The 53,226-nt window shown below is 72.1% G+C and carries 58 protein-coding genes and 5 pseudogenes (2 of these 63 cut by a window edge); 24 read left to right on the top strand and 39 right to left on the bottom strand.

Annotation, left to right across the window (positions count from 1 at the left end; translation table 11 throughout):
* Positions 1–507: 507 nt before the first annotated feature.
* Complete coding sequence (locus ACTWQH_RS12495) at positions 508–1,734, top strand: radical SAM protein (RefSeq protein WP_443286558.1); 1,227 nt, start codon at positions 508–510, stop codon at positions 1,732–1,734.
* Complete coding sequence (locus ACTWQH_RS12490) at positions 1,734–2,855, top strand: aKG-HExxH-type peptide beta-hydroxylase (RefSeq protein WP_443286527.1); 1,122 nt, start codon at positions 1,734–1,736, stop codon at positions 2,853–2,855. The genes ACTWQH_RS12495 and ACTWQH_RS12490 overlap by 1 nt, the downstream gene beginning before the upstream one ends.
* 201 nt (positions 2,856–3,056) lie before the next feature.
* Here the strand turns inward: ACTWQH_RS12490 and ACTWQH_RS12485 are convergent.
* Together ACTWQH_RS12485 and ACTWQH_RS12480 are read right to left on the bottom strand one after the other, a co-directional pair.
* Positions 3,057–3,149: pseudogene (locus ACTWQH_RS12485) on the bottom strand (IS5/IS1182 family transposase); the annotation flags it as partial.
* Positions 3,150–3,186: 37 nt separating this feature from the next.
* The gene (locus ACTWQH_RS12480; RefSeq protein ID WP_443286526.1) at positions 3,187–3,987 is read right to left on the bottom strand and encodes an Fpg/Nei family DNA glycosylase; all 801 of its coding nucleotides are present in this window, start codon (positions 3,985–3,987) and stop codon (positions 3,187–3,189) included.
* A gap of 193 nt (positions 3,988–4,180) precedes the next feature.
* On the opposite strand from ACTWQH_RS12480, the gene ACTWQH_RS12475 reads away from it, so the two are divergent.
* Together ACTWQH_RS12475 and ACTWQH_RS12470 are read left to right on the top strand one after the other, a co-directional pair.
* A complete protein-coding gene (locus tag ACTWQH_RS12475) occupies positions 4,181–4,966 on the top strand; it encodes a cytochrome d ubiquinol oxidase subunit II (protein WP_443286525.1) in 786 nt (261 codons plus the stop codon).
* Positions 4,967–5,005: 39 nt separating this feature from the next.
* The gene (locus ACTWQH_RS12470; protein ID WP_443286524.1) at positions 5,006–7,243 is read left to right on the top strand and encodes an MMPL family transporter; all 2,238 of its coding nucleotides are present in this window, start codon (positions 5,006–5,008) and stop codon (positions 7,241–7,243) included.
* 23 nt (positions 7,244–7,266) lie between these two features.
* Here ACTWQH_RS12470 and ACTWQH_RS12465 read toward each other — a convergent pair whose 3' ends face one another.
* The 3 genes from ACTWQH_RS12465 to ACTWQH_RS12455 are packed head-to-tail and all read right to left on the bottom strand — an operon-like array spanning position 7,267 to position 10,081.
* The gene (locus tag ACTWQH_RS12465) at positions 7,267–8,478 is read right to left on the bottom strand and encodes a phosphotransferase family protein (RefSeq protein ID WP_443286523.1); all 1,212 of its coding nucleotides are present in this window, start codon (positions 8,476–8,478) and stop codon (positions 7,267–7,269) included.
* A 49-nt stretch (positions 8,479–8,527) separates the two neighbouring features.
* Positions 8,528–9,244 carry an HAD family hydrolase gene (locus ACTWQH_RS12460; protein ID WP_443286522.1) on the bottom strand — a complete coding sequence of 239 codons (717 nt, stop codon included), beginning with the start codon at positions 9,242–9,244 and terminating at the stop codon, positions 8,528–8,530.
* Positions 9,245–10,081 carry a winged helix-turn-helix domain-containing protein gene (locus ACTWQH_RS12455; RefSeq protein ID WP_443286521.1) on the bottom strand — a complete coding sequence of 279 codons (837 nt, stop codon included), beginning with the start codon at positions 10,079–10,081 and terminating at the stop codon, positions 9,245–9,247. It lies immediately after the preceding gene.
* Between the two features lie 169 nt (positions 10,082–10,250).
* Here ACTWQH_RS12455 and ACTWQH_RS12450 point away from each other — a divergent pair, with 169 nt between their 5' ends.
* Positions 10,251–10,436 carry a hypothetical protein gene (locus tag ACTWQH_RS12450; protein ID WP_443286520.1) on the top strand — a complete coding sequence of 62 codons (186 nt, stop codon included), beginning with the start codon at positions 10,251–10,253 and terminating at the stop codon, positions 10,434–10,436.
* A gap of 12 nt (positions 10,437–10,448) precedes the next feature.
* Here ACTWQH_RS12450 and ACTWQH_RS12445 read toward each other — a convergent pair whose 3' ends face one another.
* Together ACTWQH_RS12445 and ACTWQH_RS12440 are read right to left on the bottom strand one after the other, a co-directional pair.
* Positions 10,449–11,699, bottom strand: coding sequence for a GNAT family N-acetyltransferase (locus tag ACTWQH_RS12445; RefSeq protein ID WP_443286518.1), 1,251 nt, complete (start codon positions 11,697–11,699; stop codon positions 10,449–10,451).
* Positions 11,700–12,172: 473 nt separating this feature from the next.
* On the bottom strand, positions 12,173–12,664 hold the full coding sequence (locus ACTWQH_RS12440) for an RsiG family protein (protein ID WP_443286517.1): 492 nt from the start codon (positions 12,662–12,664) through the stop codon (positions 12,173–12,175).
* Positions 12,665–12,778: 114 nt separating this feature from the next.
* Between ACTWQH_RS12440 and dtd the strand changes: the two genes are divergently transcribed.
* Positions 12,779–13,210: a D-aminoacyl-tRNA deacylase gene (gene dtd / locus ACTWQH_RS12435; RefSeq protein ID WP_443286516.1), complete on the top strand. Its 432-nt coding sequence runs from the start codon at positions 12,779–12,781 to the stop codon at positions 13,208–13,210.
* 224 nt (positions 13,211–13,434) lie between these two features.
* Here the strand turns inward: dtd and ACTWQH_RS12430 are convergent.
* Both ACTWQH_RS12430 and ACTWQH_RS12425 read right to left on the bottom strand, forming a co-directional pair.
* Positions 13,435–13,716, bottom strand: a pseudogene (locus ACTWQH_RS12430) (endonuclease/exonuclease/phosphatase family protein); the annotation flags it as partial.
* 32 nt (positions 13,717–13,748) lie between these two features.
* A complete protein-coding gene (locus tag ACTWQH_RS12425; protein ID WP_443286515.1) occupies positions 13,749–14,408 on the bottom strand; it encodes an SAM-dependent methyltransferase in 660 nt (219 codons plus the stop codon).
* 120 nt (positions 14,409–14,528) lie between these two features.
* Between ACTWQH_RS12425 and ACTWQH_RS12420 the strand changes: the two are divergent.
* Positions 14,529–15,206: pseudogene (locus tag ACTWQH_RS12420) on the top strand (phosphatase PAP2 family protein); the annotation flags it as partial.
* Positions 15,207–15,212: 6 nt separating this feature from the next.
* On the opposite strand, the gene ACTWQH_RS12415 reads toward ACTWQH_RS12420, so the two are convergent.
* Positions 15,213–15,893 (bottom strand): response regulator, encoded by a 681-nt coding sequence (locus tag ACTWQH_RS12415; protein ID WP_443286514.1) that lies wholly within the window; start codon positions 15,891–15,893, stop codon positions 15,213–15,215.
* Positions 15,890–17,326, bottom strand: a complete 1,437-nt coding sequence (locus tag ACTWQH_RS12410; RefSeq protein ID WP_443286513.1) for a sensor histidine kinase — start codon at positions 17,324–17,326, stop codon at positions 15,890–15,892. Before ACTWQH_RS12410 ends, ACTWQH_RS12415 begins: the two co-directional genes overlap by 4 nt.
* Before the next feature lie 190 nt (positions 17,327–17,516).
* Between ACTWQH_RS12410 and ACTWQH_RS12405 the strand changes: the two genes are divergently transcribed.
* Complete coding sequence (locus ACTWQH_RS12405) at positions 17,517–18,035, top strand: YbjN domain-containing protein (protein ID WP_443286557.1); 519 nt, start codon at positions 17,517–17,519, stop codon at positions 18,033–18,035.
* 45 nt (positions 18,036–18,080) lie between these two features.
* On the opposite strand, the gene ACTWQH_RS12400 is transcribed toward ACTWQH_RS12405, so the two are convergent.
* The 6 genes from ACTWQH_RS12400 to ACTWQH_RS12375 all read right to left on the bottom strand — a co-directional run bounded on the left by ACTWQH_RS12400 (position 18,081) and on the right by ACTWQH_RS12375 (position 23,375).
* On the bottom strand, positions 18,081–19,172 hold the full coding sequence (locus ACTWQH_RS12400) for a SagB/ThcOx family dehydrogenase (protein WP_443286512.1): 1,092 nt from the start codon (positions 19,170–19,172) through the stop codon (positions 18,081–18,083).
* The gene (locus ACTWQH_RS12395; RefSeq protein WP_443286511.1) at positions 19,169–20,452 is read right to left on the bottom strand and encodes a YcaO-like family protein; all 1,284 of its coding nucleotides are present in this window, start codon (positions 20,450–20,452) and stop codon (positions 19,169–19,171) included. The genes ACTWQH_RS12400 and ACTWQH_RS12395 overlap by 4 nt, the downstream gene beginning before the upstream one ends.
* Positions 20,453–20,582: 130 nt before the next feature.
* Entirely contained in the window at positions 20,583–20,711 is a 129-nt protein-coding gene (locus ACTWQH_RS12390) for a hypothetical protein (protein ID WP_443286510.1), read from the bottom strand.
* A gap of 193 nt (positions 20,712–20,904) precedes the next feature.
* Positions 20,905–22,278 (bottom strand): hypothetical protein, encoded by a 1,374-nt coding sequence (locus tag ACTWQH_RS12385; protein WP_443286508.1) that lies wholly within the window; start codon positions 22,276–22,278, stop codon positions 20,905–20,907.
* A 42-nt stretch (positions 22,279–22,320) separates the two neighbouring features.
* Positions 22,321–22,548 carry a DUF397 domain-containing protein gene (locus ACTWQH_RS12380; protein WP_443286507.1) on the bottom strand — a complete coding sequence of 76 codons (228 nt, stop codon included), beginning with the start codon at positions 22,546–22,548 and terminating at the stop codon, positions 22,321–22,323.
* A complete protein-coding gene (locus ACTWQH_RS12375) occupies positions 22,545–23,375 on the bottom strand; it encodes a helix-turn-helix domain-containing protein (protein WP_443286506.1) in 831 nt (276 codons plus the stop codon). Before ACTWQH_RS12375 ends, ACTWQH_RS12380 begins: the two co-directional genes overlap by 4 nt.
* A gap of 121 nt (positions 23,376–23,496) precedes the next feature.
* Between ACTWQH_RS12375 and ACTWQH_RS12370 the strand changes: the two genes are divergently transcribed.
* Genes ACTWQH_RS12370 through ACTWQH_RS12360 form a run of 3 tightly spaced genes read left to right on the top strand, consistent with a single transcriptional unit; the run spans position 23,497 to position 24,307 of the window.
* The gene (locus ACTWQH_RS12370; protein WP_443286505.1) at positions 23,497–23,787 is read left to right on the top strand and encodes a DUF7848 domain-containing protein; all 291 of its coding nucleotides are present in this window, start codon (positions 23,497–23,499) and stop codon (positions 23,785–23,787) included.
* Positions 23,784–24,137, top strand: coding sequence for a hypothetical protein (locus ACTWQH_RS12365; protein ID WP_443286504.1), 354 nt, complete (start codon positions 23,784–23,786; stop codon positions 24,135–24,137). Before ACTWQH_RS12370 ends, ACTWQH_RS12365 begins: the two co-directional genes overlap by 4 nt.
* Positions 24,137–24,307, top strand: coding sequence for a hypothetical protein (locus ACTWQH_RS12360; protein ID WP_443286503.1), 171 nt, complete (start codon positions 24,137–24,139; stop codon positions 24,305–24,307). The genes ACTWQH_RS12365 and ACTWQH_RS12360 overlap by 1 nt, the downstream gene beginning before the upstream one ends.
* Positions 24,308–24,321: 14 nt before the next feature.
* On the opposite strand, the gene ACTWQH_RS12355 is transcribed toward ACTWQH_RS12360, so the two are convergent.
* The 5 genes and pseudogenes from ACTWQH_RS12355 to ACTWQH_RS12335 all read right to left on the bottom strand — a co-directional run bounded on the left by ACTWQH_RS12355 (position 24,322) and on the right by ACTWQH_RS12335 (position 27,287).
* The gene (locus ACTWQH_RS12355) at positions 24,322–24,645 is read right to left on the bottom strand and encodes a helix-turn-helix domain-containing protein (RefSeq protein WP_443286502.1); all 324 of its coding nucleotides are present in this window, start codon (positions 24,643–24,645) and stop codon (positions 24,322–24,324) included.
* On the bottom strand, positions 24,642–25,022 hold the full coding sequence (locus ACTWQH_RS12350) for a type II toxin-antitoxin system RelE/ParE family toxin (protein WP_443286501.1): 381 nt from the start codon (positions 25,020–25,022) through the stop codon (positions 24,642–24,644). The genes ACTWQH_RS12355 and ACTWQH_RS12350 overlap by 4 nt, the downstream gene beginning before the upstream one ends.
* Before the next feature lie 108 nt (positions 25,023–25,130).
* Positions 25,131–25,440 (bottom strand): annotated as a pseudogene (locus ACTWQH_RS12345) (helix-turn-helix domain-containing protein).
* Positions 25,437–25,989 (bottom strand): annotated as a pseudogene (locus ACTWQH_RS12340) (replication initiator). The pseudogenes ACTWQH_RS12345 and ACTWQH_RS12340 overlap by 4 nt, the downstream one beginning before the upstream one ends.
* 182 nt (positions 25,990–26,171) lie before the next feature.
* A complete protein-coding gene (locus ACTWQH_RS12335) occupies positions 26,172–27,287 on the bottom strand; it encodes a hypothetical protein (RefSeq protein ID WP_443286500.1) in 1,116 nt (371 codons plus the stop codon).
* Positions 27,288–27,576: 289 nt separating this feature from the next.
* On the opposite strand from ACTWQH_RS12335, the gene ACTWQH_RS12330 reads away from it, so the two are divergent.
* The 3 genes from ACTWQH_RS12330 to ACTWQH_RS12320 all read left to right on the top strand — a co-directional run bounded on the left by ACTWQH_RS12330 (position 27,577) and on the right by ACTWQH_RS12320 (position 28,619).
* Positions 27,577–27,834 (top strand): hypothetical protein, encoded by a 258-nt coding sequence (locus ACTWQH_RS12330; protein WP_443286499.1) that lies wholly within the window; start codon positions 27,577–27,579, stop codon positions 27,832–27,834.
* Positions 27,835–27,909: 75 nt separating this feature from the next.
* Positions 27,910–28,221, top strand: coding sequence for a FitA-like ribbon-helix-helix domain-containing protein (locus ACTWQH_RS12325; RefSeq protein WP_443286498.1), 312 nt, complete (start codon positions 27,910–27,912; stop codon positions 28,219–28,221).
* Positions 28,218–28,619, top strand: coding sequence for a type II toxin-antitoxin system VapC family toxin (locus tag ACTWQH_RS12320; protein ID WP_443286497.1), 402 nt, complete (start codon positions 28,218–28,220; stop codon positions 28,617–28,619). The genes ACTWQH_RS12325 and ACTWQH_RS12320 overlap by 4 nt, the downstream gene beginning before the upstream one ends.
* Before the next feature lie 25 nt (positions 28,620–28,644).
* Here ACTWQH_RS12320 and ACTWQH_RS12315 read toward each other — a convergent pair whose 3' ends face one another.
* Both ACTWQH_RS12315 and ACTWQH_RS12310 read right to left on the bottom strand, forming a co-directional pair.
* Positions 28,645–28,992 (bottom strand): helix-turn-helix domain-containing protein, encoded by a 348-nt coding sequence (locus ACTWQH_RS12315; protein WP_443286496.1) that lies wholly within the window; start codon positions 28,990–28,992, stop codon positions 28,645–28,647.
* 267 nt (positions 28,993–29,259) lie between these two features.
* On the bottom strand, positions 29,260–30,561 hold the full coding sequence (locus ACTWQH_RS12310) for a dicarboxylate/amino acid:cation symporter (RefSeq protein ID WP_443286495.1): 1,302 nt from the start codon (positions 30,559–30,561) through the stop codon (positions 29,260–29,262).
* 96 nt (positions 30,562–30,657) lie between these two features.
* Between ACTWQH_RS12310 and ACTWQH_RS12305 the strand changes: the two genes are divergently transcribed.
* On the top strand, positions 30,658–31,407 hold the full coding sequence (locus ACTWQH_RS12305; protein ID WP_443286494.1) for a PIG-L family deacetylase: 750 nt from the start codon (positions 30,658–30,660) through the stop codon (positions 31,405–31,407).
* 32 nt (positions 31,408–31,439) lie between these two features.
* Positions 31,440–32,018 (top strand): AAA family ATPase, encoded by a 579-nt coding sequence (locus ACTWQH_RS12300; RefSeq protein ID WP_443286493.1) that lies wholly within the window; start codon positions 31,440–31,442, stop codon positions 32,016–32,018.
* A gap of 51 nt (positions 32,019–32,069) precedes the next feature.
* Here the strand turns inward: ACTWQH_RS12300 and ygfZ are convergent, their stop codons facing one another.
* The 6 genes from ygfZ to ACTWQH_RS12270 form a co-directional block, all read right to left on the bottom strand.
* Positions 32,070–33,059, bottom strand: a complete 990-nt coding sequence (gene ygfZ / locus ACTWQH_RS12295; RefSeq protein WP_443286492.1) for a CAF17-like 4Fe-4S cluster assembly/insertion protein YgfZ — start codon at positions 33,057–33,059, stop codon at positions 32,070–32,072.
* 4 nt (positions 33,060–33,063) lie between these two features.
* Positions 33,064–33,519 (bottom strand): Fur family transcriptional regulator, encoded by a 456-nt coding sequence (locus tag ACTWQH_RS12290; RefSeq protein ID WP_443286491.1) that lies wholly within the window; start codon positions 33,517–33,519, stop codon positions 33,064–33,066.
* 100 nt (positions 33,520–33,619) lie between these two features.
* On the bottom strand, positions 33,620–34,942 hold the full coding sequence (locus ACTWQH_RS12285) for an ABC transporter permease (RefSeq protein ID WP_443286490.1): 1,323 nt from the start codon (positions 34,940–34,942) through the stop codon (positions 33,620–33,622).
* The gene (locus ACTWQH_RS12280) at positions 34,939–35,718 is read right to left on the bottom strand and encodes an ABC transporter ATP-binding protein (RefSeq protein WP_443286489.1); all 780 of its coding nucleotides are present in this window, start codon (positions 35,716–35,718) and stop codon (positions 34,939–34,941) included. The genes ACTWQH_RS12285 and ACTWQH_RS12280 overlap by 4 nt, the downstream gene beginning before the upstream one ends.
* On the bottom strand, positions 35,711–36,811 hold the full coding sequence (locus tag ACTWQH_RS12275) for a peptidoglycan-binding protein (protein WP_443286488.1): 1,101 nt from the start codon (positions 36,809–36,811) through the stop codon (positions 35,711–35,713). The genes ACTWQH_RS12280 and ACTWQH_RS12275 overlap by 8 nt, the downstream gene beginning before the upstream one ends.
* Before the next feature lies 1 nt (position 36,812).
* Positions 36,813–37,406 carry a hypothetical protein gene (locus ACTWQH_RS12270; RefSeq protein WP_443286487.1) on the bottom strand — a complete coding sequence of 198 codons (594 nt, stop codon included), beginning with the start codon at positions 37,404–37,406 and terminating at the stop codon, positions 36,813–36,815.
* A 95-nt stretch (positions 37,407–37,501) separates the two neighbouring features.
* On the opposite strand from ACTWQH_RS12270, the gene ACTWQH_RS12265 reads away from it, so the two are divergent.
* A complete protein-coding gene (locus ACTWQH_RS12265; protein ID WP_443286486.1) occupies positions 37,502–38,266 on the top strand; it encodes an SDR family oxidoreductase in 765 nt (254 codons plus the stop codon).
* On the opposite strand, the gene ACTWQH_RS12260 is transcribed toward ACTWQH_RS12265, so the two are convergent.
* From ACTWQH_RS12260 to ACTWQH_RS12250, 3 genes are all read right to left on the bottom strand, one after another.
* Entirely contained in the window at positions 38,229–39,698 is a 1,470-nt protein-coding gene (locus ACTWQH_RS12260; RefSeq protein ID WP_443286485.1) for a sensor histidine kinase, read from the bottom strand. The genes ACTWQH_RS12265 and ACTWQH_RS12260 overlap by 38 nt on opposite strands.
* Positions 39,695–40,417 carry a response regulator transcription factor gene (locus ACTWQH_RS12255; protein WP_443286484.1) on the bottom strand — a complete coding sequence of 241 codons (723 nt, stop codon included), beginning with the start codon at positions 40,415–40,417 and terminating at the stop codon, positions 39,695–39,697. The genes ACTWQH_RS12260 and ACTWQH_RS12255 overlap by 4 nt, the downstream gene beginning before the upstream one ends.
* Positions 40,418–40,539: 122 nt before the next feature.
* The gene (locus ACTWQH_RS12250) at positions 40,540–41,103 is read right to left on the bottom strand and encodes an FABP family protein (RefSeq protein ID WP_443286483.1); all 564 of its coding nucleotides are present in this window, start codon (positions 41,101–41,103) and stop codon (positions 40,540–40,542) included.
* Between the two features lie 415 nt (positions 41,104–41,518).
* Between ACTWQH_RS12250 and ACTWQH_RS12245 the strand changes: the two genes are divergently transcribed.
* Positions 41,519–41,881, top strand: coding sequence for a DsrE family protein (locus tag ACTWQH_RS12245; RefSeq protein WP_443286482.1), 363 nt, complete (start codon positions 41,519–41,521; stop codon positions 41,879–41,881).
* Between the two features lie 261 nt (positions 41,882–42,142).
* On the opposite strand, the gene ACTWQH_RS12240 is transcribed toward ACTWQH_RS12245, so the two are convergent.
* From ACTWQH_RS12240 to ACTWQH_RS12220, 5 genes are all read right to left on the bottom strand, one after another.
* Positions 42,143–42,433 carry a DUF1416 domain-containing protein gene (locus tag ACTWQH_RS12240; protein ID WP_443286481.1) on the bottom strand — a complete coding sequence of 97 codons (291 nt, stop codon included), beginning with the start codon at positions 42,431–42,433 and terminating at the stop codon, positions 42,143–42,145.
* Positions 42,434–42,471: 38 nt separating this feature from the next.
* Entirely contained in the window at positions 42,472–43,311 is an 840-nt protein-coding gene (locus ACTWQH_RS12235) for a sulfurtransferase (protein ID WP_443286480.1), read from the bottom strand.
* Positions 43,312–43,642: 331 nt separating this feature from the next.
* Positions 43,643–44,359 (bottom strand): LmeA family phospholipid-binding protein, encoded by a 717-nt coding sequence (locus ACTWQH_RS12230; RefSeq protein ID WP_443286479.1) that lies wholly within the window; start codon positions 44,357–44,359, stop codon positions 43,643–43,645.
* A gap of 130 nt (positions 44,360–44,489) precedes the next feature.
* Positions 44,490–45,206: a hypothetical protein gene (locus ACTWQH_RS12225; protein WP_443286478.1), complete on the bottom strand. Its 717-nt coding sequence runs from the start codon at positions 45,204–45,206 to the stop codon at positions 44,490–44,492.
* Positions 45,207–45,301: 95 nt separating this feature from the next.
* Positions 45,302–45,568, bottom strand: a complete 267-nt coding sequence (locus ACTWQH_RS12220) for a MoaD/ThiS family protein (RefSeq protein ID WP_443286477.1) — start codon at positions 45,566–45,568, stop codon at positions 45,302–45,304.
* Between the two features lie 260 nt (positions 45,569–45,828).
* Here ACTWQH_RS12220 and ACTWQH_RS12215 point away from each other — a divergent pair, with 260 nt between their 5' ends.
* The 6 genes from ACTWQH_RS12215 to ACTWQH_RS12190 form a co-directional block, all read left to right on the top strand.
* On the top strand, positions 45,829–46,581 hold the full coding sequence (locus ACTWQH_RS12215) for a winged helix-turn-helix transcriptional regulator (protein WP_443286476.1): 753 nt from the start codon (positions 45,829–45,831) through the stop codon (positions 46,579–46,581).
* Positions 46,582–46,726: 145 nt separating this feature from the next.
* A complete protein-coding gene (locus tag ACTWQH_RS12210; RefSeq protein WP_443286475.1) occupies positions 46,727–47,749 on the top strand; it encodes a LacI family DNA-binding transcriptional regulator in 1,023 nt (340 codons plus the stop codon).
* Positions 47,750–47,839: 90 nt separating this feature from the next.
* The gene (locus ACTWQH_RS12205) at positions 47,840–48,808 is read left to right on the top strand and encodes a S1C family serine protease (RefSeq protein WP_443286474.1); all 969 of its coding nucleotides are present in this window, start codon (positions 47,840–47,842) and stop codon (positions 48,806–48,808) included.
* Positions 48,809–48,833: 25 nt separating this feature from the next.
* The gene (locus tag ACTWQH_RS12200) at positions 48,834–49,556 is read left to right on the top strand and encodes a response regulator transcription factor (protein WP_443286473.1); all 723 of its coding nucleotides are present in this window, start codon (positions 48,834–48,836) and stop codon (positions 49,554–49,556) included.
* Complete coding sequence (locus ACTWQH_RS12195) at positions 49,553–50,995, top strand: HAMP domain-containing sensor histidine kinase (RefSeq protein ID WP_443286472.1); 1,443 nt, start codon at positions 49,553–49,555, stop codon at positions 50,993–50,995. Before ACTWQH_RS12200 ends, ACTWQH_RS12195 begins: the two co-directional genes overlap by 4 nt.
* Positions 50,996–51,163: 168 nt before the next feature.
* Positions 51,164–53,226, top strand: partial view of a glycosyltransferase gene (locus ACTWQH_RS12190; protein WP_443286471.1) — the 5' portion only. Its footprint extends 13 nt past the window's final position; only the first 2,063 of its 2,076 coding nucleotides appear in the window; it begins with the start codon at positions 51,164–51,166; its stop codon lies beyond the right edge, outside the window.
* Positions 53,170–53,226, bottom strand: partial view of a redox-sensitive transcriptional activator SoxR gene (gene soxR, locus ACTWQH_RS12185; protein WP_443286556.1) — the final stretch only. The gene runs 558 nt beyond the window's last position; only the last 57 of its 615 coding nucleotides appear in the window; its start codon lies beyond the right edge, outside the window; the stop codon is at positions 53,170–53,172. The two genes, ACTWQH_RS12190 and soxR, sit on opposite strands and share 70 nt — an antisense overlap.

The raw sequence follows: 53,226 nt of genomic DNA, 5'->3' as shown, positions 1-53,226 counted from the left end.
GAGGTGCTTGTCCGTGAGTTCAAGGGTCCAGACCGCTGTCAGCCATCGACAGGAAGCGTGTCTGACCCCGCCTCACCGTCGATGTCGATACGGCTGCTCGGGTGGACGCAACCACCGTTGGAGCAACCCCTGCAATGTCCTGATGGCCATGAAGCCGCAGGCTGGCTAGCGTCGAAACCACTCGCGAGTCTCATCGATTCACTCAATCTCGGAATCCGGGAGGGCATCATGGAAAATGGCGCAAAAAACCCCCAGCAGGCAGAGGTACGAGTCCCCATCAAGGACCTCGGTGCTCTCAGGGACGCCGTCGGGACACTCAATCCCATTCTTCGCGCGGCGCTTGAGGTCACCGAAGGCGGGCAGCCGCCTGTGACCGCCGGGTACAACCGCCTCACTTTCAGCAGGAGCTGGAGCGATAATCCGGAAATGTAAGAAACCGCGCCGCCGCTGGGCGGTAGCGGACCTGGAGTAGAATCGGCGAGGGGTTTGTCCTTGATTTCATCTCGTGTGCAAGATCGCGCGTTTCGATGTCCCTCTGGTGAAGAGGATTCGTTTTCTGAACGACGATCTACGGGAATCGCTCCTCCTGTTTCCTGCATCCTCAAGATCTCCTCGAGATGCAACCTGGACTGCACCTATTGCTACATCTACAACAAGGGCGATACGACCCATCTGACCCGCCCCCGGGTAATGTCCTTGGAGGTCGCCCGAGCCGCCATTCAGGAGATCGCGGAGTATGCGTCTCGGAACGGCATCACCGAAGCGGTAATCGCACTTCACGGAGGCGAGCCGCTTCTGGTCGGCAAGCCCTGGATGACGCGCTTTCTGGACGATGTCAGGAGAATGGCGCCAGCGGACGTGCAGCTCTCACTTACCCTGCAGTCCAACGGCATTCTCATCGATGCGGACTGGCTCTCGCTGTTCGCGAACCATGGAGTCCAGGTCGGAGTGAGCCTCGACGGGCCGGCAGTCTGGAACGATCGTCATCGAGTGAACCACCAGGGAAAGGGAAGCTACAGCCGCGTCCGCAAGGCGATCGACCTTCTGGTGGCTCAAGGCGCCGAATCACCTCCCTGGGGAATCCTCGTCGTGGCCGACCCGCGATTCCCCGGGACGGAGGTGTTCCGTCACTTGCTCGATATCGGTGTCCGGAACATGGATTTCCTCTGGCCGGACTACCACCATGAGGAAGGGCCGCCCTGGAACGCCGACCTTCTCGGCAGATACTATATCGATCTGTTCGACGAGTGGTACGGTAATGCGGATGCAGGTGTGCGGATCAGGTGGTTCGAATCCCTGCTTCAGCTGATCCTGGGTGGTGAATCACAGATCAGCGCTTTGGGTGCCCAGCCGGTGACCGATGTGGTCGTGGAGACCGATGGCAGCCTGGAACCGCTGGACATGCTTCGGATCTGCGGTGACGGCATGACACTCACGGGTCTTGATGTCCGCAGGCACTCGATCGAGAGGCTGCGGGAGACAGAGCTTTATCGCATGGGGCTGAAGAACCAGGAACTTCTGCCGTACGATTGTATGCGATGCCCTGTCTACGGGCTTTGTGGTGGCGGCGAGATGCCGCACCGATGGTCGAAGAAGAACGCGTTCTCCAACCCGAGCGTGCACTGCGAATCCCTGCTCGCGGTGATCGAACACATCGTCGGCACCGTGCGGAAGGAAATTTCCTTCGTCACTTCTCGATCAAACGATGCCGTCGCACAATCGATCTCGGGGTGATGGACTTGTCACCCCTCAAGAGATTTCATCAGGCACTCGGCTGGTATGGCACAAGTGAAGTGTGCGAGGAGATCCACCGCGGCTACTCCGATTTGGTGGGGCGGCACTTGGGTCAGTTCTTTATCGGAGTAAGGTCCACCCGCCCCGATGTCGAAGCGGAAATCGTCGCCAAGCTGACCGGATTGAGCGAGGAGTCGCTCACCAGGCTGTTGCTGGCGCCCGAGACGACGCGACTGCTGATGTGGCCCGACCCCGCGCGCGATGCTGCGGCGGCAGCCGGATTCCTCATTCGATCCGTGCAGGCGGAGATGGCGCGAGAGGGCAGCGTCGCAGAGCCCGTCGTGGAGCCGCTCTGGACGGCTCTGGGGGACACCCTGATCCTTCCCGGTGGCCAGGTCGTCGAGGGGCCCTCTATCAAGGGCGTGGCAGCTCTCGATCTCGACAGTCCCTATGCCCTTGGCATCGATGTCCAAGGGATCCGCTTCACCCAGCCCGAGGGCAGAGCTCCGTTGGCAGGGCGGGAGAGGGAGGAAGCGCTGGCGAAGTTGTCGGCAGCCATCGAAGGAATCGCTTCGGTGAGCAGCGAGACGTCAGCGTTTGTCGCAAGATTCACCAAGGCCCTGGTACTTCTCCGGGATGACCGGGAGCGAGTCTTCTCTTCGGGATCCTGTGCCCAGTACGTCGGACGCTCGGTACTGGGAAATCCGCAGTTCTCGGCCGTGGATCACGCTCTCGTCGCTGAAGGTGTGGTCCACGAGTCGATCCACGGATTTCTATACATGCATGAAATGCAGGAGAGTTGGGTCCTCGACGACTCCTTGTACAGCATGCGACCGATGGTTCCCAGCCCATGGACTGGTCGCCGACTGCCGGTCAGGCCTTTCCTACAAGCCTGCTTCGTGTGGTACGGCCTCTTCAACTTCTGGTCGGCGGCCGCGGAAACCGGAGTGTTCGGGATCGCGCGGGCGCTCGAGAGGCGCCAAGCAGCCTTGTGCGGTTTCTTGAAGGAACCGCTTACTCAACTGATCAAGCCCTATGCCGAGCAGGTGAACGGCGACTTGCTGGATGCGATCGGAGATCTGCAGGAACAGGTAGCGGCGAACCACGAGGCCGTGCTTTGAAAGTCGGCTTCGGCCCTTGTCCCGCATCGTGATGATCTCGGTCATGGGGTGCCGGAGGCGTGGTCCCCTACCCCACCGTCATGGATTTGGACCAGAGGGCGGCCTGGCGTCGTTGGCGGAGGGCCGTCGGCCGCCCGAGAATCCGCCATGAGGGGTGCTTACTGCCCGGACGTGCGCGGTCGACCGGGCTGGGCCCGCTGGGTCGGCCCACCGCCGGCCACGGACCGGATCGGCCGGCATCAACGGCTCGATTCGGTCCCACATCGCATCAGTGATCACTAGCCGGACAGACACGTCCGATCAACCGACGAGCAGACCAAGGAGACACGCTCTAGCCGCGGCCGTCCTCCGGCTGGCAGGCGGGGCAGAACGCCGTGGTCCTGCCCGCCGCGCGCGTCGTTGACAGCGGGCCGTCGCAGCGCGGGCAGTGCGGGTCGTCGTCGTAGCGGCGGCCCGTCAGCCAGGAGCGGCGGGTGGGGACGTGCCCGGCCTTCACGGAGTCGCGCAGCACGCGGTGCATCGTCGTGTCGAGCCGCCGCTGGTCGTCCTTGCTGAGGCGGGCGGTCTGCCGCGCCGGATGGATGCGTGCCTGCCACAGGATCTCGTCGCTGAGGAGGTTGCCGAGGCCGGCGACGACCGACTGGTCGACCAGCGTGCCCTTGATCCGGCCGCGCCGCCCCGACAGCGCCTGCGCGAGCTGGCCACGGCCCATCGACAGCGCGTCCGGCCCCTGGTCGCCGATCACGCGCTCGACGTCCGCCTCCGAGGCGGCCAGCCAGATGCCCTGGAGCTTGCGCTGGTCGCGGAAGCGCAGCAGGTGGCCGTCGTCGAGCGCGAAGGTGACGCGGTCGTGCGGCTGCGGCGGCGCGTCGGGGGGATCGCAGACCAGGTTCCCCGTCATGCCGAAGTGCATGAGGAGGGTGGGGCCGCCGTCGCGGGTGGTGCCCAGCAGCCACTTGCCGCGCCGCTCCGGCTCGCCGAAACGCCGCCCCCCGAGGTCGCGGGCCAGCCGCCGCGCGGTCACCCCGCGCAGCACCCCGGCGTCGGCCACCTCGACGCGCTCGATGCGGTGGCCCTTCCCGTGCGAGGCGAGGACCCGGCGGTAACCCTCCACGTCCGGCAGTTCCGGCATGTCTCCAGGCTGAGGCGCGCGGGGCGGGACCCGCAACTCAGGGAGACATCTCAGGGGGACGTCTCAGGGGCGGCTCAGGGGCAGGGGCAACCCGCGTGGTACGCCGCGGGCGGCCGGTGCGACCGGGGCGGTAGGAGAGGTGTACGCGCCGGGCCGACGTGCGGGGGCGTACCGTGCCGCGAGCGTAGGCGGCATGGAAACGACGGCTGCCTGTGTGCTCGGCCTCTTCGCCGCGGGGTACTTCGTGCTCGGCGGCGCCGGGCTGGGCCTCGGCATGCTGGTGCGTTTCCTCGGGCGCGACGCGGGGGAACGCCGCGAGGTCCTCGCGGTGGTGGCGCGGCGCGGGCCCGCGGAGGGCCTGTGGCTGCTGGGGGTTGCGGCGGCGCTGGCCGTCTGCTTCCCCTCGCCGGCGCGGGGCCTGTGGCCGCCGCTGGCTGTGGTGGCCGCGGGTTTCCTGACCCGAGCGGCCGGGGCCCGGGCCGGGTGGCTGCGGGCCGTGGCCTGCCGCCCTCGGGTGCACGGCCGGTGGTGGCGGTGGGGCGGAGCCCCCCGCGCGTCGGTGGTCGTTGTCGTCGGCAGCTGGGTCGAGGCGGCCGGGTGGGGGTGGGTGGTGGCCTCGGCGCTGACGGGGGTGGGGCCGGCGCAGGGGGTGGGGGCGTTCGTCATCGGGGCCGCCGTCGTGCTGCTCTTCCTCACCCACGGCGTCGGCGTCGGCGCCCGCTGCCTGACGGGCGAGCCGTTCCAGCGGGCCCGGCTGCTGGCCGGGCCGCGCGGAGGGCGGCGTTCCGTGGCGCTCAGCTCCGCCGTGATGGCGGCGCTGCCGCCGCTGGCCGGGTCGCGGCTGCCGCTGTCCGGCGAGGCCGCCCCGCCGCCCGTGCTCGCCGCCGCGTTGCCCCCGCTCTCGCTCCTGCTGGCCGCCCTGCTGTGGCGGCGGCGGTGGCGGCCGCCCTCGCGGCGCTCCCACCACGCGCAGCAATAGCACCAACGCACCAACGCACCAACGCAATTCCTGTGAACCATGCCAAGGAGGCACCTCGTGAGTACGACATCCGCCCGCGCCGCCGCGGCGCCCCCCGGGCCGCCGGCACGCCCCAGCGTGTTCGAGCGCGTCGCGGGCTTCGCCCACCGCCACAGGTGGACCGCGCTGCTGCTGTGGCTCGCCGTCCTGGTCGGCGTGCAGGGCGCCTCCATGGCCGCCGGGAGCGACTGGCGCAACGACTTCTCCATGCCCGGTACCGACTCGCAGGAGGCGGCCGACCTGCTGGAGGAGAACGGCTCGGCGCAGGCCGGCGACACCCTGGACATCGTCTTCGACGGCCTCGACTCGGCAGGGCCCGGCACCGAGGACCGCATCAAGGACCGCATCGAGGGGATGCTGGCCGAGGTCGCCGAGCTGCCGAGGGTGGCGCAGGTCGTCAGCGTCTACGAGGAGCCCCGGCAGCGGATATCCGACGGCGGCAGCGGCGACATCGGCTACGCCACCGTCGTGCTGACCGTGCCGTCCGAGCGGATGACGCTCCCCGAGGTCGAGCGGATCTACGACGCCGCGCGCACCGCCGCCGGGGACGGCCTCGACGTGGAGCTGGGCGGCGAGGCGGCCCGGCTGCTGGCCGAGGAGGAGGGCGGCCCGGCCGAGGGCGTCGGCATCCTCTCCGCGCTGGTGGTGCTGGTGCTGATGTTCGGCACCGTCATCGCCGCCGGGCTGCCCGTCATCGCCGCGGTCTTCGCCGTCGGCGGCTCCATCGGCTTCATCTCGCTGGCCTCGCACGCCTTCACCATCGCCGACTTCACCCCGTACGTGATGACGCTGGTCGGCCTCGGCGTGGGCATCGACTACGCCCTGCTGATCTTCGCCCGCTACCGCGCGGAGCTGGTCGCGGGCCACGAGCCGGAACGCGCCACGCGGGCCGCCCTGGACGCCGCCGGCCGCACGGTGTTCTTCTCCGGCTGCACCGTCATCGTCGCGCTGCTCGGCCTGGTCGCCCTCGGCATCGGCGCGTTGCAGGGCATGGCCCTGGCGGTGGCGTGCACCGTGCTGGTGACGATGCTGGCCTCGCTGACGCTGCTGCCCGCGCTGCTGGGCGTCTTCGGGCGGCGCTTCGCCCGGCAGTTCACGGCGAAGGCGGCCAAGCGGGCCGCGAAGGGGCGCCCGCCGGCGGGCGAGGTGTGGCGGCGGTGGGGCGGGCTGGTGCAGCGGCACCCGCTGCCGGCGCTGGTGGTGGCGGTGGCGGCGCTGCTCGCGATGGCCGCGCCCGCGCTGGGGATGCGGCTCGGCTTCGCCGACGCGGGCAACGACCCGGCGGGCACGACCAGCCGCGAGGCGTACGACCTGCTGTCGGAGGGCTTCGGGCCGGGCTTCAACGGGCCGCTGGTGGTGGTCGCGAACGCCGGCGACGGGAACGGCGCCGGGAACGGCCAGCAGGCGGCGGCCGCGGCCTCGGCGGCGTTGAACAACACGCCGGGCGTGGCGCAGGCCACCGGGCCGATCCCCAGCGAGAACGATGCCGTGGCCACGGTCATTGCCTTCCCCGAGACCTCGCCGCAGGACGAGGCGACCTCGGACCTGGTGTCCGAGCTGCGGGGCGAGGTGCTGCCGCGGCTGTCGGAGGACACCGGCGCCGAGTACCTGGTGGGCGGGGCCACGGCCGGTCTTGAGGACTTCTCCGGGACGGTCTCGGAGCGGATGCCGCTGTTCGTGGCGATCGTGGTCGGGGTGTCGATGCTGCTGCTGATGGCGGTGTTCCGCTCGGTGCTGATCCCGCTGAAGGCGGCGGTGCTGAACCTGCTGAGCATCGGGGCGGCGCTGGGCGCGATGACGCTGGTCTTCGGGGACGGCATGCTCGGGGTCGAGTCGGGCCCGATCGAGGCGTTCCTGCCGGTGATGATCTTCGCGATCGTCTTCGGGCTGTCGATGGACTACGAGATCTTCCTCGTCTCCCGCATCCACGAGGAGTGGACGCGGACCCGGGACCACGCGGCGGCCGTGCGCGAGGGGCTCGGCCACACGGGCGCGGTCATCACGGCGGCCGGCGCGATCATGATCATGGTGTTCGGGGCGTTCATGCTGTCGGACGGCCGGATGCTGCAGCAGATGGGCTTCGGCATGGCGGTGGCGATCTTCGTGGACGCGGTGGTGATCCGCTGCCTGATCGTGCCGGCCGCGATGCAGCTGATGGGACGCCACGCCTGGTGGCTGCCGCGGTGGCTGGCACGCGCGCTGCCGAGCGTCCGCCTGGAGAAGCGGGAGGCGCGCTGACGCACGCCTCCCGCAGCCAGGGGCTAGCGGCCCGCCCTCAGGGCCGCGTAGGCGGACTCGATGGATCTGGGGCTGGGCACGTGGCCCAGCCCCAGATCGCGTGCGGCGGCGTGCAGTACCGTCGATACGACGCGCGAGGCGCGGCCGAGCTCCTCGGGAAGGCTGCGCGGCGACGCCGCGCACACCGCGTGGGCCCGGCGGATGATGTCGGTGAAGACCGACTGCACCCTCTTGTACGCCCGGTAGCGCGGCAGGTCGCGCACCAGGGCCGCCGTCGCGCCGGGAAGGTGGTCGTCCATGGCGCGGGCCCAGTGGGCCAGCACGACCAGTTCCTGGCGGGGCGGGTAGCCCATCAGATGCAGGTGGGTCGCGAGGTCGTAGAGCGGGTCGCCGAGCAGGGCCAGCTCCCAGTCGATGGTCCACAGCGCGCCGTCCGCCGCCGCGACGATGAGGTTGTCGCGGTGCAGGTCGCCGTGGAGCAGGCAGAACGGTCTGGACGTCAGCCGGTCCGCGCCCCGGGCCAGCGGCCCATCCTCCGCGAGTACCCACGGGTTGACCCCGAGCGCGGCGAACAGGCCATGCAGCTCCGGCCGGTGGACGGCGTAGACGTGCCGCCGCGTGAAACGGATCAGGCCGCGCAGGAACTCCCGGCTGCCGTGCGGGCGCTGGTCGCGCGGGCAGTCGTGGATCAGGTCCAGCGCCGCGGGGCGGATGGCGGCCAGCTGCCCGAACCGGTCGGCGAGCTGAGAGAGGTGAGTCTGCGTCAGCGGCGTACCGGGCGGCCGGTGCGCCGCGAGCGTCTGGCCCTCGATGTAGCCGTGCACCAGCAGGTCCTCCGGGCCGAGCCGGTGGACAGGCGGGATGTGCCGGACGCCGAGGAGCGCCAACTCCACCAGCAGATCCTCCTCGCTGGAGAAGCAGCGTGGGTCGAAGCGGTGCACGCCCGGCCGGGAACGCCCCGCCTTGAGGGGCCCCAGGCCCGCCAACTCACCGGCCGGGCGGAGGATGTGCCAGATGCGATGGTTGCCGCGCAGTGTCGTCGCGGGCGTCGTCGCCGCCGCCGTTGTCGGCGGCGGCGAAGACGGCGAAGACGGCGACGACGGCGACGCTTGCGTCGTGGGCATCGCTCGTGTCGCAGAGGTGCCCAGCGGGGCGGGCGCGGGCGTAGGCGCGGGCGCGGACACGGTGGAGGAGACCGTCGTGACGGTCGTCGACTGTGGCAGCGGCTGGCTCATGGCCGCACGGTACGCCCCATTCGCCCCTCCTGCCGATGGCTCATTTGGCTCATTTCTCCCCCGGGGTTGGCGCGACCAGCGCGGTCATCACCTCCTCGAGCGAGCGCACAACCCGCTCCGCGCCGGCGGCAACCAGCGCGCCCGCCGCCTCCTCGTCGGGCGCGAAGCCGAGAAACGCCACGCCAGCGGCCCGCGCCGCCCCGAGATCGGACGGCGCGTCGCCGATCATCAACGCCGCGTCCGCCGCCGTGCGCGTGGAGGCGAGGGCGCGCAGCACGGCGTCGGGGTGCGGTTTGAGCCGGGAGAAGTCCGCCGTGCGCCCGTGGATGCGCCCCCCGACGAATCCGGAGAGCTGGTGCTGGCGCAGGTAGTGCTCCACGGCGAGCGGGGAGTTGTTGGTGACGACGGCGACCTGGCGGCCCCGGGCGGTCAGCGCCGCCATCAGCGCGGCGGCGTACGGGGTCGGGCGGGCCGTGCCGGCGGCGAAGATCTCCTCGCGGGTCAACGCCGCCTCCAGGCGCGTCACGACGCCCCGGCCCGGCCGCCGCCTGGCGATGCCGAGCAGCACGTGGTGCGGGTCGGGGGAGGCGCGTAACTCCTCGGGCAGCAGGCGGGGCAGCGGCACGCCGAGCTCCGTCGCGATGGCGGCGGCGAGTTCGCGCAGGCGCCGGGCCACCGACTCGGCCGGGCGCGCGGCGAAGAGGCGGCAGATGGGGCCGTCGAAGTCGAAGAGAACACAGTGGGCGTTACCGATGAGTTCCCTCATCTAACCGAGTGTGAGCGGTTCCGCCAGTGTTGACCAGAGGGACTCGAACCACGCTTTGGACTCTTCAACAAACGCGGGCTCCTGATCCTGGAAGATCTTCGAGCTCAGGCCCAGCACGTCGTAGATCTCCAGCTGCTCCTGCTCGTACTCCACGGTGCGCGGCAGCACCTGGTAGTAGGCGGTCAGGACCTCGGTGCGGTTGAGGACGTACAGCTTCTGCACGGGCGTGATGGGGACGGAGCGGATCTCCACGTGGACCTTGGGCACCATCCGCATCTCGGCGAGCGAGGTGAGCTGGTGGCGCAGGGAGGTGGCGAAGGTGCGGGTGATCTGCCGCAGGCGGGCGCGGGGGCGGGCGTCGTCGGGGTCGCTGATGAGACGGGGGAACGCCAGGGGCGCGTCGGGGCTGGGCAGCAGCAGCCGCACCGCGATGGAGCGGGGCTTCAACTCGCCGGCGGAGATGGCTATCAGCGGCGCGGCGAGGGCCGAGTTGAGGGTCTCGGTGGTGAGGGTGAAGGCGTCGATGGAGACGTCCTCGGCCTGGAACGCGATGGCGATGCGGTCGGCGACCTCGACGCCGGCGGGGCGTGGCTGGTCCTGGGCGGGGTTGGTCACCAGGGCCGGGGCGCCCCGGCCGCGGGCGCTGAGGTAGCCCTCGCGCTCCAGGATGGCCAGCGCCTGCCTGACGGTGGTGCGGTTGGTCCCGAACTGCTCGGCCAGGGCGCGCTGCGTCGGCAGCCTGCTGTGACGTGGCAGTTCGCCGGATCGAATCCGGTCGCGCAACACCCCCGCGATGCGGTCGGGAGAGGTTGGTTCGGGCGCTGTCTCCTGACTCACGGCTCAACACCCTACAACTTTCGGCCAGATGCCGAAGATTGGTGTTCGAGCGTTTGCCGAGCGTAGCCAATTGGGGATCACAGGCATATAGTTGGTGGACAACTCGGCCAACTAGCCAGGACTTTGACGAGTTGACAGGCTACTGACAGTGGAAGGGAGGAGAAGACTCATGCTGGTTTCCACGATCGTCGTCGCGGCCCTGGGGGTCGTGGCGGAGCAAGCGGTGGAAATCCAGTTCGGACTGCCGGGCATCATCGGTCTGTTGATCCTGCGCACCGGCATCCGCCACCGCAACACGAACTGCGCGTGCATCGGCGCCACGGTGCTGGTGATGCTGGCGCTGCACGCCGTGTGAAGCGTTCGAGGGCTAGAAGCCGTCAGGGCACCAGGGCAGCCGCCCCGTGTGAAGCAGCAGGTCGGCCCGGGCCACGGCGCCGGGCGTCTCCTCGTCCAGCGCGCCGAGCGCGGCCAGCCGCGCCGCCGAGACATCGCCGAGGAAGAGCTGGGCGAGCGCCCCGGTGCCGAGGGTCAGATCGGCCCCGCGTGTGGTGGTGGGCGCGCAGCTCGCGCCCTCGGGGGACGCCGCCAGCAGGAAGCGGCCCTCGGTCAGCCCCAGCGGATCCCGCACCTCCAGCACGAGCTCCCCGGAGGCGGCGTAGGCACGGGCCGCCAGCATCCGGGGCAGGTCGAGCGGACGCATCCACAGGAAGTCCGACAGCCCCGTCACCAGCGCCGCGCGCGGATTGGGCAGGAACTGGGGCAGCAGGTCGTCCGGGGCACGGCCATGGGCGACGACTGTGGCGACCCAGTCGACCGACAGCAGGAGGTGCCACAGCGCCCGCTCGGCGGCCGGGGTGACGGCGAACAGATCCCTCACCTCAGCCGTGAGGGCGGGCTGGCTCGCGGCCCACTCCTTGTCGGTGGTGAAGCTGAGTAGCCCCTGCGGCACGCCGTCGGCGTCCCGGTAGAGCGCGAAGAACGGCTCCTTCCACGGGTCGGGACCGAACCGCACCTCGCCCGTGCCGGCTTCCCACCACAGCGGCCTCCGGTCGATCGCGCCGGGCCGCACAGCCCGGAACCGCTCGTGCAGCTCCGGCCCCACCTTGCGTATCTCGGCGCCGTCGACGAACGCCAGGCTCCCGCCGTCGTCCGGCCCCGACCAGCGCGGGTCGAGACCGGCCTGGCCGGCGTTGATCCGCCAGGAGGAGCCACGGGTCGCCGGGCCGTAGCCGAAGCGGCCGTAGATCGCGTACTCCGCCGCGATGAGGGTGGAGACGACGTCGCCGCGCTCCTTCGCCTCGGCGAGGTCGGCGGTGAGCATCCGCGTCAGCAGGCCCCGGCGGCGGTGGGTGGCGTGCACGGTCACGCCGGTCACGGCGTTGGCGGCGAGCAACGCCCCGCCCGGGGCGGTGAGCCGCTGGTCGAAGCTGCAGCAGGTCGCCACGCAGCGCTGATCCTCGAAGACGCCGCGCGCCCGGGCGAAGTCCTGCCTGGCGCGGCGCAGCGCGAGCTCGTCGGGGTCGACCTGGGGCGGGTGCATGAAGCCGTAGCTGGTCGCCAGCATCCACGCTTCGGTGTCGGCGGGGTCATCGGCGACGAGACGCATCTGGAGGCCCATGGAGCCGAGGCTAGGCACCGCCGTGGGCCAAGGCGAGGGGTTTTCCGCCCGTCCGCCCTTTCCGCGCCTGGCCTGCGGCCGGGCCTGGGATGTGTCCGGGCCTGTTCTGTGGCTGTGCTCGTCCGCGCGCCCGGCGTGCGGCCGGGCCGGTTTGCGTCCGCGGCCGTCCGCGCCTGGCCTGGGGCCGCGCTGGCCTGCGGCCGTGCCCGTCCGGGTCTGGCCTGCGGCTGTGCCTGGCGTGCGTCGGCGCTGGCCTGCGTGCGCGGCCGGCCGTGCCCGGCCTGCGTCCGCGCTGGCCTGGGGCCGTGGCCGGCGGCGCCTCGCACCGCCCGGCGCGCGGTGTGGGCCGTCCGCACGACCGGGGCCGCTGACGCGGCCCGCGCGGCCGAACGCCGAACGCCGGGCGCGGCCAGAGGCCGTCGGCCCGGCGTGGCGGCGGGGGCCGGAGGGCCGAGGGCGCAGCCCCCGGTGCGTTACGCCAGCAGGTCGTCGACTCTCGCCTCGCCCGCGCGGTAGCGGCGGGCGATCTCCGCGCCGCAGTCGTCGGCCGTGCGGTGAAGGGCCTGGCGCCACCGGGACAGCTGGGCCTCGTGCTCGGCCAGCCGCCGCAGCGCCCCCACCAGCTCCCCGTCGTCGAGGGCCGTCAGGTCCGACAGCTCGACCTCGCCGAGGAGCTCCTCGGCGAGCCGCCGGTACTCCTCGTTCGCCGGCGGGCCCACCGTCACGTGCCGCGCCGAGGCCCGCTGCGGCGCCGGCTCGTCGGCGAGGATGCGGGGCAGCTGGTCGAGCAGCCCCGCGTCCCGGCCCGCGAACGTGCGGCGTTCCGCCTCCGCCTGAAGGATGTCGATGCGCCCGTGCAGCAGCCGCCGCAGATAGCTGAGGTCGGCCTCCTCGCGCTGCGCCCGCCGCCGCAGCGCGCGCAGCTCCCCCAGGTCCAGCTCCCCGAGGGAGGGCGGTGTGATCATGCTCTTATGTCCCCTCATCCCCTGTTCATGCACGGTGGCCAGGTACGTACCCCCGCCCCAGCATCGTGTCACCCCGTCCCCGTCGCGCGCGCGGCGGTTCGGCATGATGGCGGCATGAGAGCGGTGGTGCAGCGCGTCGACGGCGCGGCCGTGGAGGTCGGCGGCGAGACCGTCGGCGAGATCGTGGGCCAGGGGTTGTGCGTGCTGGTGGGCGCCACACACACCGACACGGAGGAGACGGCCGCACGCCTGGCGCGCAAGCTGTGGACGCTGCGCGTGCTGGAGGACGAGAAGTCCTGTTCCGACGTGGGAGCGCCGCTGCTGGTCGTCTCGCAGTTCACCCTCTACGGCGACGCCCGCAAGGGCCGGCGCCCCACCTGGCAGGCGGCCGCGCCCGGCGAGGTGGCCGAGCCGCTGGTGGAGTCGGTCTGCGCGCACCTGCGGGCGCTCGGCGCGCGCGTGGAGACGGGCCGCTTCGGCGCGAAGATGCGCGTGACGCTGACCAACGACGGCCCGTTCACCGTGCTCCTGGAGGCGGAGGCGTAACGCCCGCGCTGGTGCGGAGCCCCCGCACTCCCCACCCGTCCGCCCTGTTGTCGCACACCCGCAGCGTGGCGGTGCCGCCCGCGTGCTCCGCCGCCTGCGCACAGCCCGCGCGGCCGTCCGCGCCCGCGAGCACCGACCCGGTCGCCGCCACGGCCCCCGTCCCGGACCGCCAGGTCCACCACCACCGGCAGGCGGCCGGACGCCCGCGACGCGACCGTGTGCGCGCCGGAGACGTCGAACGCCGGCGTGGCGTAGACGTAGTCGATCCGCGCGTCGTCCCCGCTGCCCGGGTGCGTCACGGCGTCGCCGCCGATGTCGGCGTCGACCTCCGTCCAGGCGTCGCTCCAGCCCGCCTCCGCGAACCACGGCAGGATCACGTCGTCCGGCCGGACGTTCAGGTCCCCGGTGAGCAGCATCGGCGTCGTCATCAGCTCCGACGCGACCGGGCAGGAGACGCCTCGACCTGTCCTCCAGTAGGAGATCGAGGGAAGACCGGGGACGGACACGCCCGCGCCGGGGTGTCCGTCCCGTCCCGTGGTCAGCGTATGGCGCCGCCGCCGCTCGGCAGCGCGTCGTAGCCGACGAAGGTGAACATCCGCGCGTCCGACGCCAGCGGCTGAGGCTCGGCCGCGAAGCGGTGCACGCCGACGCCGTAGCCCGCCTCCGGGTCGGACAGCCACACCGGCTCGAAGCCGCGCTCCGCCAGCCAGGCGCAGATCCGGGGCACCAGGTCGGGTGGCTGGCGGTGCCGCGTCCAGATAAGCGTGCCGCCCCGCGCGCACAGCTGCGCGCAGTGCTCCAGCGTCCGTTCCACGTCCTCGTCCGTGATGTTCCCGAACACCCCGCAGGCCAGCACGAGTTCGGCCGGGACCATCCCGGCGTAGTGCCGCGTCAACGCCGCGTCCCCCACCACGACCTCCAGCGACCGCAGCCCGGCGCCCTCCCCGGCCCGCCGCGCCAGCGCCGCGTTCCCCTCGTCCAGCTCGACCAGCCGCGCCGCCACGTCACTCGCGCGCGGATGCCCCGCCAACGCCCCGAACAGGTCCCGCCCCTGCCCGGCGCACATGCTCACCACGCGCAGCGGCCCCGGCGGCGCCTCATCGAGCGCCAGCCGGATCCGCTCCCGCACGACGGCCAGCCGCCGCGCGAGCGTCGAACCTGGTCGGTCGTAGTGGTCGTGCCAGCCGCGCCAGTCCATGCGCTGGATCCTACGACCGCGAGCAGACGCCGCCCGCCGTCAAGCCTGACGATCGTCGGGGGTCGGCGTGCGTCCTTCGTCTCGTGGCCTCGCGGGCCGCCGTTCCTAGCGTCGGCCCGCATGAGATTCCAACATCAGCGGTACGACATCGGCGGCCGGGCGCTCGCCGCGCTCGTGGCCCTCGCCGCGGGCGCGGTGGCGCTCATCGTGCTGTACCCGGGCGGGCTGGGCGACGCCGAACCGGTCGTGGTGACCGGCGGCGCCTCGACGTCGGTGTACCGGGAGGTGAGCGGCGCCGTCGCCGACGCGCCGTCGTGGGTGGGGTCGCTGCTGGAGCTCGCCGCCGAGGGGCTGCTGGTCGTCCTCGGGCTGCTGCTGGCGTGGACGGCGTGGACGGCGTGGACGGCCTGGGTGGTCCGTGAGGGCGCCCGCACCCTCGCCGGGGCGATCCTGACCGGCGTCGGCACCGTCGTGGCGTACGCCGCCAGCGAGGCGTTGAAGCTGGTGGTGGACCAGGAGCGGCCCTGCCGCGCCGTGCCCGGGGCCGAGGCGGTCGCCGAGTGCCCGGCGCCGGGCGACTGGTCCTTCCCGAGCAACCACGCCACCCTGGCCGCCGGGCTCGCCGTCGGCCTGACCCTGGTACGCCCCAGGCTGGCCGTCGTCACGCTGCCGCTGGCGGCGGTCGTGGCCTTCGCGCGCGTGGGGGAGGGGGTGCACTATCCCCACGACGTGCTGGCCGGCGCGGCGCTCGCCGCCGCCGTCGTCACCGCGACGGTGCTGCTCGTCACCCCGCCCGCGGCAGCGCTACTCGGGAGGTTCCGACGCCGGGACGATCCCGGCCTCGTGGGCCACGACGGCCGCTGCGGCCCGGTTGTCCACGGCCAGGCGGCCCAGGATGGAGCTGACGTGCGCCTTGACCGTCCCCTCCACCACGCGCAGACGCCGGGCGATCTGCCCGTTGGTCAGCCCGGCGCCGAGGAACGCCAGCACCTGCCGCTCCCGGGGGGTGAGCGCCTCGACCCGGCGGCGGGCGGCGGCGCGGCGTTCGGCCAGGGCGCCCACACCCCCGGCCGCCAGGTGGGCGACCACGCGGGCGGCGACCGTGGGTGACAAGTACGCCGCGCCGCCGGCCACCGCGCGGACGCCCACGATCAGCTCCTCCGGCTCGCCCGACTTGATCAGGAAGCCCGCGGCGCCGTCGCCGAGCGCCCGCAGGATGTACTCGTCCTCGCCGAACGTCGTCAGCACCACGACGCCGGTGACCGGGACGGTCCGGCGGATCTCCGCCGCCGCGCGCAGCCCGTCCATGCCGGGCATGCGGATGTCGAGCACGGCCACGTCGGGGCGGTGGCGCCGGGCCAGCTCCACCGCCTCGCGGCCGTCGGCGGCCTCGGCGGCGACGCCGATGTCGGGCGCGGTCGCGAGCACGGCCCGCACGCCCCGGCGCACCATGGGCTCGTCGTCTGCGATCAACACGCGGATCACGGGCCGGTGATCACCTCCTTGGACACCAGCCGGCCCGCGCGGAAGCACAGGCGGTAGGCGTCGCCGTAGTGGTTGTCCAGGGGGTTCGCCGTCATCGCGTAATACTCGCACCGGTCTCCCCGGTCTCCCCGGTCTCCCGGAGGGCGATGCGGCGTCTGCCGCTCCGGGACGACCGACTCCACCTCGGCGTGCTCCTGCCCCACGCGGAGGGCGGCGTAGGCGTCGGGCGCCAGCACCGAGGCGCGCACCAGCAGCACGTCCCAGGCCCGCAGCCCCGCGCCGAGCAGGACGACGGCGGCCAGCGGCACGGCGACGGCGGCGAGCGCGGCCCGGCCCACGCGCCGCCGCGCGCGCCGGTGGTCCTGCTCCGGCGTGGGGGCGGGTGGTGGCGGCGAGGCCCCGGGGGCGTGGGGTATCCGGGCGGTGACGGCGAACCCGCCGCCCTCGCGCGGGCCGTACGCGAGGGAGCCGCCCGTGAGGCGTACGCGCTCATCCAGGCCGATGAGCCCGCGCCCACCGCCGCGCGGCCGTGGCACGTCGCCGGCGGCTCTGGCCGTGGGCCCGTTCTCCACCCGCACCTCGGTCTCGCCCGCGCCGTTCCGGATCCGCACGGTCACCGCCGCGCCGGGCGCGTGCTTGGCGGCGTTGGTCAGCGACTCCTGCACGACGCGGTGGACGGCGCGCTCGGCGACCGGCGAGCCCGGCTCACCGCTGGCGTGGAGCACGACCGAGAGCCCGGCCGCACGCGCCCCTTCCACCATCCCCGCCACATCGGCCGGACGGATCACCTCGTCCCCCTGGCCCCCCTGGCCCCCCTGGCCCCCCTGGCCCTCCTGGCTGGCCTGGCCGCCCTCGCCGTCCCCTTGGCGCAGGAGCCCGATCACCTCCCCGAGGCGTTCCACGGCGGCACCGGCCTTGGCCCGTATCTCCCCGGCCGCCGCCCGGTGCTCGGGGGGCAGGTCGGGCGCGAGCTTCAACGCCCCCGCCGACAGCGCGATCAGGCTGAGGTCGTGACCGAGCAGGTCATGCATGTCCTGCGCGATGCGCGCCCGCTCCTGCAACCGGGCCTGCTCGGCCACCAGCCGCCGCTCCCGCTCCAGATGCGCGGCCCGCTCCCACCCGGCCCGCACCAGCGCGCGGTACTGCCGCCAGAACCGCCCCGCGAACCACGGCAGGATCGCGGCCCCCACCAGCACGCCGATGAACCGGTCGCCGTGCGCGATCCACGACGGCACGACGACCACGGCCACCACCCCGGCCGCGACCACCCCCGCCAACGCGATCCCCGCATCCCGCGCCCGCCCCGCCCGGGCCCCCGCCACGAACGCCACGAGCGCGGTCACCGGCGCCCACCACAGGCTGAGCACGCCCAGCCCCACCCCGGCCGCCCCCGCCCCGTACGCCCCGTACGCCTTGATGATCAGTCGCCTCACGACTGCGACGATAGGTACACCTGCGAACCGTCCGACACTGCCGAAAGTCGCATGCGGATCCGGCCGGATCCGTCACGTCATGCGCCCAGCGCGCGCCCTGTTCCCCCGGACACCGGGTCGCACCGCCGACGTGCGAGTATGGCCGCAACGTGCGAAGGGAACCTCCGTGGACAGCAACACCCCGTCCCCGATGCCGAACACCGGGAAGGACCCGGAACGTGGCCCGTCCGGTCCCGGCAAGTCGCTGATCGTCCCCCACCAGGAGATGGTCAAGCGACTTCTGGACCAGCTGGAGCTGAAGTACGTCGTGGACGAGGAGGGAGACCTCGCGGCGCCGTGGGAGGACTTCCGCACGTACTTCATGTTCCGCGGCGAGGCGGATGAGCAGACGTTCTCGGTCCGCACCTTCTATGACAGTCCGCACGGCATCGAGGACAAGCCGCGGCTGTACGAGGCGATCGACGACTGGAACCGCCGCGCACTGTGGCCCAAGATCTACACGCACACCCATGACGACGGCTCGGTCCGCCTGATCGGTGAGGCCCACATGCTCGTCGGCTTCGGCGTGGGGCTGGAGCACTTCGTGTCCAGCACGGTGAGCTGGATACGCGCGTCCATCGAGTTCGACACGTTCGTCACCGAGGCGCTCGGCCTGGCGAAGGACATGGCGTCCGAGCCCGACGAGGGCAATGAGGGCAACGAGGACTAGCCGCCGACGGTCAGACGCCCGCGACAGACCGCCCTACGCGGCACATCACGCCGTCGGCGCCGTGGCGGTTCCGGTGGGGTAGAGGGGCGGGTCGCTGGGATGGCCCGCACCGAGGAGGTGGAGGGGGGTGTGGGTGGCGTTGTCCAGGCCGAGGCGGGTGGCGATGGCGGCGTCGTCGCAGGCGGAGAGCTGGAAGGGGCCCAGGCCCAGGGCGGTGGCGGTCAGCACGAACGTCTGGCCCAGGTGCCCGGCGTCGAGCAGGCAGACGCGATAGGCGCGCGGCGTGGCGTGGTGGGCGAGCTGCCGCTCCACGGCGGCGACCAGGACGACGACGAACGCCGCCCCCGCGACGTGCGGCTGGCCCGCGCACAGCGCCGTCAGCTCGTCGCCCGGGCAGCCGTCCGCGAGGAGTTCGAGCGCGTGGTCGCGGGCGTTGTAGTGGTACCAGCCGGGGGCGATGTCCTCGACGTTGCGGATGGCGAGATAGCCCTCCAACTCCTGCCGGGCGCCCGCGCAGGGGGTGGTGCGGCGGTAGAGCGTCCCGAACGGCCCTGCGTCCAGGTACTCCACGGGCCCGAAGACGGTCGCCAGCAGCGTGGCCAGGGTGGCGGGCGTCACGGGCGTGTCGGCGAAGCCGTAGTGCGTACGCCGAGCGTGCAGGACCGTGCCGAACGCCGCCCCCAGGGCCGTCGGCTGGGGCGGCGGCAACGCCACGCGCGGGGCGTCGGGATAGGTGGTGAACAGCGGCGGCGCCGGGGGCGGTTGGTCGTCCGGTGAGGGGAGGACCGGCGGGGTGAAGTCCTGGGTGGTGTAGTGCAGGAACGGCGCCTGCGGTCCCCACGGCCCCCACAGCTCGGCCAGTTCGGCGTCCAGCCGGGCCCGCTCGCTGTCCTCGCGCAGCAGCACGTGCCGCGCGGCGAGCTCGTCAATGATCCGCTCGACGGCGTCCGGATCGTGGCCATGGGCAGACAACGCCGCCGCCGCCTCCTTCGGCGTGGCCCACTCGCCGAACGCCGCCAGCACCTCGGCCGCTCCGGCGCGCAGCGCCACCGGCTCGGCGTCCGGGTACGGGTGGGCGACCAGCCCATCGGAGGCGTAGGAGCAGACCAGGCAGCGGGCCCGCCGCAGCCTGTTCACCGGCGACCCGCCGTCTCGGCGGCCACGTGCAGGCGCGCGCGGGCGCGCGGGCCCGGCAGCAGCAGCATCCCGGAGAGGATGGTCATGAAGCGCTCCAGCCCGGGGGCGATGGCGTGAACGGCGGTGATGCCGCCGGGCAGAGCGGCGGTGACGCGGTAGTACGGCGGGTGCCCGGCGGCCGTCAGCAGCTCGACCAGCCGCGCGAGCTGCGCATCGACATCGCCCGGCGCCGCCGCCTCCTCCCCGGCGGCAGGGAAGGCGACCGTGTCGGCCCGGGTGAGCTGCTCGGTGAGCTCGAACTCGGCGCAGGCCCGCAGCGCGGGGTAGGGCTCGAACGCCTCCAGCGACGGCAGGGACGGCAACGAGGAGAGGGCCGCGGTCCCGAGCTGCGATTGGACGACCTCGGTCAGCGCCCGCCAGGCGGCGTAGCGGGGCGAGAGGGAACTGCCCGCCCCCATCCGCATCTCGCCGAGGGGACGGTGGCCGCGGAGGTAGGCGATGTAGGTGGGAACGCCGATGTCGGTGGTCGCGTCCAGCAGGTGCACCCGGCCACCGGCAGCCCGCTGCGCCGTGCGGTGGGCGGCGGCCAACTCGGCCGGGAGCGAGGCGGGATCGACCACCTGGGGCCGGAAGACCCGGGGCCCGGCCGCGAGGAAGGCCCGGGCCAGGAGCAGGGACAGGGCGTCGCGTTCGATGCTCTCGTTCAGGGCGTGCACCAACGCCTCGGAGCGGGTGACGCCGATGGCCGAGCCGCTGTTGCTGCCATAGCGGGCGAGCTGCGTGTAGTCCGCCTCATCCCCCACTGCCGCCCGCACTTCCGGCCGGTCGAGATACCAGCTCGTGGACAACGCCACCGGCACGGCGATTGGCTCGTCCGCGCCCGGGACGAGTGGGGCATAGCGGCGGCACGCCACGCGCGGAATGGCGCCAAGCACCGTCGCGCAGGCCTCATCGGCCAGGGCCCCCGCCGCCACCTCCGCGCCGGAACGGAATTCGACCTGCCCGGCGTCGAAACGCCCCGGCCCGGTCAGATAGTGCTCCAACGCCTCGAACAGCGCGCCCACCCGCGCATCCCGCGCCCGGCCCTTGCCCGAGCCTTCCCCCTGCGGCACCACAGCACCCACGTCGTCCAGGAGGCGGCAACGCCAGACTCCCAGCCCGTCCAGGGCGGCAAGCTCCCGCACCTCGGCCCGCAGGCCCAGGCCCCGCACGGCGTCCAGAGCACGCTGCTCGGCCTTCTCCGCCGACATCACCCGCTCCACCCGTGGTCCCGTCACCATTTCCACCCTCTTCCTCTCGCCCCGATGAGGACGTTCCTCGCCTCCCGGGAAGCCGGGCACGGCTCAATCCCCGGGAAGTTGGCGAACACCGGGGAAGAATCCGCGCCCGGCCTCAGCGTGCCGCAGTCACTCACTCGCTCTCGACGGCCTCTTCGGCGTCGACCTCTTCAAGCACCTGCGTCTCGTGCTCGGAGAGGTGCTGAGCGGCCTTGTCCAGCGTCTCGGAGTGGTCCCAAATGAAAATCGGTGGGAATCCCATGGCGATTCACCTCCCTTCCGCAGATCTCCGCAAATGCGGGCACCGTTCATCCTCGCCGGAAGAGAATCGGATAAACGGATGACAGGAGGCAGGGGCGGGTAAACCACCCTCACAGGTGAAAGGTGAAGGCCAAGGTCTCTACGCAAAGAATTAAGTGCCGCATCAGGCCCGATGTCCGATGCCGATGCCGATGTCAGGCGAAGCCCGTCGTCGTCGCGAAGGACACGTTGTCGCGGGATGTCGTGCCGTCGGTGATCCACCAGTGCGTGGGGGCGGGACCTCCGGATGGCGAGGCAAGTATCAGCTCGTCCCTGCCGTCGCCGTCGAAGTCGGCGGCCCCGGCGGGCCGGGCGAGGAGCCGTTCTCCGATCGCCGCCTCCCATGGGCCTGCGCGGGAGACACCGGTGTGCGCGTGTCCGACAACGAGCGTGGTGCCCTCGTCCGAGGGGGCCAGGATGCCGTCGCGGCCGTCGCCGTCCGGGTCGGCGGCCCAGAGGACGCCGCCCGTTCCGACGTAGCCCACGTCGTGTTCGGGCAGGTCAAGGGTGACCGGGTAGCCGCCTCTGCCGCGGTAGTAGGTGAACGATCCGTCCACGTGCGGCGGCTCGGTCGCGACCTCGGGCTCGGATTCGCGCCTGCCGTCGTCCGCGATGGCCACGTCGCGCAGCCCGTCGCCGTCGAAGTCGCCGAACGCGGCGGCGTTCCCTTCGCGCAGCCCCCTGCCCTCGTCCAGTGACAGGCCGGCGCCGGGGCGGGCAGGGAAGAGGGTGTTGCCGTTCTGACCTCCGTCGTCGGGATGGCGAAGCAGGAGGGAGGTCGCGCGCGGCTCGCCGGTGGGGTCGATGTCGTCCGCGAGGAGGGTGCCACCTGGCAGGCGCGGGCCGGTGTCGGTGCGCGCCGGCTCACCGGCGCGCGTGAACGGGCCGTACAGCAGCACGACGAACCCGCCCTCGACGCGCGCCTCCGCATCATCCGCTGTCGCCGCGAGGTCGTGGTGCCCGTCGCCGTCGAAGTCGCCGCGCGTCATCGTCCATGACCCCACGTCCACGCCGGGAGGCAGCTGGAGCCGGGTGGCCTCCCCGTCCGCCGTGGGCCCGCCGGGTCCGCCCCAGGTCACGTAGATGAGGGAGGGCTTCTGGTAGCGCCAGACGGTCGTGACGAACTCCGGGAAGCCGTCGCTGTCCAGATCGGCGCTGACCACCGTGTCCGCGAGGACGCTCTCGGGGGATACGTCGTCGCTTGGCGGTCCCTGGGGCACACCCAGGTCGGAGTTTCCGTACACCGCGCGCGTGGCAGGGTCGAGTCCTTGGGCCGAGCCGAAGACGACGCCGATCCGTACGTCAAGAAGGTCATCGCTCAGGGAGATGGGCACCATGAGGTCGCGGTGCCCGTCGCCATTGATGTCGTCCGGGTCCTGCGACCCCTCCCCGCGGGCGGGCGCCCGGCTCTCGGCGGGTACGCGGGGCAGCGGCGACGCGGTGTCCGTGCCGTCGCCGCCGCCGCATCCGGTGAGCGGTGCGAGCACGAGGCAGACGAGCAGGGCCGGTAAGGCGTTACGCAACCTCATGTGCCCAGTGTCGTAGGAGGGTTACTGCCCCCGCCGTACGCCCTATTGCGTAGTGCTGACGTCGCGGAGCGAGGCCAGGAAGCCGGACCAGGCCGGGGTGGGGAAGAGGAGGGCCGGGCCGGTGGGGTTCTTGGAGTCGCGGACGGGGATGGCGGTGGTGGGGTGGGCGGTGGAGACCTCGACGCAGTTACCGTTGCCGCCGCCGCTGTAGCTGGACTTCCGCCAGTGGCGGAGCGTCGAGGCGTCCGGGATGGTGCGCTTAGGGGTCATGATCGTTCGAATTCCTCTGCCGCGTTCTCGATGAGGGCGAGGGACGCTTCCGGCGACAGCGCGACGGCTCTGGCCCTGTCGTACGCCTGCTGGCAACTCTGCACCAGCGCCGGGTCGTCCAGCAGCGTCCCGGTGTGGATGCCCTCAACGTACGCCACCGGCGGCTGGTCCGCGAACCGCATCAGCTTCAGCATGCCCTCCTGCAACGCGTGTTCTCCCGCCGAGAACGGCATCACCTGCACCAGAACCCTGCGCGAGCGGGCCAACGCCGCGATGTGGCACAGCTGTTCGGCCATCACCGCCGGGCCGCCGACCGGCCGCCGCAGCACGCTCTCGTCGATGATCGCCCAGACCAGCGGGGACCTCGGATCCCTGAGGATCTCGCTGCGCTTTATGCGGTTGACGACCTTCTCGTCAACCTCCTCCGGCACGGGGTTGGGCTCGAACGACCAGAAGACCGCGCGGGCGTAGGCAGCCGTCTGGAGTAGGCCCGGGACGAGCGAGAGCTCGAACTCGCAGATCGCGATGGCCTCCTGCTCCAGCTCTGCCGCGTCGTTGAAGTGCCGAACGTATGGCAGCTTCAGCAGCGTCCGCCGCAGCTTCACAAAGAACTGCCCGGAGTCCAGCGCCTTGTCCAGCCGCTTCGCGTCCGCCGGGTTCGGCTTGCGCCGACCCGCCTCCATGTGCGCGATCAGCGACGGCGAGCAGATCACCCGCTCCGCCAACTGCGCCTGCGTGAGCCCGGCCCGCTTTCGGCGTTCCTCCAACTCCTGTCCGAAGAACTCCTTGGGGTCGAGCGGTTGTTCCCACTCCTCGTCCGTTTCCACGTCCCTGGACCTCCCAGCTAGTTGACGGGGCGCCTGTCAGCCCAAACGGCCTGTTCAGCGTATTGCGGGCCACGTCACTCTGTAGGCGGTTCGCTACAGATCGCACGGAAGGACGGCGGCCATGGACCCATCGCATCAGCTCGGAGAGGGCGTGAACGCCGGGGAGCTTCAACGCCTCACGCTCTCCGAGCTTCGCGAACGCGCCGAAGCGCTCGACGCACGCATCCGCGAGCACCTGAAGCGCGACGCGCGGCCGCGCGCCACCGTCGTGATGCAGTGCGCCGTATGCGAGCAACGCGGGACGGCGGCGGACACGCGGGAGCGCGCCGCCGAGTGGGCGTTTCGCCACCGGGAGGAGAACGCCGGGCATGGGGCGTTCCGTGAGATCACGATGCGGCCGTACCAGTGGTGAGCGCGGTCTTCCGGCGCGGGCGGTGGTGGCGGCCGGGGGCGTGCGGCCCGTGCGGGCGGGGCGCGGCGTTGGTCACGTGGGCGGGGGCCGTGCGCGACGAGTCGGCGCCGGCACGCCACCGGCACGTCTTCGTCTGCGAGGGGTGCGTGGCGCCCTACGACCAGCCCGAGCCCGAGCCCGAGCCGGATCCGGCGCCCGCCCCTGTCTCGCTGCTGCTGCCGCCGTTAACCCTGCCCGCGCCGCCGATGCCGCGCGGTGAGTGGTGGCTCAACGTCGTCAACACCGCCCTCAGCATCATCTCCGTGATCTTCGCCGGAGTCGCCTTCTGGATCGCCCAGGGGGCGAATTGATGAGTGACGAGTGCACTGACAAGGGGATGGCCGCGCACGTCGCCGAATTCGACGAAGCGTTTCCCGAGGAAGCCGCCGAAGAGGCCCGGAGTATCGCGGCGCGCTCCACGGTCACTCATGGCGATGTCGAACGCGCCATTGCGGAGATGCGGAAGGCGCGCGGGACGTGACTGCGACGATAGGTTCAGCCGATCTTGCGAAGCTCCCCGTCATCGAATACAGCGACCATGATGAGACTGCCCCCCAGCGCCTGGACGTAACGGGCGATCACCTCGTTCCCCGAGACCTGCCCGCTCTCGATCTGCGAGACTCGCCCCTTACTGACCCCCATCCGGGCGGCGACCTGCTCCTGCGTGAGACCACGCTCCTGCCGCATCTCGGCGAGCCGCCACGCGCGTGCCCAGGCGAGCATGCTCGCGGCGCTCTCCTCGAACGCCTCCCGTCCGCCGCTCAGCTCCTCGGCCCGCTCCTTGTGCCCGCTCTCAGACCACTTGACGAACCCAGTCATCGTCCCAACTCCCTCTCTCGCTCAGCGAGGTAGGCCACGAACCGTCGCTCTGCCTCGGGAATCGCCTGCTTATACCATTCGTTCCAGTTTCCGGCCTTGTCTCCTGCCAGGAGCAGGATCGCAGAACGCCACGGATCGAAGGCGAAGAGGACCCGCACCTCGCTTTCCCTGGCGGAGCCTGGTCGCAGCTCCTTGAGGTTGTGGAGCGAGGAGCCCTTGACTCGATCGACCAGTGGCCTGCCCTGCGTTGGCCCGGTGCGGGCCAGAATCCAGATCGCCTCGTTCACCTGTACGTATGAGTCGCGGTCCGCCTTCTCCAAGTCGTTCAGCCACTGGTCCACCGCATCTGTCAGGTAGACATCCCACTGCATGTCCACTCTTGCGCCCCCCATGAGTTTAGCAATCACTAAACCCAGTCGCGAGCGTCCGTGGCGAGCGATCACAAGCCGTGCCACTCGATCGTGTGATGGTGGCTGCCAGGCCTGTCAGGCGGCATTGGCGTTGCGGTCGTGCGGAGTGAACACAACCCGAGTGGTGTCGTCGTCGAGCGCGATGTTCAGGGAGGCGTCCAGCGCTCGGGCGAGCTTGGCCAGGAGGGGCAGGGTGGGAACGGTGTCGGATCCCTCGATGCGGGAGATCTTGGCCTGGGTAAGCCCCGCCCGCTCGGCGAGCTCGGTCTGCGTCAGCCCCAGTTCGGTACGCCGCTCGTACACGGCTTGAGCCAGCGCCATCGAGAGCCGGATCTCGCGGCGAGCCTCTGCCACCTCGTCTGGCTCGGCGAAAACCCTCAGTCAGCCACCGTTCACGGAGGGTCTTCCATCGGCGAGGAGTGCGGCGCCGGGTGTGTGTCCAGAGCCGACATAGCGCCAAGTCGATTCAGTGATGGTGTGAAGTTGGTCGACTACGTCTTGCGGCTGGCGGCATTGGGCTCGCTCCTTGCAGAGCGCGGCGTAGGTGGTGGAGTAGGTTCGGGACTTGGTGAGGATGTGGCCCCGGTAGCCGCGGGTGTGTGCCCAGGCGCAGGCGGAGCGGGGCGAGTTCAGGCAGACCGCCCAGGCGCCAGCAGGTGGTCATGAGGGTGCGGACGTGGCGGGTGACGGGGGCGAGGGTGATCTCGCGGGCGTTGGTGATGCGGTGGTCCAGGCCCGCGCCGGTGTCGGTGGCGCCCTTGGTGATGTACTTCGCGACGTAGGCGGCGACGGCGTTGCTGGTACTCGGCGATCTTGGCGTAGGAGACGCGCACCGCCTTGCGCAGGCTGGTGCGTGTGCGGCCGGTCCGGGCGGCGAGGTGGTGGTAGAGGTTGTCGCTGAATGCCGGCACCGAACTAGCGACCACCCCGACACCGAGCCGAGGCCACGTCGGTTCTGCACACCACCCGCGTCACGCACGGCAACGACGACCACCCGCTCATTCTTGAAGAGCTTCGCGTCAGCGGCGACCGCGCCCAAATCGTCTACCGCATCACGCCGATAATCCGCATCGGTCACGCAAGGAAGCAAACGATAACCGCGCGACAGTACCCGCACTATCGCCCTGCCTGAGCTATCGCTTCCTCGCGGAGCCTTTCACTGAGTCCAGTGCCAAAGCTCACCCAGTGGGACTGGATCCTCTTCTTCTTGCCTCGCGCTGACTCGCGGTTAGCCACGACCGCACACTCAAGCAATCCCGAGTCATAGGCACCTTTTAGAGGAGGAGAAGTATCCAACGGTTCAGACAGGAACACGTATCTGTCAGCGGTCTGAGGGGCGATGGCTAGATATGCGGTAGGCTCGGTGATTTCCGGCAGATCTTGCCTTTGGTGCTGAATTCCACTAATGCGGAGGGGGAGAGGTGGGATTTTGTCGCCAGGGCTCTTGACCAGAAGTGCGGCATGAGGGCTCAGTACGGTCAAGCGGTCACCCTTATTTGATATCACAACCTCCAGGATAAATTGGTCGGAATGGAGCAATTTATCAAGTCTGGTTATCAATAGTTCGGCCTCTTTGACCTCCTGTCGAACGGCCTTGTCTGCATAGTCCAAGCACCGGCCCAGGGCGTTCTTGTCAAAGTGCTGCAAGGCCAAAACGAAAGGGCGGATTCTATCCAGCGAAACCGCGCTTGCCTCCTCGTAGCTGAAGGTATATGCGAAACGCGTAAATACAGCCTCCAGGGTGGGAACTCCCCCCGCCTCAGCTTCTCTAATATCGCAGAAGCGTTCCGCATTCTCCGGATAACTCACTGAGGGGAGGTCGAAATCGAGAGTTCGAAGCCCTGAACATATTTCCTCTTTCATCTCGGGCGCTATCAGCTCCTGGATTATCTCAAGCTTCACATCTCTCGTCTCCGCCGTCTGCACCCTGTTATTAAGAGTGCGTGCCTCCATTATCTTGGGAGCTATCTTTCTGTGAAAATTCTCGACCTCTTCGCGGGAGGCAACAATTTGGCGGTGCTCGGATATCCCAGCAAGGCCTTCAGGCGCCCAGCGGAAATCTTCGAGGGATCTCATCAAGTCTGAGGGAACCTCAACCTTCTCTTCTTCTCCTCTGCCCTTGCTGATGGAGACGAGTCTGAGGTCCGCCTGGGCTCGGCTTAGCCAACGGCCAAGAATTACGCCACCCATGCCCCCCAGAACTGCGCCGATAATTATGCCTAGAATGGTCACTTGGCGCTCCGGAAATGTGTCGTGGTGATCAATCCGGCAGATTAGTAATACTCGATCTCACGCTACGATCGAGGGTCGCTGTGCGCAACTCGAGAGTCTGGCCTACAAAGGTCTCAAGAGCAGCCCTCGGGCTTTACCGGGAGGAGAACGCCGGGCATGGGGCGTTCCGTGAGATCACGATGCGGCCGTACCAGTGGTGAGCGCGGTCTTCCGGCGCGGGCGGTGGTGGCGGCCGGGGGCGTGCGGCCCGTGTGGGCGGGATGGGGCGTTGGTCACGTGGGTGGGGGCCGTGCGCGACGAGTCGCTGCCGACGCGCCACCGGCACGTCTTCGTCTGCGATGGCTGCGTGGCGCCCTACGACCAGCCCGAGCCCGAGCCCGAGCCGGATCCGGCGCCCGCCCCTGTCCCGCTGCTGCCACCGTTATCCCTGCCCGCGCCGCCGATGCCGCGCGGCGAGCGGTGGCTCCACATCGCCAACACCGCGCTCAGCGCCCTATTCGTGATCTTCGCGGCAGCCGCCTTCTGGATCGTCCAAGGGTCGAATTGATGAGCACCAAGAACACTGATGACGAGGTCGATGAGGCGCTGCCCGAGGGGCGCTTCGCGCATGTAAAATACATGCATGGTCGCACTGCAAATCCGTGACGTGCCCGAGGATGTCCGGGACGCGCTCGCCGCGCGTGCGCGGGAGAACGGGCAGTCACTCCAGGCATTCTTGCTGGCACTGGTCGTACGCGAAGCGTCGTTCGTCAGGAACCTGGAGTTGATCAAGGAAATCGAGAGCTGGCCGAGCGAGCCCGAGCCGAGCGCGACGGCTGAGGACATCCTGGACGCCCGGGATGCGGCTCGTGCCGAGCGGGATATCGAGTTGGGTGTGCCGCCGGAAGTTGTGGCCGAGGACTACCCAGAGCATCGACGGGACGGTGCCGCGTGATCGTGGCTGATGCCGGAGCGGTGGTGCTGTTGTTCGTTGACCCCGCGCACGATCCGCGAGTCAAGGCCGCGCGAGCTGCCCTGGCACGGGATCCGGCGTGGCTTGTGCCCGAGCACTGGAAGACGGACCTCATCAGCTCAGTCCGGGGTTTGTGGCTGGGGCGGAAGCTAAGCGATGAGCGGGCTCAGCGTGCTGTGGAGGCCATTCTGAGGATGGCTGTCAACGTTGTGCCCATCGACTCCCTCTTGCCACGCATGTGGGAGTTGCGCGGCAACGTCACCGCGTACGACGCGGCCTACATCGCTGCAGCCGAGGCGCACGATTGCGCCGTCGTAACGACTGACGGTCGGCTCGCGCGTGCGGGCAGGGGGCGCTGCCCCATCGACGTGATCCGGTGAACGCGGTCATCGTTCCCTGGCCCTGTCAGGCGGCATTGGTGTTGCGGTCGTGCGGGGTGAACGCAACCCGTGTCGTGTCGTCGTCGAGCGCGATGTTCAGGGAGGCGTCCAGTGCGCGGGCGAGCTTGGCCAGGAGGGGCAGGGTGGGAACGGTGTCGGATCCCTCGATGCGGGAGATCTTGGCCTGGGTAAGCCCTGCCCGCTCGGCGAGCTCGGTCTGCGTCAGCCCCAGTTCGGTACGCCGCTCGTACACGGCTTGAGCCAGCGCCATCGAGAGCCGGATCTCGCGGCGAGCCTCTGCCACCTCGTCTGGCTCGGCGAAACCCTCGGCCAGCTTCCGTTCACGCAGGATCTTCCACCGACTGTGACTCATCGTCGGGTCTCTCCTTCCTCGACGATCCGTGCGAACTCCTCGTGGGCGGAGTCATGCTCCGCCGTGCAGACCGTATATGTCGTTGGCGACATATCTCACTGCGAGCAGCCACGCTCACCAGATCGTGTGACGGGTCGGCCCAGGATGCGGAAGATACCCAGGAGCAGGGCGCGGCGTAAGCGGCTCATGCCTCGTGCAAGCTACGGCGGGCGAGGGCGCCCCGTAACGGGTGCGCCGTCGCGCCGCTACGCCGCCGCCACGCCCCCGCTACGCCGCCTCGTCCACGTCGCTGATCTCGAAGCTGCGGGCGTTGTCGTACGCCTCGCGGTCGAGGATCCGTTCGCGTGCCGCGACGATGACGGGGATGGCGGCCTGGCCCGCCACGTTCGTCGCCGTGCGCATCATGTCGAGGATCGGGTCGATGGCGAGCAGCAGGCCGACGCCCTCCAGCGGGAGGTCCAGCGTGGTGAGGGTCAGCGTCGTCATCACCGTGGCCCCCGTGAGGCCGGCGGTGGCGGCCGAGCCGATCACCGAGACGAAGACGATCAGCACGTACTCCTGGACGCCCAGGTCCACGCCGAAGATCTCCGCCACGAAGATCGCGGCGAGTGCCGGGTAGATCGCGGCGCAGCCGTCCATCTTGGTCGTCGCGCCGAACGGCACGGCGAACGAGGCGTACTCGCGCGGCACGCCGAGCCGCTCGGTGGCCTTCTGCGTGACCGGCAGGGTGCCGACCGAGGAGCGGGAGACGAAGGCGAGCTGGAGGGCCGGCCAGGCGGCGCGGTAGAACCGCAGCGGGTCGACGCCGGCGGCGAAGCGCAGCAGCAGCGGGTAGACGCCGAAGAGCACCAGCGCGCAGCCGACGTAGACGTCGGCGGTGAAGGTGGCGTAGTCGCCGAGCAGGTCCCAGCCGTACTCGTTGATGGCGCGGCCGATCAGCCCGACGGTGCCCAGCGGCGCGAGCCGGATGACCCACCACAGGGCCTTCTGGAGCAGCGCCAGCACGGCCTCGCCGAAGGTGATCAGCGGCTCGGCGCGCTCGCCGAGGCGGAGCGCGGCAATGCCGGTGACGGCGCCGAGGAACACGATCTGGAGGACGTTCAGCTCGGTGAAGGGCGTGACGACGTCGGTGGGGATGATCCCGGTGAGGAAGTCCAGCCAGGAGCCCTCGGTGTCGGGCAGCGAGCCGTCGGCCGGGGTGAGGCCGGTGCCGGCGCCGGGGTTGGTGATCAGGCCGATGACGATGCCGATGGCGACGGCGATCAGCGAGGTGATCAGGAACCACAGCAGGGTGCGGCCGGCCAGCCGGGCGGCGTTCGTGACGTTGCGCAGGGAGGTGACGGAGACGGCGATCGCGAAGAAGACGAGCGGGCCGACGGCGAGCTGGAGGAGCTGGACGAAGGTGTCGCCGATCTCCTCGAGGGTGCGGCCGAGCCATTCGACGTTCCAGGTGCGGGCGGTCCAGCCGAGCAGCACCCCCAGCACGAGGCCGGCCAGGACCTGCGCCCAGAACGGCGGCAGAGATATGCGCGGTCTTGAGGGAGACTGCGCGCCCGTTGGCGTGTCCATGGCGGGAACGTAACACCTCGTCGGAAATCCGTCATCCGTGCGCCCAGGCCGAGGGCCGGTTGACGCTCCTGGTACGGGCGTGCGAGAAACAGCGTCATGAGCTTGGGCATGGGCAGCGTGCTGTGCGTACACGCGCATCCGGACGACGAGGCGCTCGCGACGGGCGGGCTGCTGGCCCGGGCCGCCGACGCCGGGGCGCGGACCGCCGTCGTGACCTGCACCTGGGCCGAGGGGACGCGCCGGGCCGGGGAGTTGGCGCGGTCGCTGGAGATCCTGGGCGCGGGCGAGCCGCGGCTGCTGGGCTACGCCGACGCGCGCTACGAGGCCTCGGCGCCGGGCGCGGCGCGCTTCGTCGACGCGCCGCTTCAGGAGTCGGTCGGGCGGCTGGTGGCGCACATCAGGGAGTTCCGGCCGGAGACGGTCGTCACCTACGACGCCTCCGGCATCACGGGCCACCCCGACCACATCCACGCACACCGCGTCACGCTGGCGGCGGTCGAGGCGGCGGCGTACGGGATTCTCTACCCCGAGGCGGGAGCACCGTGGCGGCCCGGGATGTTGCACCGGGTCACGCTGCCGCATTCGGTGGTGCGCGCGGCGTGGCCGATGCTGTTCAACGACGGGCGGGGAGAGCCGGAGGAGGGGCGCATGCCGGGCACGCCGGACGAGGAGATCGCGGAGCGCGGCTTCGCGGTGGACGTGCGGCCGTGGTACGCCCGCAAGTGGGCGGCGGTGGAGGCGCACGTCTCGGAGGGCGAGCGCGGCGCGGGCCCGGCGAAGTTCGGCAGGCTGCCGGAGGAGATGCGGCAGCGGCTGTTCGGCACCGAGTGGTATCTGCGGCGGTAGCGGCGGTGCCGGGTGTGGTGGTGGGGGAGCGCGTGCTGGATCTGCGGGGTCAGGGTGTCGCCGGGGTGTCGCTGCGGCTGCGCTTCCCGGCCGGGCACCGGGTGCTGGTGACGGGCCTGCCGGGCAGCGGCAAGTCCACCCTGATGCACCGGGCCCGCGCGGCACGCGGGCACGCCCTGACGCGCCTGGACTCCCAGGACGTGCGCGACCGTTTCGGGCGCGCCCTGCCGGGGTGGCTGCCGTACGAGGCGTATCACCTCGCCGTCCGCGTCGTGCACTACGCCCGCCTGGGGGCCGCCTCGCGCGCGCCCGCGAGCCTGGTCGTGCACGACTCGGGGCGCACGCCGTGGGTGCGCCGCTGGCTGGGGCGCGGGTCGCGGGGCTTCCACCTGGTGGTGCTGGACGTGACCCCGGGCACGGCGCTGGCCGGCCAGGAGGCGCGCGGGCGCGCGATCTCCCGGCAGGCGTTCCCCCGCTACCGGCGGGCCCTGGCTCGCCTGGTGAGCGAGGTGGAGGCGGAACGCCTGCCGCGCGGCTGCGTCTCGGCGACGCTGCTGGACCGGGCGGCGGCGGAGGCGCTGCGCGAGATCGTCTTCGAGGGCGATCCGTGAGTGCGTTGTGCGTGCGTTGTGGGTGCGTTGGTGGGTGCGTGAGTTGCGCCGCTACGGCGCGACCACCGGCTCCTGCGCCGCCGGCGTCTCCCCCGCCAGCAGCCCGGCCTCGGCCGGGGTGTTGCGCTTGACCAGGGCCAGGGCGATCGGGCCCAGCTCGTGGTGGCGGGCCGCGGTGGTGACGAAGCCGATGGGGCGGGCGTCCGGGGCGGCGTCGGCCAGGCGCACGGGCGCGCCGTGGTCGGGCAGGGCCACCTCACTGCCGTCGAGGTGGAGGAAGACCAGGCGGCGCGGCGGCCTGCCCAGGTTCTGGACGCGGGCCACCGTCTCCTGGCCCCGGTAGCAGCCCTTGCGGAGGTGGACGGCCGTCTCCAGCCAGCCCAGCTCGTGCGGGATGGTGCGGTGGTCCGTCTCCCGCCCCAGCCGTGGGCGGTGGGCCTCCACGCGCAGCGCTTCGAGGGCGAGGACACCGGCCGGGGAGCCCGCGGACTCCGCCTTCGCGAAGGCCGGAAGCTCGGCGCGCGGCAGGAAGACGTCGCGGCCGTACGGCGTTTCGCGGACCACCGCGCCCGGCGGCACCTCGGCGATGGACCCGGCCGGGAGGTGCACGATCGCGAAGTCGTCGGTGCGGTCGGCCACCTCCACCCGGTACATGAAGCGCATCGAGTCCAGGTAGGCGATCAGCGGTTCGGCCGCGCCGGGCTCGGTGTGGATCCACGTCGTGCTGCCGTCGTCCACCAGGTACAGGGCGTGCTCGATGTGGCCGTGCGCGGAGAGGATCAGCGCCTCGGTGGCCTGGCCCGGCGGCAGCTCCGCGACGTGCTGCGTGAGGAGCACGTGCAGCCACTCCAGGCGCTGCGGGCCGGTGACGGTGACGACGTCGCGGTGGGAGAGGTCGACGAAGCCCTCGCCGCGCGCCAGGGCGCGCTGCTCGCGGAAGAGCTCCCCGTAGTGGGCCGCGACCCCCGCGTCGGGCTCGTCGGCGGCGACGGCGCCGGGCACGGCGTTCAGAAGCGGGCTGCTGTACGGGCTGTGGGCCATGGCCTCAGCGTACGCCGGACTCGCCGGCGGCCTGGCCCGAGGCCTTGCGGGTGCAGTCACGGCAGCGGCCGACGATCGCGTAGTGCTTCAGGTCGGTGTCGAAGCCGAACGCCTCGCGCAGCCGGCTGGTGAACGGCTCGGCCACGTCCACGTCGGCCTCGATCACCTGCTCGCAGTCGCGGCACTTCAGGTGCAGGTGGTCGTGGCGCTCGGCCAGGTGGTAGGTGGGTGCGCCGTGGCCGAGGTGGGCGTGGGAGACCAGGCCGAGCTCCTCCAGCAGGTCGAGCGTGCGGTAGACCGTGGAGATGTTGACGGCGTCGGCGGTGCGGCGGACCTCGGTGAGGATGTCGTCGGGGGTGGCGTGCTCCAGCCGGTCCACGGCCTCCAGCACGAGCTGGCGCTGCGGGGTCAGTCGGTACCCGCGCTTGCGCAGATCGGCCTGCCAGTCGGTGCTCACCACCCGACCCAGTGTAGGAGGGGCTCAGGGGGCACGGACCCCGTCCGAGGGGACTGGCGGGGTCCGTGCCGAGGAGGCGTTACCCATCGTGCTGCCTGCCGCGTCAAGCCGCCGTAAGTGCCTCGGTCGGCGCCAGGCGGGCGGCCCGCATGGCGGGGTAGAAGCCCGCCAGCGCGCCGATCAGGACGGTGGCGGCGAGTCCGCCCGCCATCGACCACGCCGGGACGAGGGCGGGCCAGCCCTGCACGGCGGCGTAACCGCCGGTCACGGCGATGCCGAGGAGCACGCCGCCCGCGCCGCCGAGCGCCGACAGCAGGAGCGACTCCAGCAGGAACTGGTTGCGGATGTGCCCGCGCGTGGCGCCCAGCGCGCGGCGCAGGCCGATCTCCGAGCGGCGCTCCAGCACCGAGATCACCATGGTGTTGGCGACGCCGACGCCGCCGACGAGGAGCGCGACCGCGCCGAGGCCGAGGAGGAGGGCGCCGAGCGTCTCGTCCGCCGCCTCCTGGGCCTGGAGGGCGTCGGAGGGGCGGGATACCTCGACCTCGTTGGGCGCCTCGGGGTTGGCGGTCGGGGCGAGGACCTGCTGGACGTCGGTGACGGCGGAGGTGTCGGCGCGGGTGTAGATGGTGGTGGCGTAGCCGTCGAAGCCGAGCCGCTGGGCGGCGACGTCCCAGCCGACGAGCGCCGCGTTGTCCAGCTCGGGCGCGAGCGGGGCGGGCGCGAGGATGCCGACGACCGTGAACCACTGGCCGCCCAGCCACACCTGGGTGTCGGGGCCGGTGGTGTGAACGCCGAGCCCCTTGGCGGCGTGCCAGCCGAGGACGACGGCCGGGTAGCCGCCGGTGGCCTCGTTCAGCCACGCGCCCTCCACGATCCGCGCGCCGGTGGTGTGCGGCACGCCGAGGCCGGCGGCGTAGACGCCGACGCCGCCGGTCTCCAGCTCCGAGACCTGGTCGGTGCGGTAGACGTTGGTGTCGGGCAGGAGCGCGGTGGCGCTGACCGACTCCACGGGCGGGATGCGGTCGATCATCGCGGTGGCCTCGTGCGGCAGGTGAGCCTCCTCGCCGCCGATGGCCTGGCCCGGCGCCACGGTGAGGAGGTTGGTGCCGAGCGCGTCGAGCTTGCGGTTGAGGTCCTCCTGGCTGGAGGTGGAGATGCCGACGACCGACACCATGGCGGCGATGCCGATGGCGATGCCGAGCGCGGACAGGAACACCCGCGTCGGCCGCGACCGCAGGCCGGAGGCCCCGACGCGGAGCGCGTCCGCGGGGCGCAGCGGCGTCGGGCGCAGCGGCGTCGCCTTCGGCGGCGGCGAGCCGCGGCGCCCGCCCGGCCGCGCCGGGGCCAGGCGCCGGCCGCCGGCACCCCGGCGCCGCACCCGGGGCTGGGTGTGGGCGGGGGTGGGCGGGGACGCGTCGCTCATCGTGTGCCACCCCCCGCCGGTTCGGCGTGTGCCAGGGTCGCCGGCCCCGTGTCGCGGACGATGCGGCCGTCCCTCAGGCGGACCTGGCGGGGGAGGGAGTCGGCGATGTCGTGGTCGTGGGTGATGACGACGACGGTCGTGCCCGCGGCGTTCAGCTCGCACAGCAGCCGCATCACGGTCTCGCCGGAGGACGAGTCGAGCGCGCCGGTCGGCTCGTCGGCCAGCAGGAGGGCGGGGTCGCCCAGGACGGCGAGGGCGATGGCCACGCGCTGCCTCTCGCCGCCGGACAGCTCGTGCGGGCGGTGGGTGAGGCGGTGGCCGAGGCCGACGCGGCGCAGCACCGCCTCGGCCAGGGCCCGGCGGCGGGCGCGAGGCGTTCCGCCGTAGAGCAGGCCGTCGGCGACGCTGTCGCGCACCGGGACGCCGGGGGCGAGGTGGAACTGCTGGAAGACGAAGCCGATGGTGGTGGCGCGCAGCGCGGACAGCTGCCTGTCGGACAGCGCGGCGATGTCGTGGCCGGCGATGCGCACCGTGCCGGTGGTGGGCCGGTCCAGGGTGCCGATGACGTTGAGCATCGTGGACTTGCCCGAGCCCGAAGGGCCCACGACGGCCAGCAGCTCGCCGCGCCGGACGGTGAGGGCGGCGTCGACCAGGGCGGTGACGCCGCCGTAGGTGCGGCTGACGCCACGCAGTTCGACGACCGGCGTCCCAGCCGGCGTCGGTGTCGGCGTCGGTGTCGGCGTCGGCGGCGTCGGCTGGGAAGGACCGTCACTCATCGGGCACCCCCACGACCGTGCCCTCCTCGATGCCCTCGCCCGAGACCTCGACCATGCCGGAGGCGAACATGCCGGTCTCGACCGCGACGTAGTGGCTTGCGCCGCCGCTGACGACCTCCAGGCCGTAGCCGCCGCCGCTCAGCGCGACGAGCGCGGTGACGGGCACGGCCAGCACGTCCTCGCGGGTCTCGGCCCTGAGCGCCACGGTGACGGGGGCGGCCTGGTAGTCGCCCAGGGCCTCCTGCCCGCCCTTGCCGTCGACGGTGAGGACGAGGGGGATGGTGACCTCGGCGTCCTCGGCGCCGGGGGCGCCGCCGCCGGGAGGGGCGTCCTCCGGGGAGGTGGCCGCGCTGGCCGTGCCGACGTCCGTGATCTCGGCCGTGACCGTCTCGCCGCCGGGCAGTTCGACGGTGGCGGTGTCGCCCTCCTCCACCAGGTGCTCCAGGCCGGCCTCCAGGTCGACGTCGATCTGCCGCCCGGTGCCGGTGACGTCCATCACGGGCCCGCCGGCCGGCGCGCCGGGGGCGGTGTGCGCCTGCTGCAGGCGCACCGTGCCGTCGGCGACGCCGACCTCGCCGGGCCCGACGACGCCGGTCTCCTCGCGGCCGATGTCGTCCTGCCACTCCGCCACGGCGTCCGCCGTGGCCTCGGTGTAGGTGTCGTCGGGGGTGAAGCCGGTGTAGCCGAGCTCGGCGAGGTTGGCCTCCAGCATCTGGGCGTCCTTGCCCGCCGTGCCCGGGGTGAGGGGCCGGTACAGCGGGGCGCCGCCGTACAGCAGCGGCACGGGCTGGGCGTTCACGGTGTACAGCGGCTCGCCGCGCCCGACGACGGTGCCGGCCTCCGGGAGCCAGGTGATGATCCCCGCCGTCCCGGCCGGCGCCTCCAGGGTCAGCGCCTCGCCGTAGCCGAGGGTGCCGCTGACCTCCTCCGTCTGGGTGAGCGTCGCGGTCTCCACCTTCGTGGTGGCGGGCGGCCCGTCGGGCGCCTCGGCCTCGGCGGTGGCGTCGCCGCCGCCGAAGCCGGTGGCGGCAACGCCGGCCGCACCCACGGCGGCGACCGCGCCGAGCGCGATCAGGGCGGTGCGCAGCCTCACGTCACTGCCTCCACGCCATCTCGTCCTGGCAGACCTCCAGCGCGGCCTCGGTGGCCGGGTCGCCCGGGTCGATCGCCTCGGGGTCCAGGCCCTCGGGGCCGGGATCGGGCACGTCGACGCCCTCGTCGCGCATGCACTCCGCGAACTGCTCCATGCTCTCCCGCTGTTCCTGCGTCAGCTCGCCGGCCCCCGGCTCCTCGAACGACTCCGGGGCCAGCTCGCGGCAGGCGTCCATCGCCGCCGACATGTCCTCGCGGCCCGAGCCGGCCGCGGGCTCCGGGAGGGTGATCTCCCCGGTCTCGGGGTCGGGGTCCTCGACGTCCAGGCCGTTGTCCCGCAGGCAGTCGGTGTACTCCTGCGCCTGCTGGACGGGGTCCGCCGCGGCGGACTGCGAGCCGTTCCCCTCGCCGTCCTCGACGGCGGCCACCTCGCCGCCCGCGCTGCCGTCGCCGCCCGCGCTGCCGTCGCCGCCCGCGCCGCCCTCGCCGTCTCCGCCGCCGCAGGCGGCCAGCGGCATCAGGAACGCCGCGAGCAGCGCCACCGTCGCCGTCCTGGCCCTGGAACCGGTTCGTGATGTGCGTGATGTGCGTGTCATGCGGGGGATGGTGCGCGGCCAATCTCGGCGTTCCGTGTGCCGCGCCTCAAAGCCCGCTGGGAGTTCATCTGTCACAAGGCTGCACAATGGGGGCCATGGATCTGGGACTGGCTGATCGGGTATTTGTCGTCACGGGCGGCAGCAAGGGTTTGGGTTTCGCCACGGCCGCCGCGCTGGTGGCCGATGGCGCGCGCGTGGTGCTCGCATCCCGCGACGAGAAGAACATGGCGGAGGCGGTCACCCGCCTTGAGGAGCAGGGCGCCGAGGGGCGGGCCGTCGGCATCGCCGCCGACCTCGCCGACCCGGAGGCGGCCAACCGGCTGGCCGACGCCACGCTGGCGCGCCACGGGCGGCTGGACGGCGCGCTGATCTCGGTGGGCGGCCCGCCCCCGGCGCGGGCGGCCGACGCCACCGACACGCAGTGGCGGGACGCGTTCGAGACCGTCTTCCTGGGCGCGGTGCGGGCGGTGCGCACGCTCATCGACACCATGCCGGGGGAGGGCGCGATCGGTCTCGTGCTGTCCACCTCGGTGCGCTCGCCCATCGCGGGCCTGGGCATCTCCAACGGGCTGCGGCCCGGCCTGGCCATGGTGGCCAAGGACATGGCGGACGAGTTCGGGCCGCGCGGCATCCGCGTCTTCGGGCTGATGCCGGGCCGGATCGCCACCGACCGGATGCGGGAGCTGGACGGCTCGATGGGGACGAACGCCCGCAGCGAGGCCATCGCCTCCATCCCGCTGGGGCGTTACGGCGACCCGGCGGAGTTCGGCCGCACGGCGGCGTTCCTGCTCTCGCCGGTGTGCGGGTACGTCACCGGTTCGGTCATCCCGGTCGACGGCGGGGCGCTGCGCACGCTGTAGGGGCTGTGGGGCTGTAGGGGAGCACCACCCGGAACGTCGTGCCCTCGCCGACGGCCGTGCGGAGGGCGATGCGGCCGCCGTGGGCGGCGGCCAGGGCGGCGGCGATGGACAGGCCGAGGCCGGCGCCGCCGCCGTCACGCTCCCGGGCCGGGGCGGCGCGGTAGAGGCGGTCGAAGACGTGCGGCGCGTGCTCCGGCGGGATGCCGGGGCCGGTGTCGCCGACCTCGACCACGGCCGCGTCACCGTCCCGGCCGACCCGGACGGTGACGTGCGCCTCGGGCGGCGTGTGGCGCAGGGCGTTGCTCAGCAGGTTGCTGATGATCTGCCGCAGCCGCAGCGGGTCGCCCTCCACGGACACCGGCTCGGGCCACTCGCCCTCGCGGCCGTCGCCGCCGAGTCCGGTCAGCGAGATGCGGCGTTCCGGAGCCTGGACGTGCGCGTCGCGCACCAACTCGGCGGCGAGCTCCAGCAGGTCGACGTCCCGGCGTTCCAGCCGGGGGTCCTCGTCCAGGCGCGCGAGCAGGAGCAGGTCCTCCACGAGCACGCCCATGCGCCGGGCCTCCGCCTCGATGCGCCCCAGCGCCTCCGCGCCGTCGCCGCCGCGCCTGCTCAGCTCGGCGAAGCCGCGGATCGAGGTCAGCGGGGTGCGCAGCTCGTGCGAGGCGTCGGAGAGGAAACGCCGCAGCCGCTGCTCGGAGTGGCGGCGGGCGGTGATCTCCGACTCGACGCGGTCGAGCATGGCGTTCATGGCCAGGCCCAGGCGTCCGGGCTCGGTGCGTGCGTCGGTCCCGGGGACGCGGCGCGCGAAGTCGCCGGCCGCGATGTGCCCGGCGGTGGCCTCCATGCGGGTCAGCGGGCGCAGGCCCAGGCGGATCACCCAGGCCGCGCCCAGGCCCAGGAGCAGCAGCACGACGCCGGTCACGGCGGCGTCGATGAGCAGCAGCCGGTCGATGGTCTGCGCGACGTCCTCCAGCGAGGTGGCGGTGACCGCCAGCCCGCCGTCGCCCGTGGGGCGGACGTAGACGCGCCACTGGCCCTCCCCGCCGCCCCGGCTGCCCACGGTGAACGGATCCTCGGCGCGCTCCGCCAGCTCGGCCGCGCCCGGCAGCGCGGGGCCGGGGCCGGGGGCGTCGGGCTCCTCGGGCACGGCGGCGAGCAGCCGGCCGCCGGGCCCGTAGACGAAGAAGCGGGTGCTGTCGCCGAACCGCTGGTCGAGCAGCAGCGGGTCGCCCGCGCTGTCGTCCACCGAGTCGGCGTACGACCGCGCGGTGGGCTCCTCGCCCAGCGCCGGGCCGGGGCTCTCGGCGAACCGCGCGTCCACCTGGTCCATCAGGTAGCCGCGCAGCAGCACCACCCCGGCGGCGTTGGCGGCCAGCAGCGCCACCGCGCACAGCCCGGCGGTGATGAGCACCAGGCGGGTCCGCAGCGTCACGGCGGGGTCCTCAGCACGTAGCCGACGCCGCGCACGGTGTGGATCAGCGGCGTGCGGCCCTCGTCGACCTTGCGGCGCAGGTAGTAGACGTAGCTCTCCACGATGCGGCCGTCGCCGCCGAAGTCGTAGGACCACACCCGGTCCAGGATCTGCGTCTTGCTCAGCACCCGCCCGGCGTTCTCCAGCAGGTAGCCGAGCAGCTTGAACTCGGTCGGCGACAGCTCCACCCGCTGCCCGCCGCGCCGCACCTCGTGGGCGTCCTCGTCCAGCTCCAGATCGGCGTAGCGCAGCACCGGATCCGGCTGGGCGCCGGCCGCCTCGTCGCCCCGCGGCGCGCTCCGCCGCAGGATGGCGCGGACGCGCAGCACGACCTCCTCCAGGCTGAACGGCTTGGTGACGTAGTCGTCGCCGCCCGCGTTGAGCCCGGCGATCCGGTCGGTGACCTCGTCCCGGGCGGTGAGAAAGAGCACCGGCACCCGGTGGCCGTCGCGCCGCAGCGTGCGGGCGACGTCGAAGCCGTCGAGGTCGCTGAGCATCACGTCGAGCACGATCAGGTCGGGCTCCTCGGCGGCCACGGCGTTCAACGCCGCGACCCCGCCGGCGGCGCACCGCACCGAGAACCCGGTCAGCCGGAAGGTCTGCGCCAGCAGATCGCGGATGTTGTGCTCGTCGTCGACGACGAGCAGCCGCGCGGCTGGGGAGTTGGCCGAGGTGTCCACATGCCCGTGTCTACCGGAGGAATCTCAAAATTCCCTGAGAACGCCCGGAATGGGCATCTCGCCGGTCATCAGCAGCTCGGCCATGACCTCGCGCGGCTCGGCGGGGAGGTGGTGCGGCTGATCTACTTGAAGAACGCGATGCCGTCGTCGGGAAGATCCTTCACATCCGCCACCCACTCCCTGGGATCGACGGAGCGCTTGAGATGGGCGGACATGTAGGGGCGCAGCGGGACGTCCGGAGTCGATTTCTCGCCGACCCACATCAGGTCGCCGTTCACGTACCCGTACAGGCGCTTGCCGCCGGTGTAGCCGGGGGCGGCGGGGGTGCGGGCGACGGCGTCGGTGGCGAGGTCGATCTGGGGCTTTCCCTTGGCCAGCTCGCCGTACCAGATCTCGGCGACGCCCTGATCGCGCACGAGGGCCGCCTCGATCCGGCGGTCGGCGTCGATGCGCCAGTAGCCGTGCTCGGACTCCAGGGGGCGGGTGCGGTTGCCGTCGGCGTCGAGGACCCAGGTGCGGGAGGTGTAGGTGAGGACCTCGCGGCCGTCGTGGGCGAAGGTGGCCTCCTGCCCGAAGTTGCAGGCGTCCTGGCCGGGGTAGTCGCACACACCGGCGCCCTGCCAGGTGCCCAGCAGAAACGCGAGCGGCGTGAGGCTCGGGTGCAGGTCGGAGGGGATCTCGATCATCAGCGCTGCCCCTGGTACAGCTTCGCCACCACGAGTCCGGTGAAGGCCGCCGTACCGGCTCCGACCAGGACCATCAGGGTGATGAAGAAGGCCTCAAGCACGTTTTGCGCTCCCTAGGAAGAGGCTGTGGAATGGCTGGGAATTTCCCGTCCCTTCGAGTTTAGACGCCGACGTGGGGGGAGGCTGTCTGAGGGTGAGTCGTGTGGCCTGCGACTTACCTACGGCGTTGACCGTTTTGTGATCACGGGGACTGAACGCGGACGGCGCACGTCGCGTCTAACCGCGTGGAGAGGAAGTGATCATGAATTGTCCGAACTGTGGCGGGACAATGCTCCAAGGACCTCAGGGCGACTGGGTCTGCGGCAACTGCGGCACGGTCCGGTGACCCTGTAGTCCTTCCGGTTACGGTGGCGCCATGGCCGAGAAGCTGGTGATCAAGGTGACGGCGGGGGCGGACGCTCCCGAGCGGTGCTCTCAGGCGTTCACGGTGGCGGCGGTCGCCGCCGCCAGCGGCGTGGAGGTGTCGCTGTGGCTGACCGGGGAGTCGGCGTGGTTCGCGCTCCCGGGCAGGGCGGCGGAGTTCCAGCTGCCGCACGCCGCCCCGCTGCCCGAGCTGATCGACGGCATTCTCGCCGGCGGCCAGATCACGCTGTGCACGCAGTGCGCCGCTCGCCGGGGAATCGGTAAGGAGGATGTGATGGACGGGGTGCGCATCGCCGGCGCGCAGGTCTTCGTGAGCGAGATCATGCCGGACGGTGTGCGGGCGCTCGTCTACTAGGAGATACGCAACCGAGACAGGAACAACCCACGCATTCCACGCGAGGCGCGCGACAGGCGCAACGGGTAACACGCCGCGAGACGCGGCGAGGCGCGCGCTCGAAACAGGGGAAAGCCAAGGGGGACACAGACGGGGACAACGGGGAGTACCAAACGGGGACGTCCCACAGCTGTTAACGGGGACACAAAGGCCGCGCTCCTCCCAGTGACAGTCAGGGGTCGGGGCGCGGCCTTCGTGCGTCGTCCTGCGTGACGCCGTCGCTCAGACGGCGATGGTGACCTCGGTCAGGCCGCCGGGCTCGGCGACGACGACCTTGCGGTCGGCGGTCGCGCCGGGGACCAGGGCGCGCAGCGTCCAGGTGCCCTCGGCGGCGTAGAAGCGGAACTGGCCGGTGGCGGAGGTCGGCACCTCCGCGGTGAACTCACCGGTGCTGTCCAGCAGCCGGACGTACCCGGTCACGGGCTCGCCGTCCCGGGTCACGGAGCCGGCGATGGTGGTCTCACCGGGCTTGGTGGCGGCGGCGTCGGGGCCGCCGGGCTTCGCTCCGCACATGGCGTTGTTCCTCTGTTTCTTTCGTTACTCGGCGGGCGTTACTTCGCGGGGCCGGTCTCGACCGGCACGCCCACGAGGGAGCCGTACTCGGTCCAGGAGCCGTCGTAGTTCTTCACGTTGGGCACGCCCAGCAACTCGTGCAGCACGAACCAGGTGTGGGCCGAGCGCTCCCCGATACGGCAGTAGGCGATGGTGTCCTTGCCCAGGTCCACGCCCTCCTCCTGGTACAGCTCGGTCAGCTCCTCGTCCGAGCGGAAGGTGCCGTCGTCGTTGGCCGACTTCGACCAGGGGATGTTGCGGGCGCTCGGCACGTGGCCGGCGACCTGCGACTGCTCCTGCGGCAGGTGGGCCGGGGCGAGCAGCTTGCCGCTGAACTCGTCGGGGGAGCGCACGTCCACCAGGTTCTTCACGCCGATGGCGGCGACGACCTCGTCGCGGAAGGCGCGGATGGCGGTGTCCTGCGGCTTGGCCTTGTACTCCGTGGCGGCGCGCGCGGGCACCTCCTCGACCAGCTCGCGGGCGTCGAGCTCCCACTTCTTGCGGCCGCCGTCGAGCAGCCGCACGTCGGCGTGGCCGTAGAGCTTGAAGTACCAGTAGGCGTAGGCGGCGAACCAGTTGTTGTTGCCGCCGTAGAGGACCACGGTGTCGTCGTTGGCGATGCCCTTGGCGGAGAGCAGCGCCTCGAAGCCGGCCTGGTCGACGAAGTCGCGGCGGACCGGGTCCTGGAGCTCCTTCTTCCAGTCGATCCGGACGGCGTTCCTGATGTGGTTCTTCTCGTACGCGGAGGTGTCCTCGTCCACCTCCACCAGCACCACCTTGGGGTCGTCGAGGTGGGCTTCGACCCAGTCGGCGTCCACCAGGACGTCACTGCGGCTCATGCTGTTTCTCCTTCAGCGATCGAGCGGGGATTGGCAGGGTAAAAACCGGGGGTTGTCGGGCGTACCGGGGGCGGGCGCGCGCGGCGCGGCGATGGGTGCGGCGCGCGGTGCCGCGGGAAGGAACGGGGTGCACGGTCGTCAGCCGGCGTCGCGGCGGCGACAGAGCCCGGCGGCGACGCGGCACAGATCGACGACACGTCGCTTCGTCAGTCCCCCGGCGGGGATGCCCGTGGCCCGTCGCATCATGCCGCGATCGTACGGAGGCGGCGGCGCCGATGTCATGGCCGTTCCGCATGGCGAGACATGTCCGCCCGTATGCCGAGATGAACGATCAGGTGAGGTTGACGTCGGCGCCCTGGACGCTGAGGACGATGCCCTCCGCGGTCGGCTCGACCGAGGACAGCGACAGGCCGTCGGGCAGCTCGCTGATCGTCCGCTCCGTCTCCAGTTCCTCGCGCACGATCGCCTCGCCGCCCGGGATCGACTCGGGGATGTTCTCCTCGACGATCTCCATGGTGATGCTGTTGCCCTCCAGCACCATCTCGCAGGTCACGCTGCCGACGTTCAGGCTCTGGCCCATCGCCCTGACCTGGAGGTTCACCAGCAGCAGCCCGCCGTCGGCGTACTCGAAGGTCGCGCCGAAGCCGTTGTTCTCGGAGCCGAGCAGCTCGCCGTAGGCGTCGGTCAGGGCGTCGTAGGAGATCACGCCGCTGCCGGACGCCTCGCTGGCGACGGCATCGGAGTAGCCGCCGGACAGCTCGGTGTCGCGCAGCTCCAGGTCCAGGTCGGTGACCATGACCGTCTCACCGTCCACCAGCGCCTCGTACTCGTCCAGGCCCAGCGTCACCTTGTCCAGGTTCTGGCCCGCGACCTGCGTGAGGAAGGGGAAGCCCTTGATCGACACGTCGGGCTCCTCGCTCAGGCCGAGGCTGCCGCGCGCACGGGACGCGACCTCGCCCTGGGTGATGTAGAGCGCCACCCGGTCGGCGACGACGAAGAGCACGACGACTATGCCGAGCACGATCAGACTTATCCGCAGTGCGCGCATCGAGCTGGATCCCCCATGAAACGGTCGTCCGATTATTCGGAGTTCGGAGTGCCGCGAGCGTAACCCGGCCGCCGGCCGGGGCCGGGCGCGGGGACTGGCTTGCAGCAGTGCCGTTACCGAACCAGGGGGGTTACGTCAGCGCCCGCGCCAGCGGGTACAGCGCCGGGGCCGCGGCGGCGAGGGGGAGGGCCACGCCGGCCGTGAGGTGGACGAAGCGGGAGGGGAAGTCGTAGCTGGCGACCCGCAGGCCGATCAGGGCGCAGCAGCCGGCCGCCGCGCCCAGGCCGGCGCCCCACGCCCCCGTCAGCTCGTCCGCGACCCACGCCTGCGCCCCGGCGCCCGCGCCGGTCGCCGCCAGCAGCGCCAGCCCGCCCGACACCACCCCGGGCCCCGGCACCGACCGCGCCAGCACGGCCGCAGCCACCCCGAGCCCGGTCGCCGTCACCGCCGCCTCCGACACCGCGACCGCCGCCAGGTGCCCGGCGGCCACCACCGTCAGCAGCGTGGCGGCGGCCGTCGCCGTCAGCGAGTCCAGCCGCTCGTCGGCCGAGCCCCGGTGGCGCAGCTGGACCAGCAGCACCAGCAGGAACCACCCGCCGAGCGTGCCGAGCAGCGCCTCGCCCGCGCGTTCCCCGGAGGCCAGCAGCAGCGCCGCGTCCGCCGCCAGGCCGCCCGCGAACGCCAGCGCGATGCCCTGCCGGGCCGGCCACATCCCGTTCAGCCGGAACCACCCGGCCGCCGTCAGCGCCTGCAACGCCACCACCGCCGGCAGCACCCCCGCCTCCCCGAGCGGCGCGGTCGCGGCCAGCAGCCCGGCCAGCGCGGCGGTCAGTATGGCGGATATCACACCGGGTGCGACGATCGGCGAACGCGCCCGGTGGCGCGCCCGTGCGCCGGAACGCCCCCGCTGGGCCGCCGCGGCCGGTGCCGTCTCCCGGGTGCTCACCGGGCGCCCCCCGCGAACGGCGGCAGCACCTCGATCGTGGCGCCGTCCGTGAGGCCGACGGCCTCGTGCGGCCGGGCGCCCACCTGGCTGCCGTCGATCAGGAACGAGCAGCGCGCCAGCACCCGTTCGAAGTCGGGCCGGTCGGCGTGCCGCGCCCGCGCCGCCGCCAGCGCCCCGGCGAGCGTCGCGGCCTCGAACGCCTCCTGAGCCGTCCCCGCCGCGGCCTTCGCCGCCGCCCAGTAGCGGATGGTCCCGGTAGCCATCCAGCCCCTCCCACGACTCCCACGACAACCTTTGATCGCTCCGATCAACCCTTGATCAGGCGGTTCCCTAGGGTGCCATGGAATGGCCATCCCCTACCCCCCTGCGCAATACGGAGTGTTTCGGCTATGCTGCTGGGGTCGTAAAGGATCCGGGCACTGGTGCCAACCCGGGTCCTTTTGTGCTTTCTGGGCAGAGCCGCTCACATCGTCCAGACGTCCCCCAGGCGTCTATGCCGGGACCGAGGAAGGAACGCCCCGCCATGAGCTCGCTGCTTCTCCTTACGAACGCCCTCCAGCCGTCCTCGCAAGTTCTCCCCGCCCTCGAACTGCTGCTGCACAACGTGCGTGTGGCTCCCGCCGAAGGCCCTGCCCTGGTCGACGCCCCCAACGCGGACGTCATCCTCGTCGACGGCCGCAAGGACCTGCCGCAGGTCCGCTCGCTCTGCCAGCTGCTGCGTTCCACCGGCCCCGGCTGCCCGCTGATGCTCATCGTCACGGAGGGCGGCCTCGCCGCCGTGACCGCCGACTGGGGCGTGGACGACGTGGTCCTGGACACGGCGGGCCCGGCCGAGGTCGAGGCCCGGCTGCGGCTGGCCACCGGCCGCCAGCAGCTGACGGCCGACGACTCCCCGATGGAGATCCGCAACGGCGACCTCTCCGTGGACGAGGCCACCTACAGCGCCAAGCTCAAGGGCCGCGTGCTGGACCTGACCTTCAAGGAGTTCGAGCTGCTGAAGTACCTCGCGCAGCACCCGGGCCGGGTCTTCACGCGCGCCCAGCTCCTCCAGGAGGTCTGGGGCTACGACTACTTCGGCGGCACCCGCACCGTGGACGTCCACGTGCGGCGGCTGCGCGCCAAGCTCGGCCCCGAGCACGAGTCGCTGATCGGCACCGTCCGCAATGTGGGCTACCGCTTCGTGGTGCCGGAGAAGGAGCGCGCCGAGGACCAGCGTGCCCGCGCCGTGACGCGCGAGGCCGAGGAGGTCGTCAAGGAGGCCGCCCGCCGCGCGTGAGGCGTTCACGGTCCTTCGACGCCGTCGTGCGGGGCGTTCGACGGCGTTTGAGGGTGTTCGACCTTGTGACCGCCCTCTGGAAATGCGGTGTCCGCATTCCGGTCGCCGTATCCCAGAGGGTGGTTGCGCGCGTAGACTGCGCACCGTGGCCAAGGTGACGCGGGACGATGTGGCGCGGCTGGCGGGTACGTCGACCGCCGTCGTGAGCTATGTCATCAACAACGGGCCGCGCCCGGTGGCCGCCGGCACGCGGGAGCGGGTGCTCGCCGCGATCAAGGAGCTGGGGTACCGGCCGGACCGGGTCGCCCAGGCCATGGCCTCCCAGCGCACCGACCTGATAGGGCTCATCGTCCCCGACGCCCGCCACGCGTTCTTCGCGGAGATGGCCCACGCCGTGGAACAGGCGGCGGCCGAGCGCGGCAAGATGGTGCTCGTCGGCAACTCCGACTACCGCGACGAGCGCGAGGTGCACTACCTGCGGGCGTTCCTCGGCATGCGGGTCTCCGGCCTGGTGCTGATCAGCCAGGGACCGAGCGAGAACGCCGCGGCCGAGATCGACGCCTGGGACGCGCGCGTGGTGCTGCTGCACCGGCGGCCGGAGGCCGTGGACGACGTCGCGGTCGTCACCGACGACGTGGGCGGCGCGCGGCAGGTCACCGAGCACATGCTGGGCCACGGGTACCCCTACGTGGCGTGCCTGGGCGGCATGGAGACGACGCCCGAGAAGGGCGACCCGGTCACCGACCACGTCTCCGGCTGGCGCCAGGCCATGGACGAGGCGGGCATCGGCACCGAGGGGCGCCTCTTCCAGTGCGCCTACAACCGGTACGACGCCTACCACGTCGCGCTCGACCTGCTCTCCGGCCCCGACCGGCCGCCGGCGCTGGTCTGCGCCACCGACGACCAGGCCATCGGCGTGCTGCGGGCGGCGCGCGAGCTGCGCATCGACGTGCCGGGCGAGCTGGCGGTCGCCGGCTTCGACGACGTGAAGGAGGCGGCGCTCACCGACCCGCCGCTGACGACGGTCGCCACGGACCGGCAGGCGATGGCCCACGCGGCGGTCGACCTCGCGATCGGCGAGCCGGGCGCGGCCCCCGTCGACCGCGTGCGGCAGTTCCCGGTGACGCTGAAGGTACGCCGCTCCTGCGGGTGCGGGCCGGCCGCGTGACGCCCCCCGGGCTCAAGCCCCCGCGAATCCGTAGCCGATTCTGAGGTGCGGCTCAGAGTTCTCTCATCTTCGCGGCGGACAGTCGGCCGCATGAGCGAACACCAGGGAAACCAGCCCCAGCCAAACCAGCCCCAGAACCACGACCACACCAGCTACACCGGCTTCGGCGGCGCCTACCCCCCGCCCCCGGCGTACGCTCCCGCCGCCGGCCACCGCCGGGTGCGGAAGCCGATCGCGCTCTTCGCCGCCGTGGCGATCGTCGCCGCGGCCGCCGGAGGCGGGACCGCCGCGCTCGTCGGGGAGACGACCTCCGGCAGCGGCGGCACCAGCGCCAGCAGCAGCGTCTCCGGGACCGCCGTCTCCAACACCACGGGCGGCACCGTCGCCTCCGTCGCCGCGGCCGTCAGCCCCAGCGTCGTGGAGATCGCCGCCCAGGTCCCCGGCGGCACCTCCACCGGCTCCGGCGTGATCCTCGGCGCAGACGGCGAGATCCTCACCAACAACCACGTCATCGCCGGCGCCACCGCCGTCGAGGTGAAGTTCAGCGACGGCAGCACCGCCACCGCGACCGTCACCGGCACCGACCCCGGCACCGACCTGGCGCTGGTCCAGGCCCAGGACGTCAGCGGCCTGACCCCGGCCACCCTCGGCAACTCCGACGACGTGGCCGTGGGCGACGAGGTCGTGGCCATCGGCTCGCCCGAGGGCCTGAGCGGCACCGTCACCAGCGGCATCGTCTCCGCCCTCAACCGCGAGGTGAAGGTCAGCACCGGCGAGGGCCAGCAGGGCTACGGCCAGTGGCCGTTCGAGTTCGGCGGCGGCCAGTACAACGGGCAGCTCGGCGGCGACACCACCACCTACGAGGCGATCCAGACCGACGCCTCCCTCAACCCCGGCAACTCCGGCGGCGCCCTGGTCAACATGAAGGGCGAGATCATCGGCATCAACTCCGCCATGTACAGCGCCTCGCAGGACTCCGGCAGCGCCGGGCTCGGCTTCGCGATCCCCGTCAACACCGTCAAGAGCGTGCTGAGCGACCTCGAAGCCCAATCCTCCTGACAGAACGTGATGCGAGACTGAACCCATGAGTGACGGTTCGCGGGTGCTCATCGTGGACGACGAGCCCGCCGTGCGGGAGGCCCTCCAGCGCAGCCTCACCTTCGAGGGATACGCCGCCGACACGGCCGTGGACGGCCTTGACGCCCTGGCCAAGCTGGAGGTGTCCGTCCCGGACGTGATCGTGCTGGACGTGCTGATGCCCCGCATGGACGGGCTCACCACGGCCCGGCGGCTGCGCGCCGCCGGGGAGAAGGTGCCCATCCTGATGCTGACGGCACGCGACACCGTCGGTGACCGCGTCAGCGGCCTCGACGCCGGCGCCGACGACTACCTCGTCAAGCCCTTCGAGCTGGACGAGCTGCTGGCCCGCCTGCGCGCCCTGCTGCGCCGCTCCTCCTACGGCGCCGACGCCGGGGAACCCTCGCAGGTGGAGCCGGTGCTGACCTTCGCCGACCTGCGCCTGAACCCCGCCACGCGCGAGGTGACCCGGGGCGAGCGGCCCGTGGAGCTGACCAGGACCGAGTTCACGCTCCTGGAGCTGCTGATGGCCCACCCCCGGCAGGTCCTCACCCGCGAGCAGATCCTGCACACCGTGTGGGGCTTCGACTACGAGCCCGCCTCCAACTCCCTCGACGTCTACGTCATGTACCTGCGCCGCAAGACGGAGGCGGGCGGCGAGCCCCGGCTGGTGCAGACCGTGCGCGGCGTCGGCTACACGCTGCGCGAGCCCCGGCAGCCCCCGCCATGAGGCGCCGGTTCGGCGCGCTGCCGCTGCGCTCGCGGCTGGCGCTGCTGACGGCCCTCGCGGTGGCGCTGGCGGTCGCGGTCTGCGCGACGGCGGCGTGGTTCCTCGTGCGCGGCCAGCTCATGCGCTCGCTGGACGACGAGCTGCGCGAAGAGCGTCCCAACGACAGGGGCGTGGTGGAGTGGTACAACGCCGGGTACTGCCGGGACGAGCCCACGCAGGAGCAGGACGGGCCCGCCCTGCCGCTCCCCTCCACCATCCTCCAGGTCGTCTCCGCCGGCGGCGACAGCTGCGTCCTCGTCGGCAACGTCCTGCTGGACGTGTCGAACGCCGACGTCGCGGTCGCGGGGACGCCGCAGACCGAGACGCTGCACAACGCCTCCGGCACCGACGGCGAGACCTACCGGGTGCTGACCCGGCACGTGCCCGGCACCGACATCGCGGTGACGGTGGCCCGCCCGCTGGACGAGGTCAACGACCCGCTGCGCTCGCTCGCCGCCGTCCTGGCCCTGGTCGCCGCCGCGGGCGCGGTCGGCGCCGCCGGGGTCGGCGTCGTGCTGGCGCGGGCCGGGCTGCGGCCGGTGGACCGGCTGACGGAGGCGGCCGAGCACATCGCGCGCACGGAGGACCTGAGCGTGCGGCTGCCGGTGCCGGAGCGTGGCGAGGGCGGCGAGGGCGGCGAGGGCGACGACGAGATCGCCCGCCTGTCGCGCTCCTTCAACGCCATGACCGCCGCGCTCGCCTCCTCGCGGGAGCTTCAGCAGCAGCTCATCGCGGACGCCGGGCACGAGCTGCGTACGCCGCTGACCTCGCTGCGCGCCAACATCGAGCTGCTGGCGCGGAGCGAGGAGACCGGCCGGCCGCTGCCGGAGGAGGAGCGGCGGCAGCTGCTGGCCTCGGTCACCGAGCAACTCGGCGAGCTGGCGGCGTTGACCGGGGACCTTCAGGAGCTGTCCCGGCCGGCCACGGCGAGCGCGCGGCTGGAGATCGTCGGCCTGCACGAGGTCACGCGGCGGGCGCTGCGGCGGGCGCGGCTGCGGGCGCCCGGGCTGCCGATCGACGCGGAGCTGGACGACTGGTACGTGCGGGCGGAGCCGGCGGCCCTGGAGCGGGCGGTGGTGAACCTGCTGGACAATGCCGTGAAGTTCGGGGGGTCGGCGCCGGAGGGCGTGCGGGTCGTGCTGCGGGACGGGGTGCTGCGCGTGCGCGACCACGGGCCCGGGATTCCGGCGGAGGACCTGCCGCACGTCTTCGAGCGGTTCTGGCGCTCGCCCACGGCGAGGGGCCTGCCGGGGTCGGGGCTCGGGCTGTCCATCGTGGCGCGGACGGTCGCCGCGTGCGGCGGCGAGATCGCGCTGCGCCCGGCGCCCGACGGGCGCCCCGGCACGGAGGCCGTCCTCACCCTCCCGGGCGCGCCCGCCCCGCCCCCGGAGGAGCCGTAGCCCCTGCCCACGCCGCGGAGCGGAGGGGTGCGTGAGCGGGGTCACTCACGGCGTATGGAACGCGCTAAGGATCGGGGGATAGGGCCGGATGGCCCTTGACTCCGCTGCTCGCGCAGCCACACCGTGGCCTGTATTGCCGCGACAACGGGCGAGCCTGAGGTAGCCAAGGTGAAGATCGTCTTCCTGGTTCACGAGATGGGCGGCGCCGGACGGGCCGCCCGTGCCACGGCCGACCTGGCTCTGGCCCTGGCCGCGGATCACCGCGTCGAACTCGTCTGCCGCGCCGACGCCGGCCCGTGGCTGGCGGCCGTCGGCCCGCGTTCCCGCGTGGGCGTCGTGCCGCTGGACGGCCCCCGCCGCCGGCTCGACGCCTACCTGCGCCGCACCGGCGCCGACGTGGTCGTCGCCACCCACCCCGAGCTGGTCGCGCACCTCGCCGACGCCGACCAGCCCCGCTTCGCGCGTTTCGTGCGCATCGGGCAGGAGCTGCGCGGCTTCGCCGCCCACGACGAGAAGCTCCGCTTCCGCCAGCTCGCCGCCCTCCCCGGCCTCGACGCCTTCGTCACCTTCTCCGAGGCCGACGCCGCCCGCTACCGCGCCGCCCTGCCCGAGGGCTCCGCGACCCGCGTGGTGTCCATCCCCGGCTGCGTCCCGGCCCTGGGCCTCGCCCCCGCCTCCGGCGCCTCCCGCGTGATCATCGCGGCCGGCCCGCTCGTCCCCGACCGCGGCTACGACCGGCTGATCGACGCGTTCGCCAAGATCGCGCCGCAACGCCCCGGCTGGACGCTGCGGATCTACGGCGGCGGCAGCCTGGGCGACAGCCTCCAGCGGCGCATCCACGGACTCGGCCTCGGCCTGTACAACCGGGTCCGGCTGATGGGCCCGCTGCCCCCGGCCGAGAAGATGGAGACCGAGTGGATCAAGGGCGCCATCGCCGCCGTCACCGCCTCCTCGGCGGCCGGCGAGTCGGCGGCCCTGACGGCGGTCGAGGCGATGCGCTGCGGCCTGCCCGTGGTCGCCACCGACTGCGCCTGCGGACCCGCCGAGGTCATCACCCACGGCCACGACGGCCTGCTCGTCCCGCACGAGGGCGGCAGCGACACCTTCGCCCACGCCCTGCTGCGGCTGATCGACAACCCCGCCGAACGCCGCGCCATGGCCGCCGCGGCCCTCACCACCGCCGCCGACCACAACCCGGCCGGGGTCGCCCACCGCTACGTCACCCTCGCCCGCGAGCTGCTGCGCCTGCCCGGCCACCGCGGCCGGTGGCTGCGCGGCGCGCTGGCCCGCGCCGCCTCGGCCGGCGTACGCACGCCCCGCGCCACGCAGCCGCGCCCGGCGGCGGAGGAGAACGGGCAGGCCGCCCGGCCGCGCACCCGCGCCCGCTGCGTGGTGTCGGAGAACGGCTCGCTCACCGTGCTGCTGGACACCGCCACCCTGCCCGCCGCCTCCGGGCTCCTCGACTTCGTCGCCCAGCAGCGCGAGGCCCCCGGCGGGCGCCAGCGCATCCGCATCCCGATCCGCCGCGAGCTGGACGGGGCGCACCTGAAGGTCACGCTGGAGCGCTCGGCGCGGGTGCTGCCCGAGGGCCGCTGGGACTGCTACGTGGAGCCGCGCGACGAGGGCCACCGCCGCCGCCTGGCGGCCGAGGCCATCGACGCCGCCGCGCTGGTGACGCTGCCGCCGACCGTCGACGAGCACGGCGTCGCATGCTGGCTGCCGTACACCACGAGCGAGGGCGACCTGAGCCTGCGGACCTGGCTGCGGCGGGCCCACGCCGAGGTGGAGCAGATCCTGATGGGGGAGGAGGCCGCAACGGTCACGGTCGCGCTGCTGGGCCCGGCCGCCCGCCGCCCCGGGCCGGAGGCGAGGGCGGTGGCCATCGCCCGGTCACGCGGCGGCGTGGACGTGGACGTGCCGCTGCGGGTGCTGCCGTCGGGCGGGCAGGGCGAGCCGATGCGGGCGGAGTTCGCCGTGCCCTACGACGCGCTGCTGGCGGAGCGCGACCCCGACTGCGGCCGGAACATCTGGGACCTGAAGCTGATCCTCACGACCGGCTGCGGAATCGTTCCGGTGGGGCGCATCGGCGGCGACTGCATCGACCGCACCAAGACCGACAAGTTCCCGGCGGTGCTGCGCGCGGGCAACCGGCTGCGGCCGTTCTTCACCGCCCCTCACGGCCTGGCCATCTCGGCCGAAGCGGCCGAGGAGTCCGGGGAGTCCGGCGCGTC

The organism is Streptomyces sp. 6N223 (assembly GCF_052246635.1).
Taxonomy (GTDB): Bacteria; Actinomycetota; Actinomycetes; order Streptomycetales; family Streptomycetaceae; genus Streptomyces.
This window is presented reverse-complemented; position numbering and strand designations above follow the sequence as displayed.

Bases quoted from the DNA above. Each gene is read 5' to 3' on its own strand.
- ACTWQH_RS12490 (WP_443286527.1), top strand. From the start codon at position 1,734: ATGGACTTGTCACCCCTCAAGAGATTTCATCAGGCACTCGGCTGGTAT.
- ACTWQH_RS12480 (WP_443286526.1), bottom strand. From the start codon at position 3,987: ATGCCGGAACTGCCGGACGTGGAGGGTTACCGCCGGGTCCTCGCCTCG.
- ACTWQH_RS12475 (WP_443286525.1), top strand. From the start codon at position 4,181: ATGGAAACGACGGCTGCCTGTGTGCTCGGCCTCTTCGCCGCGGGGTAC.
- ACTWQH_RS12470 (WP_443286524.1), top strand. From the start codon at position 5,006: ATGCCAAGGAGGCACCTCGTGAGTACGACATCCGCCCGCGCCGCCGCG.
- ACTWQH_RS12465 (WP_443286523.1), bottom strand. From the start codon at position 8,478: ATGAGCCAGCCGCTGCCACAGTCGACGACCGTCACGACGGTCTCCTCC.
- ACTWQH_RS12460 (WP_443286522.1), bottom strand. From the start codon at position 9,244: ATGAGGGAACTCATCGGTAACGCCCACTGTGTTCTCTTCGACTTCGAC.
- ACTWQH_RS12450 (WP_443286520.1), top strand. From the start codon at position 10,251: ATGCTGGTTTCCACGATCGTCGTCGCGGCCCTGGGGGTCGTGGCGGAG.
- ACTWQH_RS12445 (WP_443286518.1), bottom strand. From the start codon at position 11,699: ATGGGCCTCCAGATGCGTCTCGTCGCCGATGACCCCGCCGACACCGAA.
- ACTWQH_RS12440 (WP_443286517.1), bottom strand. From the start codon at position 12,664: ATGATCACACCGCCCTCCCTCGGGGAGCTGGACCTGGGGGAGCTGCGC.
- dtd (WP_443286516.1), top strand. From the start codon at position 12,779: ATGAGAGCGGTGGTGCAGCGCGTCGACGGCGCGGCCGTGGAGGTCGGC.
- ACTWQH_RS12425 (WP_443286515.1), bottom strand. From the start codon at position 14,408: ATGGACTGGCGCGGCTGGCACGACCACTACGACCGACCAGGTTCGACG.
- ACTWQH_RS12405 (WP_443286557.1), top strand. From the start codon at position 17,517: ATGCCGAACACCGGGAAGGACCCGGAACGTGGCCCGTCCGGTCCCGGC.
- ACTWQH_RS12395 (WP_443286511.1), bottom strand. From the start codon at position 20,452: ATGGTGACGGGACCACGGGTGGAGCGGGTGATGTCGGCGGAGAAGGCC.
- ACTWQH_RS12390 (WP_443286510.1), bottom strand. From the start codon at position 20,711: ATGGGATTCCCACCGATTTTCATTTGGGACCACTCCGAGACGCTGGAC.
- ACTWQH_RS12385 (WP_443286508.1), bottom strand. From the start codon at position 22,278: ATGAGGTTGCGTAACGCCTTACCGGCCCTGCTCGTCTGCCTCGTGCTC.
- ACTWQH_RS12380 (WP_443286507.1), bottom strand. From the start codon at position 22,548: ATGACCCCTAAGCGCACCATCCCGGACGCCTCGACGCTCCGCCACTGG.
- ACTWQH_RS12370 (WP_443286505.1), top strand. From the start codon at position 23,497: ATGGACCCATCGCATCAGCTCGGAGAGGGCGTGAACGCCGGGGAGCTT.
- ACTWQH_RS12360 (WP_443286503.1), top strand. From the start codon at position 24,137: ATGAGTGACGAGTGCACTGACAAGGGGATGGCCGCGCACGTCGCCGAA.
- ACTWQH_RS12355 (WP_443286502.1), bottom strand. From the start codon at position 24,645: ATGACTGGGTTCGTCAAGTGGTCTGAGAGCGGGCACAAGGAGCGGGCC.
- ACTWQH_RS12325 (WP_443286498.1), top strand. From the start codon at position 27,910: ATGGTCGCACTGCAAATCCGTGACGTGCCCGAGGATGTCCGGGACGCG.
- ACTWQH_RS12315 (WP_443286496.1), bottom strand. From the start codon at position 28,992: ATGAGTCACAGTCGGTGGAAGATCCTGCGTGAACGGAAGCTGGCCGAG.
- ACTWQH_RS12310 (WP_443286495.1), bottom strand. From the start codon at position 30,561: ATGGACACGCCAACGGGCGCGCAGTCTCCCTCAAGACCGCGCATATCT.
- ACTWQH_RS12305 (WP_443286494.1), top strand. From the start codon at position 30,658: ATGAGCTTGGGCATGGGCAGCGTGCTGTGCGTACACGCGCATCCGGAC.
- ygfZ (WP_443286492.1), bottom strand. From the start codon at position 33,059: ATGGCCCACAGCCCGTACAGCAGCCCGCTTCTGAACGCCGTGCCCGGC.
- ACTWQH_RS12285 (WP_443286490.1), bottom strand. From the start codon at position 34,942: ATGAGCGACGCGTCCCCGCCCACCCCCGCCCACACCCAGCCCCGGGTG.
- ACTWQH_RS12280 (WP_443286489.1), bottom strand. From the start codon at position 35,718: ATGAGTGACGGTCCTTCCCAGCCGACGCCGCCGACGCCGACACCGACG.
- ACTWQH_RS12270 (WP_443286487.1), bottom strand. From the start codon at position 37,406: ATGACACGCACATCACGCACATCACGAACCGGTTCCAGGGCCAGGACG.
- ACTWQH_RS12265 (WP_443286486.1), top strand. From the start codon at position 37,502: ATGGATCTGGGACTGGCTGATCGGGTATTTGTCGTCACGGGCGGCAGC.
- ACTWQH_RS12250 (WP_443286483.1), bottom strand. From the start codon at position 41,103: ATGATCGAGATCCCCTCCGACCTGCACCCGAGCCTCACGCCGCTCGCG.
- ACTWQH_RS12245 (WP_443286482.1), top strand. From the start codon at position 41,519: ATGGCCGAGAAGCTGGTGATCAAGGTGACGGCGGGGGCGGACGCTCCC.
- ACTWQH_RS12240 (WP_443286481.1), bottom strand. From the start codon at position 42,433: ATGTGCGGAGCGAAGCCCGGCGGCCCCGACGCCGCCGCCACCAAGCCC.
- ACTWQH_RS12235 (WP_443286480.1), bottom strand. From the start codon at position 43,311: ATGAGCCGCAGTGACGTCCTGGTGGACGCCGACTGGGTCGAAGCCCAC.
- ACTWQH_RS12230 (WP_443286479.1), bottom strand. From the start codon at position 44,359: ATGCGCGCACTGCGGATAAGTCTGATCGTGCTCGGCATAGTCGTCGTG.
- ACTWQH_RS12220 (WP_443286477.1), bottom strand. From the start codon at position 45,568: ATGGCTACCGGGACCATCCGCTACTGGGCGGCGGCGAAGGCCGCGGCG.
- ACTWQH_RS12215 (WP_443286476.1), top strand. From the start codon at position 45,829: ATGAGCTCGCTGCTTCTCCTTACGAACGCCCTCCAGCCGTCCTCGCAA.
- ACTWQH_RS12205 (WP_443286474.1), top strand. From the start codon at position 47,840: ATGAGCGAACACCAGGGAAACCAGCCCCAGCCAAACCAGCCCCAGAAC.
- ACTWQH_RS12200 (WP_443286473.1), top strand. From the start codon at position 48,834: ATGAGTGACGGTTCGCGGGTGCTCATCGTGGACGACGAGCCCGCCGTG.
- ACTWQH_RS12195 (WP_443286472.1), top strand. From the start codon at position 49,553: ATGAGGCGCCGGTTCGGCGCGCTGCCGCTGCGCTCGCGGCTGGCGCTG.